General features: G+C 56.5%; 54 protein-coding genes (1 of these 54 running past the window's edge). 6 read left to right on the forward strand and 48 right to left on the reverse strand.

Annotated elements, in window-relative coordinates; translation table 11 throughout:
* Positions 1-862: 862 nt before the first annotated feature.
* Together AB4Z20_RS16145 and AB4Z20_RS16150 are read right to left on the reverse strand one after the other, a co-directional pair.
* Positions 863-1,297: a DoxX family protein gene (locus AB4Z20_RS16145; RefSeq protein WP_253472664.1), complete on the reverse strand. Its 435-nt coding sequence runs from the start codon at positions 1,295-1,297 to the stop codon at positions 863-865.
* 100 nt (positions 1,298-1,397) lie between these two features.
* Positions 1,398-2,819: a transglycosylase SLT domain-containing protein gene (locus AB4Z20_RS16150; protein ID WP_253472661.1), complete on the reverse strand. Its 1,422-nt coding sequence runs from the start codon at positions 2,817-2,819 to the stop codon at positions 1,398-1,400.
* A 235-nt stretch (positions 2,820-3,054) separates the two neighbouring features.
* Here AB4Z20_RS16150 and AB4Z20_RS16155 point away from each other — a divergent pair, with 235 nt between their 5' ends.
* The 3 genes from AB4Z20_RS16155 (at position 3,055) to AB4Z20_RS16165 (ending at position 6,193) form a co-directional block, all read left to right on the forward strand.
* Entirely contained in the window at positions 3,055-3,861 is an 807-nt protein-coding gene (locus AB4Z20_RS16155) for a TatD family hydrolase (RefSeq protein WP_442090226.1), read from the forward strand.
* A gap of 246 nt (positions 3,862-4,107) precedes the next feature.
* On the forward strand, positions 4,108-5,589 hold the full coding sequence (locus AB4Z20_RS16160) for a methyl-accepting chemotaxis protein (protein ID WP_253472590.1): 1,482 nt from the start codon (positions 4,108-4,110) through the stop codon (positions 5,587-5,589).
* A gap of 229 nt (positions 5,590-5,818) precedes the next feature.
* On the forward strand, positions 5,819-6,193 hold the full coding sequence (locus AB4Z20_RS16165) for an Mpo1-like protein (RefSeq protein ID WP_253472587.1): 375 nt from the start codon (positions 5,819-5,821) through the stop codon (positions 6,191-6,193).
* An 11-nt stretch (positions 6,194-6,204) separates the two neighbouring features.
* Here AB4Z20_RS16165 and AB4Z20_RS16170 read toward each other — a convergent pair whose 3' ends face one another.
* The 3 genes from AB4Z20_RS16170 to AB4Z20_RS16180 form a co-directional block, all read right to left on the reverse strand.
* Positions 6,205-7,002 carry an acyl-CoA thioesterase gene (locus AB4Z20_RS16170; protein ID WP_046063748.1) on the reverse strand — a complete coding sequence of 266 codons (798 nt, stop codon included), beginning with the start codon at positions 7,000-7,002 and terminating at the stop codon, positions 6,205-6,207.
* A gap of 240 nt (positions 7,003-7,242) precedes the next feature.
* A complete protein-coding gene (locus tag AB4Z20_RS16175) occupies positions 7,243-8,004 on the reverse strand; it encodes a CHAD domain-containing protein (RefSeq protein ID WP_258690608.1) in 762 nt (253 codons plus the stop codon).
* Between the two features lie 105 nt (positions 8,005-8,109).
* The gene (locus AB4Z20_RS16180; RefSeq protein ID WP_003199317.1) at positions 8,110-8,400 is read right to left on the reverse strand and encodes a hypothetical protein; all 291 of its coding nucleotides are present in this window, start codon (positions 8,398-8,400) and stop codon (positions 8,110-8,112) included.
* A 207-nt stretch (positions 8,401-8,607) separates the two neighbouring features.
* Here AB4Z20_RS16180 and AB4Z20_RS16185 point away from each other — a divergent pair, with 207 nt between their 5' ends.
* Positions 8,608-9,645: a patatin-like phospholipase family protein gene (locus AB4Z20_RS16185; RefSeq protein WP_253472582.1), complete on the forward strand. Its 1,038-nt coding sequence runs from the start codon at positions 8,608-8,610 to the stop codon at positions 9,643-9,645.
* A gap of 117 nt (positions 9,646-9,762) precedes the next feature.
* Here AB4Z20_RS16185 and AB4Z20_RS16190 read toward each other — a convergent pair whose 3' ends face one another.
* The 6 genes from AB4Z20_RS16190 to kdpF form a co-directional block, all read right to left on the reverse strand.
* Positions 9,763-10,461: a response regulator gene (locus tag AB4Z20_RS16190; RefSeq protein ID WP_253472578.1), complete on the reverse strand. Its 699-nt coding sequence runs from the start codon at positions 10,459-10,461 to the stop codon at positions 9,763-9,765.
* A 47-nt stretch (positions 10,462-10,508) separates the two neighbouring features.
* A complete protein-coding gene (locus tag AB4Z20_RS16195) occupies positions 10,509-13,160 on the reverse strand; it encodes a DUF4118 domain-containing protein (protein WP_442090227.1) in 2,652 nt (883 codons plus the stop codon).
* Positions 13,161-13,352: 192 nt separating this feature from the next.
* Positions 13,353-13,898, reverse strand: coding sequence for a potassium-transporting ATPase subunit KdpC (gene kdpC / locus AB4Z20_RS16200; RefSeq protein WP_442090228.1), 546 nt, complete (start codon positions 13,896-13,898; stop codon positions 13,353-13,355).
* 225 nt (positions 13,899-14,123) lie between these two features.
* Positions 14,124-16,178, reverse strand: a complete 2,055-nt coding sequence (gene kdpB, locus AB4Z20_RS16205; RefSeq protein WP_442090229.1) for a potassium-transporting ATPase subunit KdpB — start codon at positions 16,176-16,178, stop codon at positions 14,124-14,126.
* 10 nt (positions 16,179-16,188) lie between these two features.
* Positions 16,189-17,883, reverse strand: a complete 1,695-nt coding sequence (gene kdpA / locus AB4Z20_RS16210) for a potassium-transporting ATPase subunit KdpA (RefSeq protein ID WP_442090230.1) — start codon at positions 17,881-17,883, stop codon at positions 16,189-16,191.
* Positions 17,884-17,891: 8 nt separating this feature from the next.
* Entirely contained in the window at positions 17,892-17,981 is a 90-nt protein-coding gene (gene kdpF, locus AB4Z20_RS16215) for a K(+)-transporting ATPase subunit F (protein WP_063322338.1), read from the reverse strand.
* Between the two features lie 394 nt (positions 17,982-18,375).
* On the opposite strand from kdpF, the gene eat reads away from it, so the two are divergent.
* Entirely contained in the window at positions 18,376-19,740 is a 1,365-nt protein-coding gene (eat, locus tag AB4Z20_RS16220; RefSeq protein WP_253472563.1) for an ethanolamine permease, read from the forward strand.
* A 120-nt stretch (positions 19,741-19,860) separates the two neighbouring features.
* The gene (locus tag AB4Z20_RS16225) at positions 19,861-20,028 is read left to right on the forward strand and encodes a DUF2897 family protein (RefSeq protein WP_003183831.1); all 168 of its coding nucleotides are present in this window, start codon (positions 19,861-19,863) and stop codon (positions 20,026-20,028) included.
* A gap of 161 nt (positions 20,029-20,189) precedes the next feature.
* On the opposite strand, the gene AB4Z20_RS16230 is transcribed toward AB4Z20_RS16225, so the two are convergent.
* From AB4Z20_RS16230 to gyrA, 37 genes are all read right to left on the reverse strand, one after another.
* Positions 20,190-21,041 carry an urea carboxylase-associated family protein gene (locus AB4Z20_RS16230; protein WP_028236958.1) on the reverse strand — a complete coding sequence of 284 codons (852 nt, stop codon included), beginning with the start codon at positions 21,039-21,041 and terminating at the stop codon, positions 20,190-20,192.
* A gap of 15 nt (positions 21,042-21,056) precedes the next feature.
* The gene (locus tag AB4Z20_RS16235) at positions 21,057-21,710 is read right to left on the reverse strand and encodes a GntR family transcriptional regulator (protein WP_442090231.1); all 654 of its coding nucleotides are present in this window, start codon (positions 21,708-21,710) and stop codon (positions 21,057-21,059) included.
* Positions 21,711-21,853: 143 nt separating this feature from the next.
* The gene (locus AB4Z20_RS16240; protein WP_442090232.1) at positions 21,854-22,189 is read right to left on the reverse strand and encodes a ComEA family DNA-binding protein; all 336 of its coding nucleotides are present in this window, start codon (positions 22,187-22,189) and stop codon (positions 21,854-21,856) included.
* Positions 22,190-22,303: 114 nt separating this feature from the next.
* Complete coding sequence (locus AB4Z20_RS16245; protein WP_442090233.1) at positions 22,304-24,298, reverse strand: polysaccharide biosynthesis protein; 1,995 nt, start codon at positions 24,296-24,298, stop codon at positions 22,304-22,306.
* A 191-nt stretch (positions 24,299-24,489) separates the two neighbouring features.
* Positions 24,490-26,499 carry a polysaccharide biosynthesis protein gene (locus AB4Z20_RS16250; RefSeq protein ID WP_442090234.1) on the reverse strand — a complete coding sequence of 670 codons (2,010 nt, stop codon included), beginning with the start codon at positions 26,497-26,499 and terminating at the stop codon, positions 24,490-24,492.
* Positions 26,500-26,578: 79 nt separating this feature from the next.
* The gene (locus AB4Z20_RS16255; protein ID WP_442090235.1) at positions 26,579-27,595 is read right to left on the reverse strand and encodes an MraY family glycosyltransferase; all 1,017 of its coding nucleotides are present in this window, start codon (positions 27,593-27,595) and stop codon (positions 26,579-26,581) included.
* Positions 27,592-28,557, reverse strand: coding sequence for a UDP-glucose 4-epimerase family protein (locus tag AB4Z20_RS16260; protein WP_442090236.1), 966 nt, complete (start codon positions 28,555-28,557; stop codon positions 27,592-27,594). The genes AB4Z20_RS16255 and AB4Z20_RS16260 overlap by 4 nt, the downstream gene beginning before the upstream one ends.
* Positions 28,557-29,810 (reverse strand): glycosyltransferase family 4 protein, encoded by a 1,254-nt coding sequence (locus tag AB4Z20_RS16265; RefSeq protein ID WP_442090265.1) that lies wholly within the window; start codon positions 29,808-29,810, stop codon positions 28,557-28,559. Before AB4Z20_RS16265 ends, AB4Z20_RS16260 begins: the two co-directional genes overlap by 1 nt.
* A gap of 14 nt (positions 29,811-29,824) precedes the next feature.
* Complete coding sequence (gene wecB / locus AB4Z20_RS16270; RefSeq protein ID WP_442090237.1) at positions 29,825-30,967, reverse strand: non-hydrolyzing UDP-N-acetylglucosamine 2-epimerase; 1,143 nt, start codon at positions 30,965-30,967, stop codon at positions 29,825-29,827.
* A gap of 10 nt (positions 30,968-30,977) precedes the next feature.
* On the reverse strand, positions 30,978-32,096 hold the full coding sequence (wbjC, locus tag AB4Z20_RS16275; protein ID WP_442090238.1) for a UDP-2-acetamido-2,6-beta-L-arabino-hexul-4-ose reductase: 1,119 nt from the start codon (positions 32,094-32,096) through the stop codon (positions 30,978-30,980).
* 5 nt (positions 32,097-32,101) lie between these two features.
* A complete protein-coding gene (locus AB4Z20_RS16280) occupies positions 32,102-33,136 on the reverse strand; it encodes a polysaccharide biosynthesis protein (protein ID WP_442090239.1) in 1,035 nt (344 codons plus the stop codon).
* Between the two features lie 31 nt (positions 33,137-33,167).
* The gene (locus tag AB4Z20_RS16285; RefSeq protein ID WP_442090240.1) at positions 33,168-33,950 is read right to left on the reverse strand and encodes an AglZ/HisF2 family acetamidino modification protein; all 783 of its coding nucleotides are present in this window, start codon (positions 33,948-33,950) and stop codon (positions 33,168-33,170) included.
* A gap of 1 nt (position 33,951) precedes the next feature.
* Positions 33,952-34,566 (reverse strand): imidazole glycerol phosphate synthase subunit HisH, encoded by a 615-nt coding sequence (hisH, locus tag AB4Z20_RS16290; protein WP_003199257.1) that lies wholly within the window; start codon positions 34,564-34,566, stop codon positions 33,952-33,954.
* Complete coding sequence (locus AB4Z20_RS16295) at positions 34,563-35,708, reverse strand: N-acetyl sugar amidotransferase (protein ID WP_442090241.1); 1,146 nt, start codon at positions 35,706-35,708, stop codon at positions 34,563-34,565. Before AB4Z20_RS16295 ends, hisH begins: the two co-directional genes overlap by 4 nt.
* A gap of 20 nt (positions 35,709-35,728) precedes the next feature.
* Positions 35,729-36,991 carry a hypothetical protein gene (locus tag AB4Z20_RS16300; protein WP_442090242.1) on the reverse strand — a complete coding sequence of 421 codons (1,263 nt, stop codon included), beginning with the start codon at positions 36,989-36,991 and terminating at the stop codon, positions 35,729-35,731.
* Positions 36,992-37,069: 78 nt separating this feature from the next.
* Positions 37,070-37,381 (reverse strand): hypothetical protein, encoded by a 312-nt coding sequence (locus AB4Z20_RS16305; protein WP_442090243.1) that lies wholly within the window; start codon positions 37,379-37,381, stop codon positions 37,070-37,072.
* Positions 37,359-38,576, reverse strand: coding sequence for an oligosaccharide flippase family protein (locus AB4Z20_RS16310; protein WP_442090244.1), 1,218 nt, complete (start codon positions 38,574-38,576; stop codon positions 37,359-37,361). Before AB4Z20_RS16310 ends, AB4Z20_RS16305 begins: the two co-directional genes overlap by 23 nt.
* A gap of 105 nt (positions 38,577-38,681) precedes the next feature.
* A complete protein-coding gene (locus tag AB4Z20_RS16315) occupies positions 38,682-38,834 on the reverse strand; it encodes a hypothetical protein (RefSeq protein ID WP_442090245.1) in 153 nt (50 codons plus the stop codon).
* On the reverse strand, positions 38,824-39,516 hold the full coding sequence (locus AB4Z20_RS16320; protein WP_442090246.1) for an acylneuraminate cytidylyltransferase family protein: 693 nt from the start codon (positions 39,514-39,516) through the stop codon (positions 38,824-38,826). The genes AB4Z20_RS16315 and AB4Z20_RS16320 overlap by 11 nt, the downstream gene beginning before the upstream one ends.
* 44 nt (positions 39,517-39,560) lie before the next feature.
* Positions 39,561-40,607, reverse strand: coding sequence for a nucleotidyltransferase family protein (locus tag AB4Z20_RS16325; protein ID WP_442090247.1), 1,047 nt, complete (start codon positions 40,605-40,607; stop codon positions 39,561-39,563).
* A gap of 9 nt (positions 40,608-40,616) precedes the next feature.
* Complete coding sequence (locus tag AB4Z20_RS16330; RefSeq protein ID WP_442090248.1) at positions 40,617-41,282, reverse strand: acetyltransferase; 666 nt, start codon at positions 41,280-41,282, stop codon at positions 40,617-40,619.
* Entirely contained in the window at positions 41,279-42,364 is a 1,086-nt protein-coding gene (gene neuB / locus AB4Z20_RS16335; protein ID WP_442090249.1) for an N-acetylneuraminate synthase, read from the reverse strand. Before neuB ends, AB4Z20_RS16330 begins: the two co-directional genes overlap by 4 nt.
* Entirely contained in the window at positions 42,361-43,521 is a 1,161-nt protein-coding gene (gene neuC, locus AB4Z20_RS16340) for a UDP-N-acetylglucosamine 2-epimerase (RefSeq protein WP_442090250.1), read from the reverse strand. The genes neuB and neuC overlap by 4 nt, the downstream gene beginning before the upstream one ends.
* Positions 43,511-44,668: a LegC family aminotransferase gene (locus tag AB4Z20_RS16345; protein ID WP_442090251.1), complete on the reverse strand. Its 1,158-nt coding sequence runs from the start codon at positions 44,666-44,668 to the stop codon at positions 43,511-43,513. Before AB4Z20_RS16345 ends, neuC begins: the two co-directional genes overlap by 11 nt.
* A 9-nt stretch (positions 44,669-44,677) precedes the next feature.
* A complete protein-coding gene (locus AB4Z20_RS16350) occupies positions 44,678-45,658 on the reverse strand; it encodes an NAD-dependent 4,6-dehydratase LegB (protein ID WP_442090252.1) in 981 nt (326 codons plus the stop codon).
* A gap of 113 nt (positions 45,659-45,771) precedes the next feature.
* A complete protein-coding gene (locus AB4Z20_RS16355; protein ID WP_442090253.1) occupies positions 45,772-45,942 on the reverse strand; it encodes a hypothetical protein in 171 nt (56 codons plus the stop codon).
* Positions 45,943-46,502: 560 nt separating this feature from the next.
* Positions 46,503-46,568: a hypothetical protein gene (locus AB4Z20_RS16360; protein WP_442090266.1), complete on the reverse strand. Its 66-nt coding sequence runs from the start codon at positions 46,566-46,568 to the stop codon at positions 46,503-46,505.
* 451 nt (positions 46,569-47,019) lie between these two features.
* A complete protein-coding gene (locus AB4Z20_RS16365) occupies positions 47,020-47,244 on the reverse strand; it encodes a lipopolysaccharide assembly protein LapA domain-containing protein (protein WP_442090254.1) in 225 nt (74 codons plus the stop codon).
* A 26-nt stretch (positions 47,245-47,270) separates the two neighbouring features.
* Positions 47,271-47,567, reverse strand: a complete 297-nt coding sequence (ihfB, locus tag AB4Z20_RS16370; protein ID WP_003199243.1) for an integration host factor subunit beta — start codon at positions 47,565-47,567, stop codon at positions 47,271-47,273.
* A gap of 143 nt (positions 47,568-47,710) precedes the next feature.
* Positions 47,711-47,989, reverse strand: coding sequence for a hypothetical protein (locus AB4Z20_RS16375; RefSeq protein WP_041475800.1), 279 nt, complete (start codon positions 47,987-47,989; stop codon positions 47,711-47,713).
* A 276-nt stretch (positions 47,990-48,265) separates the two neighbouring features.
* A complete protein-coding gene (rpsA, locus tag AB4Z20_RS16380) occupies positions 48,266-49,960 on the reverse strand; it encodes a 30S ribosomal protein S1 (protein WP_014337228.1) in 1,695 nt (564 codons plus the stop codon).
* Between the two features lie 120 nt (positions 49,961-50,080).
* On the reverse strand, positions 50,081-50,770 hold the full coding sequence (cmk, locus tag AB4Z20_RS16385; protein ID WP_014337227.1) for a (d)CMP kinase: 690 nt from the start codon (positions 50,768-50,770) through the stop codon (positions 50,081-50,083).
* The gene (locus AB4Z20_RS16390; protein ID WP_024619547.1) at positions 50,767-52,974 is read right to left on the reverse strand and encodes a bifunctional prephenate dehydrogenase/3-phosphoshikimate 1-carboxyvinyltransferase; all 2,208 of its coding nucleotides are present in this window, start codon (positions 52,972-52,974) and stop codon (positions 50,767-50,769) included. The genes cmk and AB4Z20_RS16390 overlap by 4 nt, the downstream gene beginning before the upstream one ends.
* A 28-nt stretch (positions 52,975-53,002) precedes the next feature.
* The gene (hisC, locus tag AB4Z20_RS16395; protein WP_003199235.1) at positions 53,003-54,115 is read right to left on the reverse strand and encodes a histidinol-phosphate transaminase; all 1,113 of its coding nucleotides are present in this window, start codon (positions 54,113-54,115) and stop codon (positions 53,003-53,005) included.
* A 13-nt stretch (positions 54,116-54,128) separates the two neighbouring features.
* Positions 54,129-55,223, reverse strand: coding sequence for a prephenate dehydratase (gene pheA, locus AB4Z20_RS16400; RefSeq protein WP_014337224.1), 1,095 nt, complete (start codon positions 55,221-55,223; stop codon positions 54,129-54,131).
* On the reverse strand, positions 55,223-56,308 hold the full coding sequence (gene serC / locus AB4Z20_RS16405; RefSeq protein ID WP_003199231.1) for a 3-phosphoserine/phosphohydroxythreonine transaminase: 1,086 nt from the start codon (positions 56,306-56,308) through the stop codon (positions 55,223-55,225). The genes pheA and serC overlap by 1 nt, the downstream gene beginning before the upstream one ends.
* A gap of 280 nt (positions 56,309-56,588) precedes the next feature.
* Positions 56,589-57,671: the final stretch of a DNA gyrase subunit A gene (gyrA, locus tag AB4Z20_RS16410; protein ID WP_253472505.1), read on the reverse strand. It continues 1,587 nt past the right edge of the window; only the last 1,083 of its 2,670 coding nucleotides appear in the window; its start codon lies beyond the right edge, outside the window; the stop codon is at positions 56,589-56,591.

A 57,671-nucleotide genomic window follows, 5' to 3' on the forward strand; every position in this document is an offset into this window, starting at 1 on the left:
CAACTCGGCACCTCGCCTAGGCTCGGTGTGCCCTCACTCCGGCATTGCTCCGTGGGCCGCCGCGAAGGGCCATCCATGGCCCAGCGCGGCTACCTCGGCATCCATGCCGAGGTGCCCACTGCGCAATGCCTGCGTTCGGCCAGCGTGGTTAACGGGGCGCCCCAGATCAAGATCTAAAGCAAGAGCAAGAGCAAGAGCAAGAGCAAGAGCAAGAGCAAGAGCGGGACACATGCCGGGTCCATGTGGCTGAGCCACCGCTATCGCGAGCAAGCTCGCTCCCACAAGTTTTTGTATCGTGCGCAAATGTTGTGAACGCTCACAACCCCATGTGGGAGCGAGCCTGCTCGCGATGAGGCCGGCACATCCAACATCATCGCAAACTGACCCACCGCCTTCGCGAGCAAGCTCGCTCCCACAGGAGAAACGCGATCACCCTAAATCAGGTCGGCTCTAAGGCCGCCTCGCGGTGGACGTTGATCTCGGCGCCCCGTTAACCACGCTGGCCGAACGCAGGCATTGTGGAGTGGACATCCCGGCATGGATGCCGGGATAGCCGCGCTGGGCCATGGATGGCCCTTCGCGGCGGGCCCACGGAGCAATGCCGGAGTGAGGGCACACCGAGCCTAGGCGAGGTGCCAAGTGGTGGGGCAGAAGTGTTTTGGTTACTTTTGACTGGGCCGGCTCCCGGGCTTCTCAAAAGTGACCCGCTGTAAGAGCGGAACCATAAGCAGCCGTTACCTAAATAACGGATATACACACCAAAGCAACAAAACCAAAAAAAACGGCGCTTCCCATTTCTGAAAGAAGCACCGTTTTTCCGAAGTGAACAGCATCACGTACAAGACGGGTTCAAATCGAGCAATTAACCCGCGATGGCGCGATCGACCGACAGCTTGCCCGCACCTTCGATCAGCACGGCAACACTGCCCGCCAGCAACGCCAGGGCAAACTCATAACCGTTGTTGGCCATGAACAAGCCGTTACCGATGTGCACGGAGAAAATCGCCACCAGCGACAGGAAGGCCAGGCCCAGTGCCGCAGGACGCGCCAGCAGGCCGATGATCAGCGCCAGCCCGGCGAAAAACTCGGTACCGCCCGCCAATGTCGCCATCACGTAGCCCGGGGTCAGGCCGATGCTCTCCATCCACTGCGCCGTGCCTGCCAGGCCGTAGCCACCGAACAGGCCAAAGAGTTTCTGCGAGCCGTGGGCAGCGAATATGACACCAACGGCGATGCGCAGGACAGTCAGGCCGTAGCCAGCGCGGGTAAACAAGACTTTATTGATCAACGAGCTCATGCGGGTTCATCCCTAGGTATGTGGTTGTTGGTCGCTATATTAATCAAAAAAACTTGTACCAAAAGCGCAAAAAATGCGAGATACAAATCGAATTTATCGATTATTTCCGCTGGGCGACCTTTTGATCTCCAAGTTCCAGCGACTCTCGCTCACGATCAAACGCCAAGTAGTACTTGTTGACACTATTAACGTAGCTGACGGCGCCCATTCCCACCTGTTCCATGGCAATGCGCTCGACCTGGAAAAACCACTGGTTGGGGTTCAGTCCCCGCCGTCGGGCCTCGGCTCGCATGCCTTGGACGCGCTCAGGACCCATGTTGTAGGCGGCCAGGACGAAGGCCATGCGCTCGCGCTCGTTGAGCTTGGGGCTGGCAAAGAACTTGCGGCGGATGAGGGCCAGGTACTTGGCGCCAGCCTGCACATTGGCGTCCAGGTTCTGGATGTTATCGACGCCGACCCGCTGAGCCGCCGATGGGGTGATCTGCATCAGGCCAGTAGGGCCTGTGCCGCTGCGGGCGTTAGGTTGCAGGGCTGATTCCTTGAAGGCCAGGGCCGCCAGGTTGAGCCAGTCCATGCCTTGGGCATCGGCATGTTTTTGCAGCACCGGGCGCAGTTTTTCCAGACGCTGGCGATCAGCCCGGGCCAGCGGATAGTGGACCTGGTACAAACGACGGTAAATGCGCAGGAATGCCGCGTCCTCGTTGGCGGGCACCTTGTAGGTCGCCAGGAATCGGTCGATGCTCGCCCGCAGCATGGCGGCGTCACGGCGAACGAACCAATACTCGTCACTCGGCTCGCCGATCAGCACCTGACGGTCGAAGCGCAACTTGGGCAGGATCTTGCTCCAGCGCTCGGCGATGGGCTGCTCGACGATGGTCAAATGGAAAATCCCACCCTGGACCATTTCCAGGACATCCTCCACAGCCAAGGTGGGATCGACCCATTCGACCTTCACCGGCGGCAGTTTGAGCAGCGCCAGTTTCTGGTTGATCTGGTTCACCGCGTCCCCCGCAGCGCTGCCGTTGGGCAGGGCCAGGGTCTTGCCGGAAAGTTGTTCCACACGGGTGTAGCGCTTCTCGCCCTTGATACCCACCAGCAGCAACGGCACGTCGGTACGGATCGGATCGCTGGCGCTGACCGCATGGCCGGCCTGCAGTTCGAGCAACTCACCCGGCGCTACCAGGTCGCCCTCCCCGCGCTGCAAGGCGCCGAGCAGCTGATCCTTGGCCATGGGGATGATCTTGAGGGTGATTTGCTGGCCATCCCGGGCGTGGCCGTTGAGGTATTGCTCGAAGGCTCGCAGCCGATGGTATTCGACGCCAATGGGTTGGCCCTGGACTTCACCGGAGCTGTTGCGGCTCTGGTTGACCAAAACCTTCAACACACGGCTGCTGCGGATTTGCGCCAGGTCGCGCACCGTGCCCGGCGCCACCGCCTGGACCGGCCCGGGCAGCCGCGCCTCGGCCGGTATTGGCAACAACAGCGAACAACACAACAGTAGCAATACCTGGGGACGTGTCATCCACTCTCCGGAAGGAATACTGCGGACCGCCTCCCTTGAAAACGAGGCTGAGTCGACAGAAACAGAGCGCCTGGGGCGCTGAAAAAGTGCGAAAGACTGGCACAGTGATGGCTTTTATACCAACCCGATGTGTCTCGCGGCCTTAACAGACAGCCTCAACTCGTTGTAGTTCTTGGCTTTTCTTATAAATCTACAGCTCTGATATGCTTTCCAGCCTTTGGGCCGAGGTAGCACCATGCAACTCATCGATATCGGCGTCAACCTGACCAATCCCAGTTTCGCCGACAAACATCAAGCGGTGCTCGAGCGCGCCTATGAGTCCGGGGTCTGCCAACTGGTCTTGACCGGCACCAGTATCGAGGGCAGCGAACAGGCTCTGGAACTGTGCCAACACCTCGACGACACCAGTGAGCGGCTGTTTTCCACCGCCGGCATTCACCCTCACAGCGCCAGCGACTGGACCGCTGACAGCGCCCGGCACCTCAAGGATCTGCTGATGCACAGCCGCGTGCGCGCGGTGGGCGAATGCGGGCTGGACTTCAACCGAGACTTCTCTCCCCGACCACAACAGGAAAAGGTCCTGGAAGAACACCTCGCCTTGGCGGTCCAATTGCAATTGCCGGTGTTCCTGCATGAACGCGATGCCGATCAGCGCTTGCTGGACATCCTCCGGGATTTTCGCGATCAGTTGCCAGCAGCCGTGGTGCATTGCTTTACCGGTGAAAAGAAGGCGCTGTTCAGTTATCTCGACCTGGACCTGCACATCGGCATCACTGGCTGGATCTGTGACGAACGCCGGGGCACGCACCTGCACCCGTTGGTGCGCGAAATTCCCCGCGGTCGGCTGATGCTCGAAAGCGACGCGCCGTACCTGCTGCCTCGCACGCTGCGGCCAAAACCCAAGAATGGTCGCAACGAACCGGCCTACCTGACGGAGGTCCTGCGCGAAGTGGCCTTGCACCGGGGCGAAACCCAGGAAGACCTGGCAGCCCACAGCACCGCCTGCGCCCGGGCGTTTTTTGGTTTGCCCACACTCTCCTGACCTCTACAAATCCCTGTGGGAGCGAGCTCGCTCGCGATAGCGGTGAACCAGCTTGCACACAGGCTGACTGACACACCGCTATCGCGAGCAAGCTCGCTCCCACAAGGGGATCTGGTTGCCTGTGGGCCCACATCAAATCCTGGGGTCGATGTTGTCTGTTGACCCATATCAAAATCCCGTCACCTGAGTAGCGGCAGAATAATGGCACCTTGCCAATGCTGTTTCCGCTATCAGAGAAGACCTTCCATGGGTGCCTGGCTTAGCAATATCTCGCTGAAATACAAATTCTGGGCGGTCAATGCGGTCGCCTTTGTCACTACCTTGCTGTTGGTGCTCTACGCGGTGCACCTCGAACAGCAGGCGCGTAACCACGCGGCCCAGGCGAACGCCCAGGCCCAGGCACACTTGCTTGATGCCTGGCCTGCCGGAACGCCCTTGCCCAAGGTCGACTATCTCCTGGCATTCCAGCGCGACCAGGTCCCCGTTCTCAACGAACAACCGTTGCCTTCGCTGGCCCAGGCCAACGGCTGGGTCGAACTCGACACCGGGCTGCTGTTTGGCGATGACCCGCTGCTGGGCGCCCAAGTGATCCGTCGAGGTGATGGCCAACAACTCGCCGTGCTGGCCCAAGGTGTGAGCCTGAGCCAAGTGTTCGGTGAACGCTTCAGCCAATACGCCGCAGCCGTGTTCGTGTTGATGCTGGCGATGCTGGGCGCCTCGCAGCTGTTGATCCGTTTTTTGCTCAGCCAGCTCAACACGCTCAAAGACGTGATGCTGCACGTGGAAAAAACCGGCGACCTGTCCGCCCGCGTGCCCCTGGCCTGCAAGGACGAAGTGGGCCAGATGGCGGCGGCGTTCAACGCCATGCAGGCCGGTTATCAACGGGTCGTCGACACCGTTGCCAGCACCGCCCGGCAGTTGGACAGTGGTGCGGCGCGCCTGGCGTCGAGCATGAACGATGTTCGCCACGGCATGCTCGGCCAGCAAAGCGAAACCGATCAGGCGGCCACGGCGATCAACGAAATGTCCGCCACGGTTTATCACATCGCCCAGCATGCCGGCGCCACCCGCGATCTGTCGAAAACCGCCGACACCCTGGCCGGCAACGGTCACGAAGTGGTCGCCCGGGTGCAACAGTCGATCACCGGGTTGTCTTCGGGTGTGCAGCAGACCGCCGAAATGATCCAGCGCCTGGCCGAAGACAGCCAGAAGATCAATGGCGTGGTCAGTGTGATCCACAGCATCGCCGAACAAACCAATCTGCTGGCCCTGAACGCGGCCATCGAAGCGGCACGGGCCGGAGAAATGGGCCGAGGCTTTGCCGTGGTGGCCGACGAGGTGCGCAACCTGGCCAAGCGGGTACAGACCTCCACGGATGAAATCACCACCATGGTTTCGGCCCTGCAGGCCGGGACCCGAGACGCGGTGGACTTCATGCAGGAGAGCTCGCTCAAGGCCGACGATTGCGTGCAACAGGCCCGCGAGGCCGGCGATGCTTTGGCACAGATCACCGCAGCGGTGGCGCAAATGCGCGAGAGCAACACCCAGATCGCTGTCGCGGCCGAACAGCAAAGCCATGTCGCCGAGGAAATGAACCGGGCGGTGGTGAGTATTCGCGACGTGACCGAAAACACCGTGCGCCAAACCGTCGACTCAGCCACCACCAGCCATGAACTGGCGACGTTGGCGGGCGAGTTGAGCAAGGCGATTGGGCAGTTGAAACTTTGAGGGCGCCTTCGCGAGCAAGCTCGCTCCCACACTGGATCGAGTGAGACACAAATGCTGTGAACCCAGCAGGCCCCCTGTGGGAGCGAGCTTGCTCGCGAAGCGGCCAGAACAGTCAACCCAAATACAGCTTTTGAGACGCTATCGCCCCGATAACCAACCTCGATTCGCAGGCGCCTTGGGCGGCACCTATTCTTCAAGCATGAGTGCACACGAATCGAGGAACAGCATCATGGGCAAACGTCACCCCAATCTTCCGGCCTGGCAATGGCGCGCCTACCCAGACAATCATCAGCACCCCACCAACCTGGTGTTGCACCTGATTGCCGTGCCGCTGTTCATCATCGCGTTTCTGCTGATTGTGTCGGGGGTGTTCAGCTTGAGCCTGGGCGATGTCGCCATCGGCATCATCGGCCTGCTCGCGGCACTCGGCTTGCAGCGTCACGGACACAGCCTGGAGGCCCAAGCCTCCGAGCCGTTCAGCGATCGCAAGGATGCGGTGTCACGCCTGCTGGTGGAACAGTTCCTGACTTTTCCGCGGTTCTTTCTCAGCGGCGGCTGGTGGCGCGCCTGGCGGGAGCGCCACCGTCACAACCGCAAGTCTTAACCGGAGCGGCCTTACCCAAAGATCGTGACCGTCTGCCGACTCAGGGCGATCAAGCGGCCATCGGCGCTCCAGAACTTCGCGGCGACATGGCCGTAGCCGTCCTGGGCATGTTCGATCTCGGCCAGGTACTTGCACCAGTCCAGTGTCGTGAGCTCCAGCAGCGGCTGGACGAACTCGATGGTCCACGTGAGCGTGCTGCCCGGGGCCATTTGCGAAAGGTGAGGCAACAAGGCCGGCGGCCAGGCGTCCACCAAGGCCAGGATATGACTTTCGTTCAGCGGCTCCTCCTGCACATCACCGCGCAAGCGTACCCACCCGCCCATGCTGCGGGACTTGTTGCCGCTGAACGGCAAGCCGCCAACACTCCAGCGCATCGCCAGGTGCCGCATGAATTCCGGGGTCATGCCCTTGACGTAAGGCAGCTCCTGGCATTGCTCCACGCTTTTGAATTCTGGCGCGGGATCGGCCTGCACCGCCACCACGGATGAGCGCGATGCGCCGAAACTGCCTTGCACCACGGTCACCACCTGGCCGTTCTGCACCGCGCGCCCCAACACCTGGCTCACTGCCTTGCCTTCACGCAATACGTCGACTTCGAAACTGACAGGCACGTCGGGTTCGACCGGGCCGACAAAGGTGATCGCCAGCGAGCGCACCGGGCGATCCGCCGGCACTTGGGCACGCATCGCCTCATATTGCAGCGCCGCCACCAACCCACCAAAACTGGCCCGCCCCTGGCCCCATTCAGGCGCGATGCTCACCGCACCTGGCTGCCGGCGCACGGCATCGATCAAATCGGAAAAGCGCATGACGACCTCGAAAACAGGGAAAAGGATGAAGGAATCTTAACCAGCCCGGGCTGGCGGCACAGGGCTCATTCCGGCCAAAGAGACTGACAGAAAAGCCGAGGATCTAGAATTTCCCCTGTGGGAGCGAGCTTGCTCGCGATGGCGGTGTATCAGTCAATCCTTATACAAGCTGACCCGCCGCTATCGCGAGCAAGCTCGCTCCCACAGGGGGGAAGAGTCCCACAGGGGGATGTGCTGGGTTCAGGATTTTTCGAAGCAACTGACAATCAGCTTGTCGAGCACCTTGTCGGACTTGGCCTCGGCCTTTTCCATCGCGGCGTGCCAGGTTGGCACGCAAGCGTGCAGATCGGTTTCTTCCTTGGCCCTGGCCAGCCATTGCCAGCAATCGTGCCAATCGCCCAGCGCGGCCTGGGCGGATTTGAGCCGGGGCATGGCCGCTTCGGGCAGACGGTCGAGTTCAGGGTAGGCTTCGATGGCATAACGCACGCGCTTGATCAGCAGGCGCAATCGATGGCGGTCATGGGCCGGATCGCGCAGGGCTTCGCCGAGTTTCTTCCACTGTTTGTCCAGGCGCTTTTCAATGCGTTTGCGCAAGCCCTTCAGCAACCCCTCACGCTGGGCGGCGCGAATGAAGCGCGGGAAGGCATCGAGGATCATCAGCAACTGCGCCAGTTCAACGCTCGCGGCCACGGCGGGATAAGCCTCGACCATTTGCACCTGGCGTCGCTGCGCCGCCTCGGCCTGACCATGCTGCTCCAGGTAAGCGGCCAACACTTCCCGGTCGCGCAAGGGCGTGGTCAGGGTGCCGACCGCCGAAGCAGCCGTTTCCAGCTGTTCGACGCCGGGCAAACCACGCAATGGACGAAGCAGGCTGCGCAAACGGCGTACCGTGGTTCGCAGGTCATGCAGCGCTTCGCTGTCGGTATGGGCATTCAAGCGGGCCTGACAGGCCAACAGGCGGACTTCCAGGCCCAGTATCCGGGCCACCAGCCGATCAATCATGGACGTACTCCGTACACAGCGCTGAGCGTCAAGCCGCAAGCTACCAGTGAAAAACGATTCTGCGTCCTTCCCTTGTAGCTTGCAGTTGATTGCTTGTCGCTGCCTTTATCGTCCGGCGCGGGACTCGCGAATGTAGAAACGCGCCTTCTCGGCTTTCTTGGCGCAGCCTTCGAACGCTTCGAATTGCTGCTGGGTCTTGGCGCCCGTCAGCAGGGACAGGGCCTTGGAGTAGCTAACGGTGCCGGCAAAACCTTCGGCCTTGGCCAGGTCCAGTTCATGCCAAGCGCTGTCGAGCTGGCTGCCACAACTGTCGCGGTAAGCGGTTTTGCCTGCGCAACCGGCCAGGGCCAAAACCATCAAAGAAGCCACCAAGGGCAGGCGGATCCGGGCTTTCATCAATAACACCTCAAGTCAGGTCAACAGTCGTGCTATTAAGACGGTGGCAACGGCGAAAAGTGCCTTGCTTGACCGCGTAAATTCAAGTGTGGCCGAGCATACGCAAATGCCGCCACGGCGTGTCAAAAAACGACGCGTGCGCCACAACGATTGAGCCAAGTCGTCGATGGGTGCATTGTTGAAATCTGTTCGACAAGAGGCCGGGTCATGACAAAACGTGTCGCATTGGTATTGGGTTCGGGTGGCGCCCGGGGCTATGCCCATATCGGGGTGATCGAAGAAATCGAACGACGTGGCTACGACATTGCCTGCATCGCCGGTTGTTCCATGGGCGCGGTCGTGGGGGGGATCTATGCGGCGGGCAAGCTTGAGGAGTACCGCAACTGGATCGAAAGCCTGGATTATCTGGACGTCCTGCGCCTGGTAGACGTCAGTTTTCGCCTGGGGGCGATCCGTGGCGAAAAGGTCTTCGGGCAGATCCGCAAGATCGTCGGCGAAATCAACATTGAACAATTGCGCATCCCCTACACCGCCGTCGCGACCGACCTGACCAACCAGCAGGAAATCTGGTTCCAGGAAGGTTGCCTGCATCAGGCAATGCGCGCCTCGGCGGCAATTCCCAGCCTGTTCACGCCGGTGATGCAAGGCAACCGCATGTTGGTGGATGGCGGCCTGCTCAACCCATTGCCGATCGTGCCAGTGGTGTCGAGCCACTGCGACCTGATCATCGCGGTCAACCTCAACGCCACCAATCAGAAACAATATCGGTTACCGGTGATCCCGCGCCCCGCCGCGTTCCGGCGCCGCTTCGACACCCTGGTGAACTCCCTGGGTTCGCGCCTGCCATTTCGCCGCAAGCAGGCCGAGCAGCTGTTGCTGCTGGAGCAGGAAGCCTTGAAGGCCGAGGCCGCGGACATCAACCCGTGGATCGACTCGGCCGAGCCCGAAGGCCAACAACCGGCCGCCGCGCCAGAGAACGAAGGCGCACCGAAATCCGCCACCGGTTCGTTCATCATCGACAACGTCGGCCCGGCCTCGTTGCTGGATTTGATCAACCAGAGTTTCGAAGTGATGCAGACCTCGCTGGCCCAATACAAGATTGCCGGTTACCCGCCGGATGTGTTGATCAACGTGCCAAAACGGGTGTGCCGGTTCTTCGAGTTCTACAAGGCGCCGGAGCTGATCGCGTTGGGGCGGGAGATTGCCAGCGATACCTTGGATCGGTATGAGAGTGACCAGAGCTGAGAGATTTCGAGTGGCTGTTCGGGCCTCATCGCGAGCAAGCTCGCTCCCACATTGATCGACGGTGAACCCTGTGGGAGCGAGCTTGCTCGCGATGGCAGCCTTCCAGACAACACAAGACTAAAGCCCACCCTCCCCCAACAACCGATACCCCACCCCCGCCTCGGTCACAATGAACCGAGGTCGGGTCGGGTCGTCGGCCAGTTTCTGGCGCAGGTGGCCGACCACGATCCGCAGGTAGTGACTGTCTTCGGTGTGGGTCGGGCCCCAGATGTCCTTGAGCAGTTGCTGCTGGGTGATGACCCGCCCCGGGTGGCGCGCCAGTTGCGCCAGTACCGCGTACTCCTTGCGGGTCAGGGCCACTTCGGTGCCGTCCAGCAGCACCCGTCGATAGGCCAGGTCCACCGTCAGCGGACCGAACTTCAGCGCGGCTTCCTGTGGCTCGCCTGCCGGCGCCTGGCGCAACAAGGCGCGGATGCGGGCGAGAAATTCCTGGATGCCGAACGGCTTGGTCACGTAATCGTTGGCACCGTTGTCCAGCGCCTCGACCTTCTGCGCTTCGCTGGCCCGCACCGAGAGCACCAGCACCGGCACCGTCGACCATTGGCGAAACTCGCGCAACACCTGCTGGCCGTCCATGTCCGGCAAGCCCAGGTCGAGTATCAGCAGATCGGGCTTGTTCAGCGCCGCTTGGGCAAGCCCTTCAGCGCCGGTGCCGGCTTCCAGCACCCGGTAGCCTTGGGAGCTCAGGCTGATGCGCAGGAACTTGCGGATTTGCGGTTCGTCATCGATGACCAAAAGGGTCGCGGTCTGGCTCATGGGATCCGTTCAATGCAATCGGTGGAAAGAGAGTACCGCAGAGCCGCTCAAGCTTCATCGTCCATGCCCGGCTGTGTCTGCAAAGGCAGATGCAAAGTAATGCAGGTGCCGCGCCCATCGAGGCCGTCATCGACGCTGATTCGCCCACCATGGGCACCGACCATGCCCTGGCAGATGGCCAGCCCCAGCCCTGTGCCCTGCCCGCCTCGATCACCGCGCGCAGCGGTGTAGAACATATCGAAGATTTTCTCCCGCTCGTCTTGAGGGATCCCGGGACCTTCGTCGGCGACCGAAAAAAACACCTCGCTGTCCGTAGTACCCGCGCTCAGCAGCAGCCGTCCGTGGGCCGGCGAGAATCGCGCAGCGTTTTCCAGCACGTTGACCAGGGCCTGCTCGATCAGCGCCGCGTGGACATACAGCAAGGGCAGGTCGGCAGGCACCTCGACGCCGACCGCCAGCGGCGCCAACACCGCCCGCAAGCGGTTCAGTGCGCTGCCGACGATATCGGCCGGTGCTACCCAGTCCCGCGCCAGCTTCAGGGCGCCGTGGCCAAGGCGGGTCATGTCCAGCAGGTTCTGGATGTAGCGATCCAGCCGCTCAGCCTCATCGCGGGTGCCTTCGAGCAGTTCACGGCGATCGGCCAGAGGGATCGCCTCCCCCAGCGCCAACAGGCTGTCGATGCTGCCGCGCATGGACGTCAGCGGCGTGCGCAAGTCATGGGACACCGAAGCCAGCAAGGCGCTGCGCAATTGCTCGGTTTCACCGTGCAGGCGCGCCGCTTCCAGGTCCTGGGCCAGTTGCGCCCGGGCCAACGCCTGGGCCAATGGCTGACTGAGGGCCGCCAGCAAACGCCGACGCTGGCCGCTCAATGGCTTGCCTTCGTTCGGGCACACACCCAGCAACCCCAGTGGCCCGCCTTCCGCCGACAGCGGCCACCACCACCAGCGTCCGGATGGCAACGTCCCGGTGCCGGCACCGGCGGGCTGGTCGTGCTGCCAGGCCCAGTCGGCCGCGGCACGCTCGGCCTCGGTGAATGTCAACGGCTCGCCGGTCTCGACCGTCCAATCGCTCTGGCCATCGCGATTGAGCAGGCAAAGCTGCAAGTCGTGCAGGCCGTTGAGGTGCTGCGCGGCGGCGCTGATCACCGCCTGGCGGTCGGTGGCGGCAGTGAGTTTGCGCGACAGGTCGAGCAGTTCGCCGGTTTCCTGCTGGGTGTCGCGCAAGGCTTGCAATTGTCGGCGCTGGCGGGCCGCCAGGTTGCCGGTCAGGGCCGCCATCAGCAGGAAAAACACCAGCGTCAGAACGTCTTCTTCGCGCTGGATGGTGAAGGAAAAATTCGGCGGGATGAACAGGAAGTCATAGGCCAGGAACGACAGCGCCGCGCAGGCCAGCGCCGGGCCAAGGCTGCTGCGTACCGCCACCAGCAACACCGCCATCAGAAACACCAGGGAAATATTGGGTAATGCCAGCACCCCGGAAATGCCCCAGGCCAATGCGCTGGCCGTCACGGTCGCCACCAGCGCCAGCGCGTAGTCGAACCCGGTCTGGAGGGAGCTTGAACGCTCGCGAGCGGGACGCGGTTGCTCATCGCTGTCCAGCACGTTGATTTCCAGACCCCGAGCATCGCGCAGCAAGCGTGAAGCCAAGCCACCGCCAAACAGCCGCCGCCACAAACGTGGTCGGGACTGCCCCACAAGCAGCAGCGTGGCGCGCCGTTCGCTGGCATGCTGGATCAAGGTCTTGGCGACTTCACCGGCCCGCAGCAGCACCACTTCCCCACCGAGGCGTTCAGCCAGTTGCTGGGCACTTTGCAGGTACTGGCGCGACGACTCGTCCCGCGCGCCGCCATTGTCCACATGCACCAGGCTCCACGGCAGATGCCGACGCTGGGCGACGCGGCTGGCATGACGCACCAGACGCTCGGCCTGAACATCACCGTCCACGCCCACCAGCAAGCGTCCACGCACCGCCGGAGCGGCCTGGCCTAGTTGTCGATACCCCTGGGCCAAGTCATTGTCGACCTGGGCGGCGGCGGTCTGCATGGCCAATTCACGTAACGCGGTCAGGTTGGTCTGGGTAAAAAACGCATCGATCGCCGCGCGAGCCTGTTCCGGCACATAGACTTTGCCATCACGCAGGCGCTCCAGCAGTTCGCGCGATGGCAGGTCGATCAGCAGCAGTTCATCGGCTTCCTGCAAGACCCAGTCCGGCAACGTCTCGCGAACCTGCACGCCGGTGATACCGCGCACTTGATCGTTGAGGCTTTCCAGGTGCTGGACGTTGACGGTGGTGTAGACATCGATACCGGCGGCAAGCAAGTCCTGGATGTCTTGCCAGCGTTTGGCATGACGGCTGCCGGGGGCGTTGCTGTGGGCCAGTTCGTCCACCAGCACCAAGGCCGGCCGGGCCGCGAGTAAGCCATCGAGGTCCATTTCTTCAAGCGTCACGCCGCGATATTCCGAGCGCACCAACGGCTGCTGTGCCAGACCACCGAGCAGTGCTTCGGTTTCGGCACGACCATGGGTCTCCACCACCCCGGCGACGACTTTCACGCCTTGACGCAGTTGGGTGTGGGCCGCTTGCAGCATGGCGTAGGTCTTGCCGACACCGGGCGCCGCGCCCAGGAAGACCTTGAGCCGGCCACGGTCGTTACGGGGCAGATTGGCTAACAGTGCGTCGGCGCGGCCGGAGTCGCTCATGGCGTGGAAGTCTCTTTCAAATATTGATCAAACACCTTGTGGGGAGCCGGACCTGTGGGAGCAAAGCTTATGGGAACTGGACCTGTGGGAGCAAAGCTTGCTCGCGATCAAGGCGACACAGTTCAACGGATGGACCGTGTAATCGTTCATCGCGAGCAAGCTTTGCTCCCACAGGCGCCGCTCCCACAGGTTTTACAGTTTTTCCAGGGCCAGGTTCAGCGCCAGCACATTCACCACTGGCGGGCCCACCAAGGATTGCTCAGTGTTGTCGTCGAGCAGTTGCTGCAAGGTCGAGGCCGGCAGGTTGCGCGCGGCGGCGACACGCGCCAGTTGATAGGCAATCGCCGCCGGAGGCAAGTGCGGATCCAGCCCACTGGCGGAGGTGGTCAGCAATGCCAGCGGCACCGGGCCCTGGCCGGGCACCTGGAGTTTTTGGGCGTCATCGATCACCCGCGAGGCCAGGGCCGGATTGCTCGGGGAGAAGTTGCTGGCGCCGCTGGCGACCGTGGCGAAGGCACCGGCCGATGGCCGTGGATGAAACCAGGCATCGCCGGTGAAATCCTGGGCGATCAGCGTCGAGCCACGGACCTTGCCAACCGCATCGACGATCAGGCTGCCATTGGCCTGGGTGGGAAAGGCGACTTGCGCCACGCCGGTGACCACCAGCGGGTACGCGACACCGGTGATCAGCGTCATCAGGAATAACAGGCTCAAGGCCGGGCGAATCAGAGTGGACATTTCAAAATCCTCGAATCAGGAATAATTCATCGTGGCGAGGGAGCTTGCTCCCGCTGGGCTGCGCAGCAGCCCTGAAAACCAGCGACTGCGGTGTGCCAGGCAGATAGCGTTCAGCTTCTTTGGGGCTGCTGCGCAGCCCAGCGGGAGCAAGCTCCCTCGCCACAACAGCCTCTCCTGTCACAACACCTTCACTTGTCACAAAAACCGGTTTATCGAGCATCAGGCTCAAACCAGGTGCAACGCCGTCAGCAACATATCGATCGCCTTGATCCCCACGAACGGCACCACGATCCCGCCCAGGCCATAAATCAGCAGATTGCGTCGCAACAGCGCCGCCGCACTTGCCGCTTGCACTCGCACACCGCGCAGGGCCAAGGGGATCAGCACGACGATGATCAAGGCATTGAAGACAATGGCCGACACAATCGCGCTCTGGGGGCTGCTCAGGTGCATCACATTCAACACGCCGAGCTGTGGATAAATCGAAGCGAACAGCGCCGGCAGGATCGCGAAATACTTGGCGATGTCGTTGGCGATGGAAAAGGTAGTCAATGCGCCACGGGTCACCAGCAGTTCCTTGCCGATCTGCACCACATCGAGCAATTTGGTCGGGTCGCTGTCGAGGTCGACCATGTTGGCCGCCTCCCGCGCGGCCTGGGTGCCGTCGTTCATCGCCATGCCGACATCGGCCTGGGCCAGGGCCGGGGCGTCGTTGGCACCGTCGCCGCACATGGCCACCAGCCGACCGTCATTTTGCTCATGACGGATACGCGCCAGCTTCTTCTCCGGCGTGGCCTCCGCCAGCACGTCATCGACACCGGCCTCGGCGGCAATCGCCGCAGCGGTCAGCGGGTTGTCACCGGTGACCATCACCGTGCGGATCCCCAGCTTGCGCAGCTCGGCAAAGCGCTCGCGAATGCCCGGCTTGACCACGTCCTTGAGGTGGATGGCCCCTAGCAACCGACCGTCCATGCACACCAGCAGCGGCGTGCCGCCACTCTGGGCGATCTTGTCGACCTCCCGCGCCAATGCCTGCGGCAACTCATTGCGTGCAAGGCCGATGAAGTCCAGCAACGAGTCCACGGCGCCCTTACGGTAGATGCGGCCCTGATAGTCGACTCCAGACAAACGGGTTTCAGCACTGAACGGCACGGCCGTCAGCGCTTCGACGCCAGGCTCGGACTGTGGATGCAAACCTCGCAGGTACTCGACGATGGACTTGCCCTCGGCGGTGTCGTCAGCCAACGAGGCGAACAGCGCGCCTTCGGCCAGTTCCTTGGCACTTACACCAGGGGCGGTATAGACCGCTGTACAACGACGATTGCCAAAGGTGATGGTGCCGGTCTTGTCCAGCATCAGCACATGCACATCTCCCGCCGCCTCGACCGCACGGCCGGATTTGGCGATCACGTTCAGGCGCACCAACCGGTCCATCCCGGCGATGCCAATGGCCGACAGCAGCCCGCCGATGGTGGTGGGAATCAAGGTGACCAGCAGCGCCACCAGAAACACCAGCGGCAGGTTGGCGTTGGCGAAATGGGCGAACGGTTGCAGCGTCACCACCACCAACAGGAAGATCAGCGTCAGGCCGATCAACAGGATATCCAGCGCCACTTCGTTCGGCGTTTTCTGACGCTTGGCACCTTCGACCAAGGCGATCATGCGGTCCAGGGTGGACTCGCCGGGATTGCTGGTGATGCGTATCAGCAGCCAGTCGGAGACCAGCCGCGTATTGCCGGTGACGGCCGAGCGATCGCCGCCGGACTCGCGGATGACCGGCGCCGATTCGCCGGTGATCGCCGCCTCGTTGACCGCGGCGATGCCTTCGATCACTTCACCGTCGCCGGGGATCATGTCGCCGGCCTCGACGCGCACCACATCGCCTTTGCGCAGACGGGTGGCGGGGATGATTTCAAAGCCGCTGGCGGTCTGGCGACGTGCGTTGAGGCCTTCGCTGCCAGCCTTGAGACTGTCGGCCCGGGCCTTGCCGCGGCCTTCGGCCAACGCTTCGGCGAAGTTGGCGAACAGTACGGTGAACCACAGCCACAGCGCGATTTGCGCAGCGACGAACGTCGGTACGGTACTGTCGGGGATGAAGCACAACACGGTGGTGAGGATCGCGGTCAGTTCCACCACCAGCATCACCGGTGCGCGGTGCAACTGGCGAGGATCGAGCTTGACGAAGGCTTGCACCAGCGCCGGCCGCCAGAGGGCCGACAGGTGGGTCTTCGGTTGTTCCGGCGCCTTGGCGGCGACGGTTTTGCTCATCGGCATATTCATCATCAGGTCCTCAGAAGCCCATGCTCAGGTGTTCGGCAATCGGCCCCAGCGCCAGGGTCGGCAGGAAGGTCAAGCCGCCCACCAGCAGGATGGTCACGGTCAACAAGGTCACGAACAGCGGGCCGTGGGTAGGGAAGCTGTTCTGGCCAATCGGCGCGGTCTTCTTCAAGGCCAGGCTGCCGGCCAACGCCAACACCGGCAGGATGTAGCCGAACCGGCCGATCAACATCCCCAGGCCCAGCATCAGGTTGTGGAAAGGTGTGTTGGCGCCGAACCCGGCAAATGCCGAACCGTTGTTCGCCCCCGCCGAGGTGTAGGCGTACAACAACTGGCTGAAACCATGGGCACCCGGATTGCTCACCGCTGCGGCCGGTCCGGGCAGGCTTGCGGCGACAGCCCCCAGCACCAGCACGCTGACAGGCATCACCAGCAGGGTTGCCACCAACAGTTGCACCTCCCGGGCGCCTAGCTTCTTGCCCAGGTATTCCGGGGTGCGACCGATCATCAAACCAGCCAGGAACACTGCGATCAGCACGTTCAACAGCATCCCGTAGAGCCCGGCCCCGACGCCGCCGAAGATCACCTCGCCGACCATCATGTTCACCAGCGCAACCATGCCACTGAGTGGGTTGAGGCTGTCATGCATGGCGTTGACCGAACCGTTGGAAGCCGCCGTGGTGGTCACTGACCACAGCACCGTGGCGGTGGTGCCGAAGCGTGCTTCCTTGCCTTCCAGCGGCGCGGTTTGCTCGACGGCCGGGTTGTTCAGGGCCGGGTTCGGCTGGTATTCGGCCCACAGCGACGTGGCACCGCCAATCAGGAACAAGGCAAGCATGCAGGCGATGATCGCCCGGCTCTGGCGCAGGTCCTTGACGTAATGGCCGAAGGTGAACACCAGCGCGGTGGGAATCAGGATGATCGAAGCGACTTCGAACAGGTTGCTCCAGGCCGTCGGGTTTTCGAACGGATGCGCCGAGTTGACGCCGAAGAAACCGCCACCGTTGGTGCCCAGTTGCTTGATCGCGATCTGGCTCGCGGCCGGCCCCAACGGGATGACCTGGTCGGCGCCCTGCATTGTGAGCCCGTGTACATAGTGCGCAAAGGTCTGCGGCACGCCCTGCCAGACCAGGAACAACGCCAGCAGCAGGCACAACGGCAACAGCCCGTAGAGGGTGGCGCGGGTCATGTCGACCCAGAAATTACCCAGCGTCGCGGCGGACTTGCGCCCGATGCCGCGACACAGCGCCACCAGCACGGCCAGGCCGGTGGCGGCGCTGACAAAGTTCTGCACAGTCAGGCCGACCATCTGGCTCAGGTAGCTCAGGGACGCTTCACCGCTGTAGGACTGCCAGTTGGTGTTGGTCATGAAACTCACGGCCGTGTTGAAGGCCTGGGTCCACTCCATGCCGGGCAGTTGCTCGGTATTGAGCGGCAGATATCCCTGCAGCAGCAGAATGGCGAACAGCAAGACAAAACCCGCCAGGTTGAACGCGAGCAAGGCCAGGGTGTATTTCTGCCAGCTCTGCTCAGCGGTGGAATCGACACCCGCCAGGCGATAGCAACCGCGCTCCACCGGGCCGAGGATCGGCGAAAGCCAAGTACGCTGGCCTTCCATCACCCGGTAGTAAAAACGCCCCAGAAACGGTGCCGGAATCAGCACCAGGGCGAAAAAGCCGAGGATCAGCCCGTAATCATAACCGTGCATAGCCGCTCCTAGTTCCGATCGGCGCGCAACAGCGCAACCAGCAGATAAATGAACAGCGCCCCTGCCAGCAGCAGCGACACCCCGTCCAGAACATTCATGGGATTTCTCCGTGGTACGGCGTCGTGCCGTGTGTGGAGTGATTGTCGGCAGGGAGGCTGTAAAGGAGCGAGATCGAGAGCCGTGCTAGGGGGTAAAGAATCCGTAAAAAATGTTGGCTGGGGTGGCCTTATCGCGAGCAAGCTCGCTCCCACATGGGATCTGTTGTGAATAAAGAATTTGCGTCCACTGAAGGCTCTTAGTGGGAGCGAGCTTGCTCGCGATAAGACCAGCCCAGGCACCAATGCTCTGAACTGGGGCACAAAACCCAGCCATCCGGCAGGGAACATCCCCGATACGACACGATTTCATCCATTACGACCGCCCTCGCCACACTGGCACGCCCACTGCACTGCCCTCCCCAGCGCTTTTGCTATTGATCGAGGGGAGCCACCGATGAACACACAACTCAAACCCACCCTGGGCACCCTGCATTTATGGGGTATTGCCGTCGGCCTGGTGATTTCCGGCGAGTATTTCGGCTGGAGCTACGGCTGGGGCGTGGCCGGGACACTGGGCTTTCTGGTGACGTCCTTCATGGTGGCGGCTATGTACACCTGCTTCATTTTCAGCTTCACCGAACTGACCACCGCCATTCCCCATGCCGGCGGGCCATTTGCCTACAGCCGTCGAGCCTTCGGCGAGAAAGGCGGGTTGATTGCCGGCCTGGCGACGCTGATCGAATTCGTCTTCGCCCCGCCGGCCATTGCCCTGGCCATCGGCGCCTACCTGAACGTGCAGTTCCCGGCCCTGGACCCGAAACACGCAGCGGTCGGCGCCTATATCGTGTTCATGGGCCTGAACATCCTCGGGGTCAAGCTGGCCGCGACGTTCGAGCTGATCGTCTGCATCTTGGCGGTGGTCGAACTGCTGGTGTTCATGGGCGTCGTGGCCCCGGCGTTCAGTTTCAGCAGCTTCGCCCTGAACGGCTGGGCCGGTTCCGATGTGTTCGGCGCACCGGCCATCGCCGGCATGTTTGCCGCGATTCCCTTCGCCATCTGGTTCTTCCTGGCCATCGAAGGCGCGGCCATGGCCGCCGAAGAAGCCAAGGACCCGAAACGCACGATTCCCAAGGCCTACATCAGCGGCATCCTGACCTTGGTGTTCCTGGCGATGGGCGTCATGTTCCTGGCCGGCGGCGTCGGCGACTGGCGCACCCTGTCGAACATCAACGATCCCCTGCCCCAAGCCATGAAAACCGTGGTCGGCGAAAGCTCCGGCTGGCTGCACATGCTGGTGTGGATCGGCTTGTTCGGCCTGGTGGCGAGTTTCCACGGCATCATCCTTGGCTACTCGCGGCAGTTCTTCGCCCTGGCCCGCGCCGGCTACCTGCCCGCCTCCCTGGCCAAACTGTCACGCTTCCAGACCCCGCACCGGGCCATCATCGCCGGTGGAGTGATCGGCATTGCCGCAATCTACAGCGACGGCCTGATCAACCTCGGCGGCATGACCCTGACTGCGGCGATGATCACCATGGCCGTGTTCGGCGCCATCGTCATGTACATCATGAGCATGCTCAGCCTGTTCAAATTGCGTAAAACCGAACCCAACCTGGAACGTACTTTCCGCGCACCGGGCTATCCGATCGTGCCGGGCATCGCCCTGGTACTGGCAGTGGTGTGCCTGGTGGCGATGGCCTGGTTCAACGCGCTGATCGGGCTAATCTTCCTCGGCTTCATGGCGGTGGGTTTCGTCTACTTCATCCTCACCGCACAACTGCGCGCAGACGCTCCCGCCGATGCGATGCTGACCGGGCTTTGAGGTGAAGCCGGCCGAACGGGCGTAGTATTGAACCACTGCGAGCAACCTTCGCTCATAAGTGGTAGGTGCGATGGATCGGCGAAATGTTCGTCCGTCCATCGCCCCCTCAAGGAGAACCCTATGCCCTGGTATGCCTGGTTGATTCTGATTGTTGCAATCGGCTCGATCGTTGGTGGTCTGATGATGCTGCGCGACACCGCCAACAAGGTCGAGCTGACCGATGAGCAACGCAAGCGCGTTGCCGAGCGCAATGCGGAAATGGATGCGAAGGAGGCCAAGGATCGTTGAATCGCACACCGCTTTTGTGGCGAGGGAGCTTGCTCCCGCTGGGTCTGTAGGAGCTGTCGAGTGCAACGAGGCTGCGATCTTTCGCCTATCAATTGAGTCTGGAGCGAAGATCAAAAGATCGCAGGCTTCGCCAGCTCCTACAAAAGCCAGCGCCTGCTGCGTCACTTTTCCCAATCCGCCTTGGCGATATGCAAGCCATGCAACCCCTTGTACGCCGCCCGCTCAGGCTGGCTCCAGCCCTCCAGCAATGAATCTTCCAACCGATAGATCTCAACCCCCAGCGGACGACAGACGCTAAGGGGATCCTGCGCATCCGGCCCCCACATCGCCAGCGACAAGTCACCACCCGGGCAAGTGGACAGGGCGCACAACAGATCGATCTCGGCAAAAAACTCCAGGTAATCGCCCTTCTGCGCCGGACAGGCCTTCATGAAGTACATGTCGTCATGATTAAGCCCCGTGCACTGGAAAATATTCAGCACGTCATGCACATCGAATTCCGTCAGGCCGTGAGGCAACACAGCACGGGTCAGGTTCGAATGGCAGTGATGATGAAAATCCTCGCCAGTCAGCATCTTGTTCACATAGGGATCACAGCGCGTACCCAGCAGATCGTGCAGTCGGCCACCATGCTCGTCGATGCCATAGCCGGCCAGGCTGTCATCGGTGATGGTCACCAAGGGCCGCAGGAATGGCAGGTTCGACCACAACCGATCATGGGTGCTGACGTGGGCGCCCTGAAGCTGGCGCGTGCGCGCCGCCCACAAGCGTTCCCGTGGATCGTGGGCATTCCAGACGTTGAAGTCCCCCACCTGCGGGCCTACCGGGGTCGTGACGCGGAACACATGACCGGCAGGTACGTGCCAAGCACGGCCAGTGCGGATGGGTACCTCGAACTGTTCGATCAAGGTGCGTTTGTCCTGCTGGGTGCGGATGCGGTCGTAGAAGGGTTTGTCCACTTGCAGGGCTGAGCCTTTGCTGACCTGGTAGGCGGCTGGGTAATCTTTGTACATGGCGCGGGTCCTTGATCAGTGGTGATGGGTGGGCGTTAGCAGTTGCAGAAGCAGTTGCTCGGAATCGTCGAGGTAAAGACTCATCGCTTCGTAGGCCACAAGCTTGTCGCCCTCGGCCAGGCAATCGTGGATATAGCGGTCACGCGCTAGCCACGGTGCTTGGAAACGCGCCTCATCGGGCGCGGAGCTAAATACCAGGCGCAGTTGTGCAACCACATTGGTGAAAAACTCATCAAGTAATGGACTGCGCATCAATCCGACGATGTGCTGATGGAACGCCAGGCCATGGGTACCAACCGAACGCCAGTCTTCACGCTCGCGAGCCAGATCCGCAGCCTCGAGAGCTTCGAGCATCCGGTCGGACTGATACTCGCGCAATGGCTGGCTGCCCAAGATGGCTTGAAGCTCCAAGGTGCGACGGACCTTGAACAGATCTCGTACATCATCGACGCCTAACCTGCGGACCATCACGCCTTTGTTGCGCACGTAACGGGTCAACCCTTCCTGGCCCAGGCGGTGTAACGCTTCGCGGATGGTGTTGCGGGAGGCGTTGTAGGCCGAGACCAGGTTGTTCTCCACCAGCGCCATGCCTGGCAGCAGGCGGCCGCCGATGATGTCGGCGCGCAGTTCCTGGGTGATCTGGTCGGCTAGGGAGAGTGTGTTGATCATCGGAGGAAGGCCTTGGATTGTTGAACAATCGGTTGGCTGTAGGTAATCACTATTTGTGCCACCAGCAGAGAAACCTCCAGTATTTGCATACAGCAGATAGCAAAAAGGCCAGTCGATTCGACCGGCCTCCTTCAATCACAAACTCAATTCACTTCCAGCTTGTCACGATTCCTGTCGAGAATCGCCTTGCCAATCCCCTTGACCTCCAGCAGCTCCTCCACCGAAGAGAACGGCCCATTATTCTCCCGATACGCAACAATCGCCTCGGCCTTGCCCTTCCCTATCCCTGACAGCTCGCGCTGCAGCGTGGCAGCATCCGCCCCGTTTAAATCCACCTTGGTGCTCTGCGTTTTGGCTGGCTGCGCCACTGCTTGCGGCGTAGCGACTGACTCGAGTTTGACCACCGGGGCGGCGATAGCAGCAATCGAGGCGCTGGTGAGAAAGGCAAAAATCAGAGAGTAGAAATAGCCTGTACGCATAAGTGACGCTCCATGACATCGTTAAGAGAGAAGCAGCTTTTCCGAAGCTGCTTCTCAAACTTAGGCGATGAGGTGTCGCTGTCAAAAATGTGTACGTTACAGCGTATGTAACAATCAGGGTTCGAGACGGCGTTGCTGGTAGATCCAGTCGACAATCTCGCCATCCGGAGCGTAACCACTGACAGTGTCCCGAAGCAGCTGGCGGACCCTGGTGTAGTCATCGTGTTCAATGGCGGCCAGCAACTCAGCCAGCTTGATCTTGAGCGTTTCCCACGACAGATGGTCCTCGTTGGCACTCATGATCATTGGGTGCTGGGTGGCGACGACGTTGTCGCCAATCAGCAACTCCTCGTAAAGCTTCTCGCCCGGACGCAAGCCTGTGAACTCGATTGAAATGTCGCCGTGGGGATTCTTTTCCGAACGAACACTCAGACCAGACAGATGAATCATTTTTTCCGCCAGCTCGACAATCCTCACCGGATCGCCCATGTCCAGCACAAACACATCCCCGCCCAACCCCATGGAACCCGCCTGGATCACCAACTGAGCGGCCTCGGGTATGGTCATGAAGTAACGGGTGATCTTTGGGTGCGTGACGGTCAACGGCCCGCCGGACTTGATCTGTTTGTGAAACAGAGGAATAACCGAACCGGATGAACCCAACACGTTGCCAAACCGGACCATGGTGAAACGGGTTTTATTGACCCTTGAGATGTTGGCTTTATCACCGAATAACACTGGGGCCAGTTCGCGACTGAGGGCCTGCAAGGTCAGTTCTGCAAGCCGCTTGGTGCTGCCCATTACATTGGTCGGGCGCACCGCTTTATCCGTGGAGATCAGCACGAAGTTCGATACGCCTGCCTGCAACGCAGCCTGTGCCGTATTCAACGTGCCGATCACATTGTTCAGGACGCCTTCGGCAATGTTGTGTTCGACCATCGGGACATGCTTATAAGCGGCGGCGTGATAGACCGTGTCGACATTCCAGGTCTTCATCACGTCCAGCAGTTTGTCCTGATCTCGTACCGATCCAAGGATAGGCAGCAACCGAACCGACAGCGACTCCCGAACCACTCGAGGCTCAAGCTCAGACAGAATGCTATAGAGATTGAATTCGCTGTGCTCATACAGCAGCAAAGTAGTCGGCTTCAGTGCCAGTATTTGCCGACAAAGCTCGGAGCCGATCGAGCCACCGGCTCCAGTGACCAGGACCGACTGACCAGTGATGCAATGCTCTAGCAGATCGGGTTGTGCGGGGACCGAATCGCGCCCGAGAAGGTCCGCGATGTCCACCTCCTGGATGTCATCGACTTTGACCCGGCCGCTGGCCAGGTCCATGAATCCTGGGACGCTGCGGACATGCAGCGGGAAACCTTCAAGCAACGTCAAGATCTCCCGACGGCGCCCACGTGACGAGGAAGGCACCGCCAGCAGAATCTCTTGTGCGCCGGTGGTGTCGATCATTTTCTGGATATGCTTGGGCGCGTAGACATGTAGCCCAGCAATCACACGGTCAGCGATGCTGTTGTCATCATCAATGAATGCGACCGGTCGCATCACCCGCCCCATGCGCAACGCGGCCACGAGCTGGTTACCTGCGGCCCCGGCACCATAAATTGCAACCTTCGGCAGGCCGTCGTCACGGTTAGTGAAAGGCACATGCTGGGCTGCGGTAAACCAGTCTCCCAGAAAATATTGCCGCATCATCAGGCGCAAGCCGCCAATCATGATCAGGCTAAGCCACCAGTAGTTGAAAATGATGGAGCGTGGCACCACGGTTTTGTGGTTGCTGTACCAATACACCACCAACGCCAGCAGCAAGGCCGAAAGGCTGACCGCCTTGCAAATCGTGATCAGCGCGTCGTTACCAAAATACCGCATGACCGCGCGATACATGCCAAAGCGGATGAAGATCGGGATGGCTACCAGCGGTGCTGAACCAAAAAGCCACAGATGTGTTGCAATCGGGCTGGCCAACGCGTCGACGCCCAGACGAACGACAAACGCCAGCCAGAGGGCGACCCAGACAAGGACAATGTCTGTTGCCACTTGTATCGCCCGCTTGTGGCGTCTTGGCAATCCCAGCAGGGCTATCCTTAACTTATCCATAAACCCTTTACTCACCTTGGCACGTTCCCGTCTTGAATACGTTTCTATTGTACGTAGCAACGTTACACATCACTTAGTAAAAACGATCATTTGAAAACGAACTTGTACCGACCTTCAGATTAGACTTCCTCAAGATCCAGTATGGCGCTTGAGCGGCCAACATCATCAACCACAGCGCGCCAAGGCTCCACTCAACGATCCTTGTGTTTTGGCATCAGGCGTCGTTGCTGAAATATCCAATCGACAATCTCTCCTTCGGGCGTGTAACCGCTTACGGTTTCGCGTAGCAGCATGCGGACCCGTGAATATTCATCCTTGGCAACAGCGGCCATCAATTCATCCAGTCTAGCCTTGAGTTGGTCCCACGGCAGATGGTCTTCATTGGCGCTCATGATCATGGGATGCTGAGTCGCGACCACGTTGTCACCGATCAATAGTTCCTCATAGAGCTTCTCTCCTGGCCGCAAACCAGTGAACTCAATCGCAATATCCCCGTGCACATTCTTCTCGGAGCACACATTCAAGCCAGACAGGTGGACCATTTTCTCAGCCAACTCGGCGATTTTCACCGGCTCTCCCATATCCAGCACAAACACATCGCCGCCTCGCCCCATCGAACCTGCCTGGATCACCAACTGGGCAGCTTCCGGGATTGTCATGAAATAACGGGTGATATTGGGATGCGTGACGGTGAGGGGGCCGCCGGATTTGATCTGCTGCCGAAAACGCGGAATAACCGAGCCGGATGACCCCAGCACATTACCGAAGCGCACCATGACGAAACGGGTCTTATTGACCCGGGCAACATTACCGCTGTCTGCGAAGAGCACCGGCGCCAGCTCATGACTCAGTGCTTGCAAGACCATTTCTGCCAGGCGCTTGGTGCTGCCCATGACATTGGTCGGACGTACGGCCTTGTCCGTGGAAATGAGCACAAAGTTCTCGACCTGAGCCTTCAACGCCGCTTGCGCGGTGTTCAACGTACCGATGACGTTGTTGAGCATGCCTTCGGCGATATTGTGCTCCACGAGGGGCACATGCTTATAGGCTGCTGCGTGATACACCGTCTCGACGCTCCAGGACTTCATGACGTCGAACAATTTGGTCGCGTTACGTACCGAGCCCAGGATCGGTAATAGATTCACCGGCATTGATTGTCGGACGATGGTCTCTTCCAGTTCGCCCAAGATGCTGTAGAGGTTGAATTCGCTGTGATCGAACAACAGTAAAGTGGATGGCTGCAGGGCAAGAATCTGACGACAGAGTTCAGAACCAATCGACCCACCTGCTCCCGTGACCAGGACGACCTTTCCACGAATACAACGTGACAGTAGCTCGGGTTGTGCAGGCACTGCATCTCGACCTAACAAGTCGGCAATATCTACTTCCTGGATGTCGTCGACTTTCACACGGCCGCTGGCCAGATCCATGAAACCCGGCACACTGCGTACGTGCAGTGGGTAGCCTTCCAGATACTCGAGGATTTCACGACGTCGCGCACGACTCGCCGAAGGAACGGCCAACAGCACCTCTTGAGCGCCAGTGAGTCCAATCAGCCTCTGGATGTGCTTGGGCTTGAACACCTGCAGACCAGAAATCATTCGATTGGCGATACTGGCATCGTCATCGATGAAAGCCACCGGTTGCATATCTCGACCTATGCGCAAGGCCGCTACCAGTTGATTACCGGCAGCACCGGCTCCGTAGATCGCCACTTTGGTAAGGCTGGCGTTACGGTTGATAAAGGGCGCATGACGGGAGGGAACGAACCAATCGCCCATGAAGTACTGGCGCATAAACAATCTCAAGCCGCCCATCATCACCAGGCTGAGCCACCAGTAATTGAAGATGACCGAACGCGGGACAGGCGCCATGTAAGATGCCCCCCAATACACCACGAGCGCCAATACCAACGCGCTCAGGCTGACTGCCTTGATGATCGCGATCAAGGCATCGTTACCCAAGTAGCGCATGACGGCCCGATACATACCAAAATGAACGAACAATGGGATAGCGATCAAAGACGCGCTGACAAGGAGCCATGGATGGTTTGTAAACGGATTGATCATCTCGTCAAAGCCAAGACGCACCACGAACGCCAACCACAAGGCCCCCCAGACCAGCACCACGTCGGCCATGACCTGAAGCAGTCGTTTCTGCCGACGCGGCAGGCCCAGCAATGCGACGCGAAGTCTATCCATGAATGTTTCCAGCCCCTTGTTGTTCCTACTCATTATCGTTATGTCCGGCTTGAACCATTTCACATCTTTACCCGGGCGCTCAGGAATCCTCCAACTGACCGGCCTTGAACTTGAAGGCCAATAACGCCAAGGGCACGTAGGCCAACACAACGCCTGTCAACCCATCGAGCTTCAGAACCACGACGCACCACGCCAGGGGAAACAACCACAGCACGTTGATCGCCGCCACTGCCAACGTGACCGGACGATGGCGCCCATAACAGCGCGAGGCAAACTGATAGGCATGACTACGATGAGCCTCGTAGACTTTATCTCCCCGCAAAAACCGTCGAGTAAGAGTGACCGTCGCGTCGACGATAAACACCCCCAGCAGGATCAGCCATGCCCAGAACAAGGCCGGAGAGACCCAGGCGGCTTGCAAGGACATGATCCCAAGCGCGATCCCGAGGAAACCACTGCCCGCGTCTCCCATGAAAATTTTCGCAGGTGGGAAATTCCAGAACAGAAAGCCCAGCACGGCAGCGGCCAAGATCAACGGAGGCCAGATCAGGTCGGTGAAACCCGACAGTAGGTAGAGAGCACTCGCCCCCAGGCAGGCCGACACGGCTTCTACGCTGGCGATACCGTCAATACCGTCCATGAAGTTGTACAGGTTGAGAACCCAGACAAGATAAAAGACAGCCAGGGCATGTCCTATCCAGGATAGATCGACACTGACACCAAACAGGTTCAGCGGCGCCAGGCCCTCAAGCCATGCCAACGCCCATATAGCGGCGCTGAAATGCCCGAGCAATCGCCACCGCGCCGCAATGTGCCCATGGTCATCCATGAAACCCACGATGGCGACCAGCGCACCTGCCCCGCCCAATGCGATCAGGTAGTGAGGCGGAACCAGACCCAGTTGCCCCAGCAAGGGCAATGTCAGCAGGAATGCCACGACTATGGCAACGCCTCCGCCCCGGGGTGTCGGGATACTGTGAGAGCTGCGTGCATTCGGAATATCGATGATGCTACGCGCCAAGGCATAGCGACGCAGCCCCGCGGTCATGAGCAGTGAGGCCAGCGTGACAGAGGCAAACAACCAGAAGTACATCATTTAGCTTGATTCATCCTGAAATGCCGTGCGGTTTCGGCCAATGCATCATCGACACTCACGGGTGGGTTCCAATTCAAAAGTGTACGTGTCTTCTCGATATTGACCTGCAGCGAACCACATAGGCGCTGGGACAGCGCTTTTCTGCCCAGCATGCTGGCGCCGCGATCGAGTATCCAGCTAGGGACCGGAATCAACCGGGCAGGTTTACCCAGCGCACGAGCCATCCGGCTGAGCAATGTCGTAGTCGACAGATCTTCTCCATCACTGACCAGGAAGGTCTGGTTCGCCGCCGCGGGGTGATCGATACACGTCACGATGAGGTCGACCAGGTTATCGATGCTCACCAGGCTACGCCGGTTATCGATGGCACCGAATGGCAAAGGCACGCCTTTGTCCAACCAACGCATCATGTTCAAGAAATTAGCCTTCACGCCAGGCCCGTACACCAGGACAGGCCGGATGATGACCACTTCCATTCCTGTCGCCTGCGCAACCTCCTGCAGACCTTGCTCGGCCTCCTGCTTGGAAACGCCGTACGGGTCCACTGGCGCAGGAATATCGTCGGCTGCGTAAGGTTGGCCGGGCGACGTACCTTCCCCGTTCACTTTGATGGAACTGATGAAAATAAATCGACGGACACCGGCTTCAGCCGCCTGCCTTGCAAAATTGAGCGTCCCTTCCACGTTGACCTGCCGAAAGGCGGCCAGCGGATCAGCCTCCGAATCATTCATCACGTGCACGCGAGCAGCGCAATGAATGACTGTACCCACATTGGCCAGGTGCGCGTGCCATTGGGTTTGCGCGGAAAATGACTCAATCCGCACAGTGCTGATGGGGCCTGACAAATGCCGGTCACCGCGAACCACTGCGGTCACCGATCGTCCGGCGTCTGCTTGCAACCGTGTAAGTACCGCACCACCTACAAACCCGCTCGCCCCGGTCACAAGAATACTTTTCTGCATCAGCGGTTCACCTTCCGTAGCGTGGCTTTTCTGAAGATATCTTCCAAACGCGCCAGCAAGCGCTGCTTGGAGTAGTGCTGGAGGTAATAGTCACGACCGCTCTCCCCCATGACTTTGCGTTGGGATGGCGCGAAACCCGCCAGGGTCTGAGTAATACCTGCCAAGCCACCTGCATCACCGGACGCACACGTAAACCCTGCACCGGACTCGTTGATTACGCGCGCGGCTTCGCCATTGATCATGCCGAGCAGAGGCCTGCCCGAGGCCAGGTACGCCTGGACTTTGCCAGGAATGGTTTTTTCAAACACATCATTGGTCTTCAGTGAAACCAACAGTGCATCGGCATTGGCAAACAAAGCCGGCATGGCCTCCAACGGATGCCTGCCCAGAAGCAGGACGTTGTCCAAACCTCGCGCACTTACCTGCTGGCTCAACCACTGGCTCATCCGGCCATCCCCCACGATGGCCCAACGCACGGCGACTTTTCCACGTAATTGCTCGGCAGCGTCCAGCACGGCAGGGAAATCCTGGGCCTCGCCCAGATTTCCAGCAAATACCACGGTAAATACCGACTCATCGCGTGCAAGTATCGAGTCCAAGTGGTCCGAAGTCGCAGAAAAATCATCTTCAGCCCAACTGGGGAAGTAGACCAAGCGTTGCGGGTCTATCGGCCGGGTGCAGTAGCCTTTGACGTTTTCGAGAAAACCATTTGATTGCAGCAAAAGGTAGTCGGCGCGGTTATAGATCCAAGACACCATTCGACCGACCAAGGACAGCAGCGCCGGTTTTTTCAGAACGCCAACCGCTCTCAGTGTTTCTGGCCACAAATCCAGAACCCAAATGAATACGGGGGCTTTCTTCAATCGACCGATCACCAGGGCAGGAATAGCCGCCATGATGGGGGAAACTGCGTAGACGAATACGGCATCGAAAGTGCGTCCCCGCAGCGCGTAGGCGCCAACGGTCGAAGCACTGGAAAAAAAACTCAGATAGTTGAGGATCAACTGAATGCTGCGTTTGCCGCGCGGGATCATGGGCACCCGCACAATGCGGGCACCATGGTATTCGGTGAACTGCCCAGGCGCTGACTTGTAGGCCTCGAACACCTTCCCTTCCGGATAATTAGGCACTCCAGTGAGCACCGTGACCGAATGCCCTTTTTCGGTGAAGTCGCGCACCAGATCGTTGATGCGCATGTTCTCTGGCCAGAAGTACTGCGTGACCACCAAAATATTCAGCTTGCTCTCAGGCATATTCACGACTCGACTCAATATCGCTTCCAAACGACACGGTTTACGTAGTCGGTATAGCTGTGCACGATTCTGGCTACTTTTTCGGAAACGTTAGGCATGCTGTAGTCCGCTACCAGACGAAGGCTGCGCTCGCTACCCGAGAGTTGTGTCTGGAGAATATTCAGTCCTTGCAAGACTCGCTCGACTTCCAGCCCCACCATCATCACTGCCGCTTCTTCCATCCCCTCGGGCCGCTCATGAGCTTCGCGCAGGTTCAACGCTGGAAAGTTGAGAATCGACGACTCTTCATTGATGGTGCCACTGTCAGACAAGACCGCACGCGACTCGAGTTGCAGCTTGTTGTAGTCCATGAATCCCAAGGGCTTGAGCAGTCGGACATTTTCATGAAACACAATGCCCATGGCATCGACACGCTTTTGAGTGCGTGGATGGGTAGAGACAATCACGGGCTGGCCAAACGTACTGGCCACGGTATTGAGCACCTCGACCAACTTGAGGAAGTTTTTATCAGAGTCAACGTTCTCTTCGCGGTGCGCGCTGACCACAAAGAACTTGCCCGCCTCCAAACCAAGCCGCTCCAGGACGTTCGACGCCTCGATACTGTCGCGATAGTGATTGAGCACTTCAAACATAGGGCTGCCAGTCTTGATCACACGATCGGCAGGCAAACCCTCGCTCAGCAAATAATCTCGGGCGATGGTGCTATAGGTCAGGTTGATGTCTGCCGTGTGATCAACAATGCGCCGATTGATTTCTTCGGGGACGCGCATATCAAAGCAACGGTTTCCGGCTTCCATATGGAACGTGGGGATCTTGCGTCGCTTGGCGGGAATAACTGCCATGCAACTGTTTGTATCACCCAGCACCAGCAAGGCTTCAGGTTCAATAATAGCCAGTACCCGGTCCACCGCGATGATCACATTGCCGATGGTTTCCGCGCCGGTGCTCCCGGCAGCATTCAAGAAGTGGTCAGGCTTTCGGATGCCCAAGTCCTGGAAGAAAATCTCGTTCAGCTCGTAGTCATAATTCTGACCGGTATGCACCAGCACGTGTTCGCAATACTTATCCAGTGCGGCCATGACCCTGGACAAACGAATAATTTCAGGACGCGTGCCCACCACGGTGACGATTTTCAGTTTTTTTAGTGCAGTATTCATTGCTAATCCTTCAGGCCTGAGTGCCAACAGCCATGGTGTAGGTGTCTGGCCGCTCACGATCAAAAATTTCGTTGGCCCACAGCATTACGATCATTTCGGTTTCGCCAGTGTTGGTGATGTCATGACTCCAACCCGGGACGGTTTCAACGATCTGTGGCGTTTCGCCATCAGTGTAAAGCTCGTAGAACTCACCGCTGACAATGTGCCGAAAACGGAAGCAGGCGTGACCTTTGATAACCAGGAACTTCTCGGTCTTGCTGTGATGGTAATGCCCTCCCCGCGTAATGCCGGGATGAGCAGTGAAGTAAGAGAACTGACCGGCATCCGGGGTCTTGAGCATCTCAACGAATACACCTCGCACATCCCCGTGCTTGGGCAACTCATAGGTGAAATCGTCTGGCGTGAAATAGCTCAGGTAAGTCGAATACAAAGCGCGGACCAACCCAGTCCCCACCCGCTCGGTCACCATCGTCTCTCGGCTGCGCTTGAACGCCTGCAACTGATCGGCCAATGCCCCGACCGTCGTGGCATAAACCGGTTGTACATCCAGATAAGGGCCTTCCGGGGCGCTGCCATCCATCACATCGATGAAGCTTCTGATTACATCGTCGATATAGACCAGCTGCAGCGGTGCCGCGGGATCATTGACGGTAATTGGCAAGCCACGGACGATGTTATGGCAGAACGTCGCCACCGCCGAATTGTAGTCTGGCCGCGCCCACTTTCCGAAAACGTTGGGCAAACGATAAAGATAAACCGGTGAGCCTTGCTGTTTCGACAGGTCAAGCAAGGCGTGTTCAGCATCGCGCTTGCTCGTCCCATAAGGATTATCGACCTCAGCCTGTATGGATGAGGTGTAGATCACGGGTATCGACCGGCCAGTGGCCTTGATAGCAGCACACAACGTTGCAGTGAGGCCACTGTTACCTTCGCTGAATTCCTCGATACGCTGGGGTCGATTGACGCCCGCCAGATGGAACACAAAGTCCACATCATCAAGCATCGACAACAGATCGGATGGGGCCTGCTGGCGACCAAATCGAACCACCTGAACGTCCTGGCGCTCTTGCAGGTGAGCCACAAGGTTTTTGCCGACAAAGCCGCCAGCCCCGGTAATAAGAACTTTCACGGGCATCACTCCTCTGGAGTGGCGGGCTCGCCACGCTGTATGGCGCGCATGAAATCCAGCTTCAACAACAGCTTTTGCATGCCTTCGACATCCAAGCGCTCGGTGTTATGCGAGTTGTAATCCTCGGTACGTGAAATTTTCTCCTCGCCTAGCTCGACGAACTTGCTGTAGTTCAAGTCGCGCAGGTCTGGTGGTACGCGGAAATAGACGCCCATGTCCTCGGCACAGGCCATCTCCTCACGACTGAGCAGTGCCTCGTAAAGCTTTTCACCGTGGCGCGTGCCAATGATTTGAATCGGGTGGTCAGGTTGCCCGAGCATCGCTGTCAGCGCTTGAGCGAGGGTTTCGACAGTAGCAGCTGGGGCTTTCTGGACGAAGAGATCACCATTGTTGCCATGCTCGAAGGCGTAGAGCACCAGATCCACCGCATCGGCCAGGGTCATCATGAAGCGGGTCATGTTGGGATCGGTGATCGAAAGCGATTTCCCTGCACGAATCTGCTCAATGAACAAAGGGATGACTGACCCTCGGGAGGCCATGACGTTGCCATATCGTGTACCGCAAATAACCGTTTTGCTTTCGTCGACATTACGCGACTTGGCCACCATGACTTTTTCCATCATGGCCTTGGAGATACCCATGGCATTAATGGGGTAGACAGCCTTGTCCGTGCTCAGGCAGACCACGCGCTGGACACCATTCTGGATGGCCGCCTCAAGCACGTTGTCGGTGCCGATGACGTTGGTTTTCACTGCCTCCATGGGGTGGAATTCGCAGGAAGGTACCTGCTTGAGGGCCGCAGCATGGAAGATATAGTCAACACCACGGGTAGCATTCAGCACGCTTTGGTAGTCCCGTACATCGCCGATGTAAAACTTCAGCTTGACGTTACTGTAACGCTTGCGCATGTCGTCCTGTTTTTTCTCATCACGACTGAAAATGCGGATCTCAGCAATGTCGGTATCCAGGAAACGTTTGAGCACCGCGTTGCCGAAGGAACCAGTACCACCCGTGATAAGAAGTTTTTTGCCGTTGAACATATGATCTGACCCTTGCCACGAACCTGGCGAACTACCTGGCTCGTAGAGCTGAATAAATGATGTCGTCTTTCTGCTGAGAACTCGGATAGCTGATCAACACCGCCCGGTACGCGCCCTTGAACACAAAGAAACTGCCCGCCGCTACGCCCACCACGCCACAAGCTGCCACGACGCTACGCATGTCTTCAAGCGAGCCGCCACCGCCTAGAATAGTGATGGGGATACGCACGGCTTCACGAAGCTTGATTGCAAGCTCCACATCGTAGCCTTTCATTTTGCCGTCGTTTTCGATGGAATTGAGCACAATTTCGCCGGCACCGAGTTTTTCAAACTCTTGAGCGGCCTCAATGACGCTGCGCTTGGTATTTCGCTTGCCGTTGTGCGTCCAGACTTCCTGCTGCTTGCTCAGCAAGCGCGCTTTATGATCCAGGACCACCACAACACTCTGACTGCCGATCTCTTCAGCGATCTGACTGATCAATTGCGGATTTTCAAATGCCGCCGAGCTGATGGCAACCTTCTCGACACCCAGCGCAATAATATTCTTGGCCTGCTGAGCTGTACGAATGCCCCCGCCATAGCACAGCGGCATCCTGCACTCCGCCGCCAATTTGGCAATCTGGGCATAATTAGGTTCCACTGCATTTGCGGTGGCATCGATATCGATCACGATCAATTCGTCGGCTTCTTTCTCATTGAAGATTTTTACCGCGTTGATCGGGTCCCCAACGTATTTGGGGTCCTTGAACTTCACTGTCTTCACCAGCCCGCCATCTTGAATCAGCAAGCAGGGAATGATCCTGGGTCTCAACATGTCATAGTTCCGCGAAGTTTTTCAGTAATCCGACGCCGAAGTGATGGCTCTTTTCAGGGTGAAACTGGACGCCATACACATTTTGAGCGCGCACCGCGCAACTGAACTCCAAGCCATAGGAGGACGTCGCCTCGCTATATCCAGCGTCTTCGCAATCAAAAAAGAACGAATGGAGAAAATAGAAACGCGCGTCAGTCTCAAACCCCTTGAACAACGCGGAACCTGAGGAAGAACTGACATCGTTCCACCCCATGTGCGGCAGAGGCAACTCGGCCAAGTCAGGAATCGACTTGAAGGAACGAACACGACCAGGCACCCAGCCAAGGCCAGGCAAGGCTCCCTCGTCACTGCTGTTCGCCAGGATTTGCATGCCCACGCAAACGCCCAGGACCGGAACCTTGTGACGCAGGACCAACTCTTCAAGCGTGGGCCGCATGCCTGACGCATCAAGCCGCTCGACCGCATGATCGAATGCGCCTACCCCGGGGAGAATCAACTTCGTCGCACCGTCTAGCTGCGCAGCCGTCTGAGCGACTGCGACCGGGATGTGCAAACGTCGATAAACGTTCACGAAAGCCTGGATATTACCCAGACCGTAGTCAATGATGGTAATCATCTGAACAGCCGTCTTTCCAATCCGATTGCGCTGAGGATACGAGCACCTATTCCAATCAAGAAGCGTTTGTTCTTGTAATCATGGAAGGTCTTGTTTTCGCCGTCGAAAATGCGCTGAAGCTCGGGAACAGTCAAGTCCAGCTTGTGCGCCACGTATTCAAACTCCGAAGTAAGGAAGTTTTCATCCAGTTCGGGTTTGGCGATGCGCGCTAAAGCGGCTTCCCGGGTCATTTGCCCGGTCATGATAAGACTGGAGAAATGAGCACGACGTTTCTCATAGCCAAATTTGCGCGGCATCCAGTAGTCTTCATAAAAACGAGTGAATCTGGACTCATGATGCTTATGCTGAAAACGCTTCCAACCAAACAGGCGTTCAAGCGTATCCTCAGCCTCGCTCTTCACATAAGGCACAAGATTCAAAGGACGCACAACCTGCATACCCAAGACATAACGATAATAAATTTTATAGGACAGTATATCTACAAGCGGAAAAGTCTTAAGTTTTCGCGTACCAAATTTAGCATGAATATCATTAATCAGCATCTCGTCAATGCCCGGATAAGCGCCCCACTCCTCCGGCTCCCGACAGCACTCGGTAGAATAGTTGGCGCCAGTCAGCACGTATTTTATTTTATTAGCTTTGGCGAACTTATAGAGCCCTGAAAAAAAAGCAGTGTCTTGCGGAATATCCTGATCCGGAATCTGAGCCTTTAAAAAAGCCACTTGCAGGCTTTTCATTTCTTCCCAGTTTATAACATCAGTGTATAAATCCAAACCGAGACCATCGACCAGTTTCTCAATATTACTGACAGCCTGATCCGTGTTCCAACCCGCATCAACATGAAACAACAAAGGGCGCAACCCCATAACCTCTTTAGCTACGTAACATAGGTACGAGCTATCAAGACCGCCACTAAGACCGATGATGCAATCGAACTCACGCCCAACACCATCAGCTTTTATTTTTTTAGCCAACAACTTCAGCTCAGCATCACCTCGCGCATCAGTGTGCCAACTAGGCTTAATAGCCTTGGAAAAATTATTGCAGTATTCGCAAACACCCTGCTCATCAAACTTTATATTAGGATCACTTGTATCCATAATACAACTACCGCAAATAGCATACTCCAAGGCGCTACTCATTTACCCCTCCAATTAAAATGCTACTTCACCGCTTGTAATTTATTATTTATCCTTGACAATACTTCGCAATATTCTTCAGGTTTAATCGCCAAGGGGTGCAAAACCGCCCCGATTCCGCTCCCCTCGTACTCAGCCACCAGGGTTGAGGGATAGGATATTAGCAAATCGACCTCAGGAAAGAAATCGGCCTGCTCAATCATATACCATCCCCTTGATTTTATCTCCTTGCTCGGAGACACCGTAGGATGCGGCTTATAAAAAAAGTCAATCGTAGAATTCGATACCATCTGATCATAAAGATACAAGTGAAATTTTTCACATATGGCATGCCCGACTATCAGGACGCTGAAATCAGAGGATACGGGAGACAACGAAATCTTAGGCTTGAAAAACTCAACCTCAAGGGAGTGTTCGGCAGCTCTACGAGACAAAATATGCTGACGAAACACTTCAACCGAACCTTCGTTATAAGCATATAGTTTCGCCACATTGCACAACCGCGTTGGAATCTCCACAGAAAAACTCGATTCCATGCTTGTCGAAGCGAGCCCAACCAATGACCCATGCTGAACGATTGTAAGGCTTGACTCCTTTTTTGATCTTTTTGCAACAAGGCGATCCATCAGGACCGCCCACCTATCGTAATGATCGGTTATGACAAATTGATGAGAGGACATTTTTTCAATAGCCAAATAGAACGCAATCCATTTGAACGCGGTGTAGCTCTGTAGTCTCCACACATCGAATAATACTTTTCTCCTCATCCGACGTGAAATAACGAAAGACAGCCTCAATGCCTGAATACAGTCCTGCCAAGTCAACAATGCGGAAAAGTTAAATGCCAGCATCTTAGAGTCTAAGCTAAGCACCTCACTGCCAGGACATTTAATCAAACCACCCATTCCATTTAGCACGCCAGCTGACTCAAGCACATCCAACGCACGCGGAGAGAAAGAAAGACCGATAGGTAAATCCGAAGGTAAATTCGAGTATCGAATATCAAATTTATCCTTAACAATTAACAATTTTAAAAAATCAAACAAAAACCAACACTTATCCAGCCCGAGCCGCCACATGAAACCAGCCAGACTTATAACAAAACGAATCGAACGAAAATTTGAACCCGCTATACTTATCAATTTGGCTGGGCGAGGTGCATACGCCAAGTCACTTGGCTCGCAGCCACAAAGCGAATAGACACTTTTATCAATAGCAACTTCATTTTTTGTCGCAGCAAGGTAATGTGCAAGCAACCTCAATCGGCCCGCCCCATTCTTATCCACGCCCTTTGTTCTCTGTGACTTCCTAGACAAAAAACACCCCCAACGAAATAAAGAACATCTGATTATCTGGAAAGGAATTCAATGTATTTTCGAACAATGCACAGACAAGGCAATACCAAAAGACAAGTTTGAAATAAACATCCCTATCCGCGCCCGAACGAGCTTTGAAAATAAAGCCATCGACACACCTAAAGCCACCACGTATTTTGCCATTTTGTGAAACAAATGATCATCATCGCGAGAAGCTAAAATATTTCCAGAAAGCAAAAACTTAATATAATAAATCGCAAAAATCACAAGCCATAACAACATGACAATAACAAAAAAATAAGATAATTTTTCGCGCCCCACTTCTGAAACTTCCCCTTTAGACCTTAGCATCACAACCATCCATTTTAATCAATCCAAAGCCAAAAATGTAAGCCAAAGTCTTCCAGACAAATATAATCGCAAAAGCATTGCACATCCCCCAAAGAACCGATGAAACCCCGTCAACTTTCGCAGCTCGCATAACAAGGTAAGACATGACGAAAACCACTAACCCGCCTATCTGACTAAAAAATATCTGCTTATCTTTATGAAGCGCATATAGCCCTACATGAGGAATCATACTAAACGAATACAAGGCAATCGATAATATCAGCCACTTCAAAATATAAAAATAATCCACATAAACACTCTTATCCAACCACAGCACCATACCCCAGCCAAAGAAATAACAAGCCAAGGAAAGAAACAAGGTAAAACCAACGACATTCAGAGTAAGGCCACGCATAACAGATGAAAACTGATGAGTGTCGCCATTTTTTGCTGAAAGAATGAGTTTCGGATAATAAAATACAATCACAGCAGCATCTAAAAAGGAAAGTACCGCTGTCGCCATTCCGATATACAACACATACGCGCCCAAGACGTCTAAACCTGCGACACGTTCAATCCAATACCGGTCAACCGTAAAGATACCGCGAATACAAAGACTGGCGATCAACAGAGGCCACATCAGCCTCAACCCCTTCTTAATCCACAACCAATTCACCGGGTTAAAAAAAGAATTGAAGCTATAAGACCTTAAACTCCAGAGACCTAAAACCAACGCAAACAAGCAACCCAAAAACCATAGCAGCAGGACCAGATTCAAGTTACGTGAATCCGGCGATAAAAACATTACAACTATTACGAGCAGACACCAAACACCGCTGCGCACAAACAAGACAACACTGGCAAGCATTTGTTTCGAGACAGCCACCAGTATCCTATTTAACTCTTGAGCTAAATGTTCAACTACCAACAAACACCCAAACCAGTAGACATATTCAATCGATATAATCCCAGTCGAAAAAAAAACAACGGTCAGCGGAGCAACTAAAACATAGGCTATAGAATACAGTACAAGCTGATCTTTTATATAGCCAAACAAAAGATCAGGATCAGAGCCGATAATTTCACGAGTAGAATAATTGTAAAACTCGAAGCCAACTAAATATATAGCATACCCAATTGTGGCCGATATCAAACCGTAGACACCCACATCCTTGGCATCAAGGTATTTGGCAATAAAAAAAATGAGAGCGAACTTACTAACCAACGTAGCCGCTCTTATATTTAAATTTATGAAGCGCTTTATGTTTTCGCGCCCTATTAACGTTAGCATTTCACATAGCAACCGGATCAGCATTCTTTATAACAACAGTCAATTTCCATCTCCAAAAAACGAAATAGAAGCAACCCCTACTGCCCATAAAATATTGCGCAAGCCTGCTTTTGCAACATAAGCATACAGCTCGCAAGTTCTACAACTCGGAGTTATCCATACCACTTCGATATCAGGCATTTCAATCTGCATTCAGATTTTCATCATGCACAAACATCTCGGCCATCTTAAAATCGTAAATATCATCAACATCAACAGCACGCATACGCGGGATAACAACGGACTTTAAACGCCCATCAAACAGCCCCTTCGCTAACTTTATGTAAGAAGGCCTAGTCACATAGGCGACACCCGTCATATCGTAGACTGCCGGAGCATCTTGTCTCCGAGCAATAGTGCCATCTCCACATACCAACTTACTTAATCCGGCCTCATCCCTGACCACCATGGCGAAATACGGGTTTGTTGCCGCCGGCGTTACCGTAACGACCACGTCGGCATCTTCAATCGACTCAAGGCACTTACGTACATCGCTTGTATTTCTTAATGGGCTTGTCGCGGGAAGACTCAAGAACACATCAAAATAGTCACCGCGCTGCTCTAGAACCTCGATTGCATGCTGCCAAGACTTCCACTCCGCCGCTGTATCCGCAGCTAAATACTCAGGTCGCTCAATTACCTCCGCCCCATACTGAATGGCTATGGCCGCTATTTTACTGCAGTCAGTTGAAACAAAAACCTTATCTATTCCTTCAACCTGCTTAGCCACATTAATGGAGTATGCCAGTAAAGGGATGCCTGCCAAGCTCCTGATATTTTTGCCAGGCAGACCTTTAGAACCACCTCTTGCAAATATAAAAGCGTAAGTTTTCATAAATAATCTCTACCTTATAAAAAACGCATCCGAATGCAATTTTGTTACAAACTTAAAAATTCACTTTGCGCTCTTTGAAAGTCTTCCATCCGACCAATATCAAGCCAGTACTCATGCACAGGAAACATATTGACATTTCTATCGCATTCAATCTCCCTTTCTAAAAGCGTTGGCATGTCGATACGTTCTCCCGGAGGGACGCTTTTTACTAGTTCAGGTGAAAGCAAATAGATTCCGGCATTGATGAAAAAATGCTGTACAGGTTTTTCAACCATCGAGACTATTTTATGCCCTTCGCTTTGTATGACGCCATAAGGGACACAGTACTCGAACTCTCTTACGCACATAGTAGCGGATCCATTATGCGTTTCATGAAATTCAAGTAGGTTCTGAAAATTCAACGTCGTCAATAAATCTCCATTCATCATGAACAGCGGCATATCTATTTCATCATGGGGAAGTAGGCCGAGTGCCCCACCGGTTCCCAAAGGTGTCTCTTCATGGATATACGTAATGCTGACGCCCCATTGGCTTCCATTGCCGAAATAGTCTCTAATCATCTCTGGCATATAATGGGTAGATATATAGAAACGATGAAAGCCCGAATTTATAAATCGTTCTAAAATAAGCTCCAGAATAGGCTTATCGCCAACCTTGAGCAGTGGTTTAGGGCAGTTGTGGGTCAGCGGCCTCAATCGTGTGCCGAAACCACCTGCCATCAGAAATACCGGATTGTCGCGACGAGGAGTATCGATCAGATCGTGGAGAGTTTCCAGGCCAATGACCCTACCCCGATCATCCAAGACTGGAAGCTGAAGCAATTTGTATTGTTCCATCACCGAAAGAATACGTGCTTTCGTCCAGCCCAGTCGGGCCGTTTTAGGTGATAAACACATGATGTCCTTGACGGGACCATTTAACGGCAACTTTTTTAGTAGAGCTCGCCTAATATCTCCATCGGTCACAGTGCCTAGCAGACTTTGCTGTTCGTCTACTACCAGCACTATCCGCATAGCAACACGATCGAGCGTAGATATAGCGTCTTCCATCGCCATATCGGGACTAACAAGCGTTAACTGCCACTGTTTCATTCTTGCCTCTTAATTCTGTTGCCGTTGGGTAACATGAGGTTTAATACCTAACGACATGCAATTGGCTGGTAGAGATCTCACCAGTACCGAGCCGGCACCTACCACGGCATTCTCTCCTACGACCAAGGATTGAATGATGGTAGCACCTGCACCAATGAAAGAACCGGCCCCGATGGTGGCGCTCCCGCACACCACTACACCAGGCGCTATATGCACGTTAGCATTTACAATGCAGTCGTGATCTATGCTTGCACGCGAGTTGATAATTGTATTTTCTCCAATGACGCTGTCTGCCTGTATAACAGCACCAGCCATCACCTGAACACCCTGACCAAGACTCACACTTGGATCTACAGAAGAAAACGGGTGAATCAACGCAGGAAAATTAAAACCCTTGTCACGGTAACGCTCAAAGATAGCTCTTCTAATAGTATTGTGCATCACGTGACCGACCCCATTGATGAGACCGATTTTTTTTGGATCCAGCTGTTCAATGGAACTGTCACCGCCCAATACTTTGATACCACGCCATTCTTTTATTTCTCGAGACTCGAACTCTGGGCCACACACTCCCAGAACTTCGAAACCTGCGGACTTTGCCAAAGACAGAAGAACCTTGGCATGTCCGCCGGCACCGACCAGTACCAATGTTTTTGTAGCCTCTGCCGGCGTCACTTTTCGAAAGCCTCACCAATGGCATACTCGCGAAGGCTAATTTTTCCTATCAACCCCCATAATTCAACGGCGGGTAAGCCACCACCACTGCGAGCGGTTGTTAGATCTTGGCGTGTTATCACCGCACCTTTTGCGATTGGACGATTGGCTACAACCTGTTGCCGAGCGGCTTTACGGGTATCCCATTCGCTGGCTTGCGGAGCCTTGCATGCGCTACCGATAGCTTGCTCCAAAGCGCGAATGTCACAGATCATGTTTTTGAGCTCAGTCGGCTCAAGAGATGCCTTGTGGTCAGGCCCTGGCAACGTACGGTCAAGGGTAAAATGCTTTTCAATGACCTTCGCTCCCCTGGCTACAGCTGCGATTGAGACTAATGCACCCTCAGTATGATCCGAGTATCCAACCTCCAGACCAAAGGCATTCGCAAGCGTATCCATGGCTCTTAAGTTGACCTCGGGCCAAGGGGTCGGATATTGCGATGTGCAATGAAGCAGCGTCACATGGCCAAACAATCTGTGCCTATTCTCCGCAATCCCCCAGGAACGCCACACCTCATCCATGTTTTGAGGCTCGTGCTCATGGGCCAAGGCATGAGTAACGATAGCCAAGCCCTGCTCGACCTCACTCAGTGTGGCCATGCCGGTAGAGAGGACCAAGGGCTTCTGAGTACGAGCAAATCGCCACAATAATGGCCCATTGGTTAACTCGCCAGAAGGCACTTTGAAAAAAGGCATGCCTAAGTCGGTTAAAAAATCCAGGCTTTCCGTATCAAAAGCGGTAGAAAGAAATTCAATCCCACGACGGCGTGCATGTTGTTGTATATCCCGATGCCACTCTTTGGGTAGTTCGAGCTTCTTTAACATAGCCAACTGAGATTCAGCATCATCAGTATTTTTGACTTGATAAGCGGCCTTCGGTGCAGTTTTTGAGGCCAGTTTGGCAGCGTCAAATGTTTGGAACTTCACAGCATCAGCACCAGACTCTGCAGCTGCATCAACAAGCGCAAAAGCCATATCCCGTTGACCGTTATGATTAACTCCGGCTTCCGCGATTACATACACACCTTGATGGCTATTTTTCATAGTGAATCCAAGTCATGAAATTTTTTTGAAGTACTGCCATCAAAATTCATTAATTGCTGTATGATTTTTTGACTGGCATCACCTTGCCCGTACGGATTCGTTGCCTGCTGGCACATGCTGGAAAAATCTTTTGATAACGCGAGGGAAATAGCTTCGGAAATTGCCTTACTGCCAGGATCACAATGTATGACCGTCTGAGCCGCCAGCCTGCCTTTTTGACGGGAGCCGATATTCACTGTCGGCAATCCAAATGAAGGCACTTCAATGATTCCGCTTGATGAATTGCCAACTACAACACAAGCATGCTGTACAGTACTTAAATAACGCTTGAATCCGAGCGATGGAACAGCGAGCACCCTGGCAGGATTCGCCGCCGCATATTTCTCGATCAGAGATATGATACTACGGCCACCGTTATCTGCATTTGGATAAGTTATGATTACCTGGTGGTCTGGAAATAACTCCAGTGCATCCAACAAAGAAATAAAACTTTGTTCAGGATCTTCTTCAGCGAGTGTTACCGGGTGGTACGTGACCAACATAAACGGCTTGGCCAATTCAAATCCGAGACTCAGCGACAATGCTTCAAGCGAAAGAAACTCGCCACGTTTGATGTGATCCAAACCTACCGCACCCACATTGAATACGCGGGCCGGATCTTCGCCCATTTGAATAACACGCTGTCTGTAGGGTTCGGCAGCGACAAAATGCAACATAGACATCTTGCTTATGGCATGCCGGATAGCATCGTCATAGGCCCCTTCAGTTATCTCTCCGCCATGGATATGAGCAACCGGAATCTTCATGATTAGTGCAGCTTGCACCACGGCCAGCGCCTCGAATCGATCCCCTAGCACTACCAGCACATCTGGAGCCAATCGCTCCAAAGCGTCGGCAAATCCTAATAAACCAAGCCCCATGGACTTAACAACACCCACCGCCGTGTCGGAGGACAGCAGCATCTCTATTTTTGCATCAATTTCAAATCCATCTTGAACAATATCCTTCCAGGTTTCTCCGAACTCAGGCGACAAATGCATACCGCTCACGATAACCTGCAGTTCCAGTGCCGGTATATCCTTTAGCCCTTTCATCAGCCAATACAAAAGGCCGTACTCGGCCCTTGTGCCGGTGAATACCGCCACCTTACCGACCACGTTGAAACTCCGGTAACACGCTACTTGGCAAGTTTACTACTCGTGACTCCAGCCACAATGAATTGGTTAAGTCGCCTTTCATGCATTGACTGTACAATGGCAAATGACACATGAGCTTCCAAATAGGGCGAGTCATCACACCCTTATCGTTTGTCGCTTTGAGAAGAGCATCACGGCGCTCTACCGAGTCACAAATAACTGTATTTAACCAATAATTTGAACGACACTCAGGCGGCTCTTTAAAGAAAGTCAACTCACTGCCAGCCAATAGAGCTGCATAACGGGACGCCAACTCGCGCTTGGCCATAACGAACATGTCAAGCTGTTCTAATTGCGCGCAGCCCAAAGCAGCATTCAGGTTTGGTAATCTATAATTGAAACCCAATGCATCATGCACATATTCATAAGCGTGGGGTTGCTTGGCCGTCGTAGTCAGGTGTTTGGCTTTAACGCCGATTAGCTCATTCGATAGAATGGCACCGCCCCCACCAGTGGTTATAATTTTATTACCGTTAAAGCTAAGCACCCCTAAGGAGCCAAAAGTACCAGTATGTTGCTCTTTGTAATAACTCCCAAGCGACTCCGCCGCATCCTCTACCAGAGTAATATTCCAAAGCTTACACACTTTCGTCAGTTGGTCGATCTCCACAGGATGCCCAAAAGTATGCATAGGCAGACAGGCCCGAATGACTTGATTAGTGTCTTTATTACGGCAAAGACCTTCATCATCTAAATAGGCGTGCTCTTGAAGCCATACACTCATCGCCGAAGGGGAAAAACCCAGAGTATGCAAATCAACATCAATAAACACTGGCATGGCACCGCAATAGGCAATGGCGTTGCATGTGGCCACGAAGGTCAAGGCCTGGGTCAATACCAAGTCACCTTCCTTCACATCAGCCAATATCAACGCCGTGTGCAGCGCTGCCGTACCGTTCACCGTGGCCGTAGCCCTGGGGCTGCCAGTATAAGCAGCCAAGTCTTTTTCAAAACGGTCAACAAAAGCCCCCACGCTCGACACAAATGTAGATTCAATCGTTTCAACTACATAATCACGCTCATGCCCGTTAAATACTGGCGCATGAAGTGGAATGAAATCATTAGTGGCGTATTCGTCGCGCACAAACTTAATCAATGAATCGAACATGAGACTGCCTCAGACGTTGTATATATCAGCTTTATATTTAGCCAAATTTTCGGGAATGAGAAGCCAGTCGATTGTCGCTTGCAGACCCTCAGCAATAGAATAGTTCGGCACAAAACCCGTCAAACTTTTGATTTTGGTGTTATCGCACCACAACCTAAAAACTTCCGATTTGCCAGGGCGAATACGTTGATCATCAGTCAAAAACTCAACATCACTATTCATGAGTTCTTTGATGAGATTAAGTGTATCTCTCACCGATATTTCGTAGTTCGAACCGATATTCACCACTTCACCGATTGCCTCTTCGCATCTTGCCAATTGCAAGAAGCCTCTACAGGTATCGGCTACGTAGTTGAAATCCCTCGTCGGAGAGACATCGCCCAACTTAATTTGTTTTTGACCACTGGCTATTTGGGTGATAATTGTTGGAATAACGGCTCTGGCGGACTGCCTAGGACCGTATGTATTAAAGGGCCTGGCAATGGTCAGCGGCAAATCAAAAGAGTTGAAGAAACTCATCGCCATGGCATCAGCGCCTATTTTTGAAGCGCTGTATGGAGATTGAGCTTGTAGAGGATGTTTTTCGTCGATTGGGACGTATTGGGCCGTACCATAGACTTCACTGGTCGACGTATGAATCACTCTTTTTACATTATTTTCCAGGGCCGCCTGGCAGATATTCAACGTCCCTTTTACGTTTGTATCTACATAGCTATCTGGAGCAACATACGAATAAGGGATTGCTATCAAGGCCGCGAGGTGAAAAACCACATCAACGTCCTTGGTTATGTGCTTGCAAAAGTGCGGATCTCTTACATCGCCACTGACCACTTCAATCTGACCAAGGCAGTTGATGTTCTCCAGCCAACCCCAATAGTTAAAAGAATTGTACTGGGACAACGCTTTTACGTGGTAGCCTTCTTGCACCAACAACTCAACCAAGTGAGAGCCAATAAAACCATCAGCGCCCGTTACTAAAACCTTATTCAATTTCCACCTCAGTACTGGTTGAGTATTTAAATTTAGCACTGTTAGCTTTAGGCTGGACGATTCTGCTGCTGCGCTAGTCCAAAGCTAAAAACCAAATCTGACACATTACCGCCTCAGAATTTATCGTTTCCCTGAAACGGGAGATCGCTCAAACAACCTAGGCCAGCTGCATAATTTTGAGTTTTTCTAGCAAGCTCAACTGCCTTTGTTGATTCAATAAACTGATCAAAAGTATAGCTCCTTTCTTCTCCATTGAGAGCTACACAAATTACATCGATCTCCATGATGCAATCTCCTCCTCGGCATAGCTCATCCCTGGCCTTGAAAAATCCTGTTACTGACTTCTGGCTGTCTGGACATTTGCCTCACCAGGTCATCGCGGACTCAAGGCCGCCCTCTAAAAAAGGTACCGACCCTCTCGGCTCTCCGGATCGAACGCTGGGGACCCTAGCCCCTTTCTGCGGCGCTTGAACGGAGAGATAGCCAGAGGAGAAACTCCCCAGCGTCGATTATGCCCCTGCCATTCACACACACATAAATCGCTGAGAGCAGCAATGATAGCGAGGCCACGCCATTGGGCAAAATGGTTTTTTCAGACATGCCCGCTAGCCCGCCATTGAACGACGCAATCCAGGCAGCATTTAGCAACAAATTCAATGGGACGATAGGGAAAGCCCAGTATGGCCATCAGCCATTGAAAGCAAGTAGCCACTAATCGTAGAGGTGAGAACTGATGACAGACCTGTCACGAGATATTCCGAAAAAGCCCACCACTGCAGAACATATCAACGACAACAGGCTCCCTCAGGTAAACGACTTCTATCAAGCTATTACTGATACCACCTTAAAAAAAGCGAACCAGGGCAATAAATCCACCAAGAATCAGACCGGCAACAGCACCCAGGAACAAAATCAGTGTTTTATTCGGCTTGGTCGGACTTTCTGACCCTCACGCTGCCATCCTGCCGATAAACAGAAATACTCTCAGAATCAACGTTCAACTTACGGTAGAGGTTGTATCGCATCTGCAGCGATCGCAAATCCGATATAAATGCATCATCAGACGACCTGGACTCCAGCGCCTCGACTTCCACCGTCAAGGCTTTACTACCTCGCTGGTAATCCATTTTATTACCTGTCGCTACCGTTATATCAACCGCCACCGTAGAGTTGATAGTCGGTGATCGCCTTAGCGATTTTCAACGCTTCGCGAAGCTGCCGAATCCTGTCCCCGCGCATCCGCTGCGCAGTTTCGCTCAAGCTGGTAATCCGTTGCTCCAAGTTACGCGCCCTTACAGCCCGAGACGGGTAAGGCATTGTAGACAGTGATCCTTACCAAGACTACAGGGCTCACACATCCATTATTTCAATCGTCGACGCGCACCCACGAACCATGCGAGTAACGGCCCTAACATCATACCAGCGAGYAGCGCCAGGATTACGAAAACCGAGACAGGAAGCTGCGGAGCCGACCAACCTAGAAACAGGAGTGCAACCGGCTGGTTGTTTTCAAGCACGAACAACACGATAGCTGAGGCCACGAGCAGCGCAAGTACGACAAGGGCCAGGCGTTTAAAGTTCCGCATGAGAACTCCTTTGTTTTGGGGCTCCGTCAGAGCTCATCCCCCTCCTCCTCATTCACGCGATCCCTAAGCTCTTTGCCCGGCTTGAAATGAGGGACGAACTTTCCATCAAGACTGACGGACTGACCAGTCTTCGGATTACGACCTACCCGCGGGGCACGATAATGCAGGGAAAAGCTGCCGAAACCACGGATTTCAATACGATCACCCGTAGCCAGGCACTGGGACATTTGTTCAAGCATGGTCTTGATGGCCAGCTCCACATCCTTGGATGAGAGCAGCCCTTGATGGGTGACAATTCGTTCGATCAACTCCGACTTCGTCATATTTTTCCCTTCTTTTTCAAGCAGCTAGGAAAATCGCTTGAAAAGGTTTTAGCATGACCGGAGGGATTTGAACAGCCCAAGTATTGACATTCTTCTTTGCTCCCTTGTCGCCTCTTTCCATGCAGGCCGGGAGATTTCTCAAGCTATCGGCAAATGACCAGCATTGTGCGCGTCAGATAGCCAGCCGGATTAAAACCAAAGGGGTATTGACCGTTATCCTTGGCGTCGTCGGATCGGGTAATGACTTTGTAGCCGGCACCCTTGCACTCTCTTGCGGCTCGCTTATGGCACTTCTCCCAGCCAGAGCCCAACCCAGAGCAGTCGACCTCGATACCGCTGACACCACGCACTGCGTGGGTCTTGGCGCTTGTGGTGCAAGCTGGCAATGCCAATATTGCGAATATCAGGATGAGTCTGTTCATTCATCTCCTTAAATACCCATCACTCGGCTGGGTGGCGCCTGGTCTGGCACTATCGCGAGCAGGCTCGCTCCCACATTGCTCAGGGGGAGCCATGACATCTGCAATCCAGCCTTGATAGATGATTGATCCGCTTAAAGAAAGAGACAGCTGGGCTGCAGGATTGGTTTCACAGCGAGACCAGACAGCACACCTGGAACGAGCAAAGTCTGGTTTCCCCGAATCGCGCCCACAAAAAAGGGCGACCGAAGTCGCCCTTTTTCTATGGTCTGACAGAACTCAGTTCTGTTTTTCCATTTGTGCACGCAACAGGTCGCCCAGAGTGGTAGGACCAGCAGCAATGTCAGAGGTAGCTGGCTTGTCGCGCAGGCTCTGGATTGCTTCTTTCTCTTCAGCGTCGTCTTTCGACTTGATGGAGAGCTGGATTACGCGGCTCTTGCGGTCAACGCTGATGATCTTGGCTTCTACTTCTTCGCCTTCTTTCAGAACGTTGCGCGCGTCTTCAACGCGGTCACGGCTGATTTCGGAGGCTTTCAGAGTCGCTTCGATATCGTCGGCCAGAGTGATGATGGCGCCTTTGGCGTCAACTTCTTTCACGATGCCCTTAACGATTGCGCCTTTGTCGTTCTCTTGAACGTACTCGGAGAACGGATCGCTTTCCAGTTGCTTGATGCCCAGGGAGATGCGTTCGCGCTCTGGGTCAACCGACAGGATAACGGTGTCCAGCTCGTCGCCCTTCTTGAAACGACGTACGGCTTCTTCGCCCACTTCGTTCCAGGAGATGTCGGACAGGTGAACCAGACCGTCGATGCCGCCGTCCAGACCAATGAAGATACCGAAATCGGTGATCGACTTGATGGTGCCGGAGATTTTATCGCCCTTGTTGAACTGGCCAGAGAAGTCTTCCCATGGGTTGGACTTGCACTGTTTGATGCCGAGGGAGATACGACGACGCTCTTCGTCGATGTCCAGAACCATGACTTCCACTTCGTCGCCGACTTGTACGACTTTCGAAGGGTGGATGTTCTTGTTGGTCCAGTCCATTTCGGAAACGTGTACCAGGCCTTCAACGCCTTCTTCCAGCTCAGCGAAGCAGCCGTAGTCGGTGAGGTTGGTAACACGAGCAGTGACGCGGGTGCTTTCTGGGTAACGGGCTTTGATAGCGACCCATGGATCTTCACCCAGTTGCTTCAGGCCCAGGGAAACACGATTGCGCTCGCGATCGTATTTCAGAACCTTGACATCGATCTCGTCGCCAACGTTGACGATTTCCGAAGGATGCTTGATACGCTTCCAGGCCATGTCGGTGATGTGCAGCAGGCCATCGACGCCACCCAGATCGACGAATGCGCCGTAATCGGTGAGGTTCTTGACAATACCTTTGACCTGTTGGCCTTCCTGCAGCGATTCCAGCAGAGCTTCACGCTCGGCGGAGTTCTCGGCTTCCAGGACACTGCGACGGGAAACGACAACGTTGTTGCGCTTCTGGTCCAGCTTGATGACCTTGAATTCCAGCTCTTTGCCTTCCAGGTGCGTGGTATCGCGCACTGGACGGACGTCAACCAGGGAACCTGGCAGGAACGCACGGATGCCGTTAACGTCGACAGTGAAGCCGCCTTTAACCTTACCGTTGATAACGCCCTTGACCACCTCCTCAGCTGCGAAAGCCGCTTCCAGAACGATCCAGCATTCAGCGCGCTTGGCTTTTTCACGGGACAGCTTGGTTTCACCAAAGCCATCTTCAACCGAGTCCAGCGCAACGTGAACTTCGTCACCGACGTTGATGTTCAGTTCGCCAGCGTCGTTGTAGAACTGCTCAAGCGGGATGAGTGCTTCAGACTTCAGACCAGCGTGAACGGTTACCCAGCGAGCTTGGTAATCGATATCAACGATAACACCGGTGATGATGGAGCCTGCCTGAAGGTTCAGGGTTTTCAGGCTTTCTTCAAAGAGTTCCGCAAAGCTTTCGCTCATTTTAATTCCTGTTGATTAGGGCGAAGAATACGCCCGCCTCCACATCCCAGACGATGTGGGTTAGTTTCATATAAAAGAAGCATCGCAGGACTATGACTGGTCCCCTGCGAAGCTTCCTGGTCACCCGGCGATATCGCGAATGGCGATCTCGCTCATGATGCGTTGCAGCACCTGATCGATGGACAACTCCGTGGAATCCAGCTGTATCGCGTCGGCCGCCGGCTTGAGCGGGGCTACTGCGCGCTGGGTGTCACGCTCATCGCGTGCACGGATCTCATCTAGCAGACTCGACAGACTAACATCCTCGCCTTTGCCCTTCAACTGCAAATATCGGCGACGCGCCCTCTCCTCCGCACTGGCGGTGAGGAAAATCTTCAGCGGCGCATCAGGGAAAACCACCGTACCCATGTCGCGACCGTCCGCCACCAACCCCGGCGGCTCCTGGAATGCGCGCTGGCGCTGCAGCAAGGCTTCGCGCACCGCCGGCAGCGCGGCGACCTGGGAGGCCCCGGCGCCCACGCTTTCGGTACGAATGACGTCACTGACCTCATCGCCTTCCAGAATGATGCGCTGGAGCTGACCGTCGGTCGCGGCAATGAATTGCACGTCCAGATGAGCAGCCAGTGCCTTGAGCAACTCTTCGTTGGTCAGGTCGACGCCATGGTTCGCGGCAGCGAACGCCAATAGACGATACAAGGCACCCGAATCAAGCAGGTTCCAGCCCAGCTGCCTGGCCAGGATCCCGGCGACGGTACCCTTGCCCGAACCGCTCGGACCATCGATGGTGATGACCGGTGCCTTGATATTCACGACTGCGCCTCTTGTGCCACTCGGATACCGACCTGTGCGCACAGCGCCAGGAAGTTCGGGAACGACGTCGCGACGTTGGCGCAATCATGGATGCGAATCGGCGCGCTGGCGCGCAAAGACGCAACACTGAAGGCCATGGCGATACGATGGTCACCGTGACCATGGACTTCGCCGCCGCCGATCTGGCCGCCGTCGATGATGATGCCGTCCGGCGTTGGCTGGCACTTGACGCCAAGGGCGAGCAAGCCATCAGCCATCACCTGGATGCGATCCGATTCCTTGACCCGCAGCTCTTCGGCGCCCGTCAATACGGTGCGCCCTTCTGCACAGGCGGCCGCCACGAACAGCACCGGGAACTCATCGATGGCCAGCGGAACCAGCGCCTCCGGAATCTCGATACCCTTGAGTTTAGCTGCTCGTACGCGCAGGTCCGCCACGGGCTCGCCGCCGACTTCACGCTGGTTTTCCAGAGTGATGTCAGCCCCCATCAGGCGCAGGATGTCGATCACGCCGGTACGCGTCGGGTTGATGCCGACGTGCTCAAGCACCAGGTCGGAGCCTTCGGCGATCGAGGCGGCCACCAGGAAGAATGCCGACGACGAGATGTCGCCCGGCACTTCAATGTGAGTAGCAGTCAGCTTGTTGCCGGACTCGACGGACGCCGTGGCACCATCGACCGTGACCGGGTAGCCGAAGCCGCGCAGCATGCGCTCGGTATGGTCGCGGGTCGGGGCCGGTTCGGTGACGGTGGTCTTGCCTTCGGCGTAGAGACCCGCCAGCAGCAGGCAGGATTTCACCTGGGCGCTGGCCATTGGCATGGTGTAGGTCAGGCCCTTGAGCTTGTTGCCACCGCGGATGATCATCGGCGGACGACCGTCGGCGGCAGTCTCGATGACCGCGCCCATTTCCCGCAACGGGTTGGCGACGCGATTCATCGGGCGCTTGGACAGCGAGGCATCACCGGTCAGGGTGCTGTCGAAGTCCTGCGCGGCCAGCAGGCCGGACAACAGGCGCATCGAGGTCCCGGAGTTACCCAGGTAGATTGGCCCCGGGGCAGGCTTGAGGCCGTGCAGGCCGACACCATGGATGGTCACGCGACCATGGTGCGGACCTTCGATGACCACTCCCATGTCGCGAAACGCTTGCAGCGTCGCCAGGGCGTCTTCGCCCTCGAGGAAGCCTTCCACCTCGGTCACGCCGTCGGCCAGGGAGCCGAGCATGATCGAACGGTGGGAAATCGATTTATCGCCCGGTACACGAATACGCCCGCTAAGGGAGCCACCAGGTTGTGCCAGGAAAATCAGATCGTTGGAGTTCATAGCGTCCACATAGGCCCGACGGGCCAGGATTTTACTGAAATGCTCGCGGGCCACCCTGGCGCGTGTGAAAACGCCCAGCAATTGGTGCCCGTCCCCTGCATCGACCGCGTCGCGCAAGGCGTCGAGGTCGCTGCGAAATGTATCGAGTGTGCGCAAGACAGCTTCGCGGTTGGCGAGGAAGATGTCGTGCCACATGACCGGGTCGCTTCCAGCGATTCTCGTGAAATCGCGGAAACCGCCGGCAGCGTAACGGAAGATCTCAAGATTTTCATTGCGTTTGGCCAATGAATCCACCAGGCCGAACGCCAACAGGTGCGGCAAGTGGCTGGTGGCCGCCAACACTTCATCGTGACGCTCGACCTGCATGTGCTCGACATCGGCGCCCAGTTCGCGCCACAAACGGTCCACCACCGCCAGCGCGGCTGGATCCGTCTGGTCCAGCGGCGTGAGGATCACTTTGTGGCGACGAAACAGTTCGGCGTTGGAGGCTTCCACCCCGCTCTGCTCGGAACCGGCAATCGGATGGCCGGGCACGAAACGCGCCGGCATCCCGCCGAAGGCCTCGGTGGCCGCACGTACGACGTTGCCCTTGGCGCTGCCGACGTCGGTCAGGATCGCTTGCCCCAGGTTCATGGTCGCCAGACGCGCCAGCAGTTTTTCCATCGCCAGGATCGGTACCGCCAACTGGATCACGTCCGCGCCCTGGCAAGCGATCGCCAGGTCATCCTCGCAACGATCAACCACTCCCAGCTCCACGGCCAGCTTGCGCGACTGCGGATCCAGGTCGACACCGACCACCTCGCGGCACAGACCGCTTTCACGCAAGCCCTTGGCAAACGAACCGCCAATCAACCCCAGGCCGACCACCACCAGGCGACCGATCATAGGGGCAGCAGGTTGCAGCGAAGTGACATCAACCACGAGCCAGAACCTTGCTCAACGCCTCAAGGAAACGGTTGTTTTCCGCTGGCAGGCCGATGGTGATGCGCAGGTGGTTCGGCATGCCGTAGTTGGCCACCGGACGCACGATCACGCCTTCGCGCAGCAGCCCCTGGTACACCGGCGCGGCGACACGCCCCAGGTCGACGCAGATAAAGTTGCCTTTGGATGGAATCCAGCTCAAGCCCAGCTCACGAAACCCCGCTTCCAACTGCTGCATGCCGGCCGCGTTCAGGCGACGGCTTTCAGCCAGGTAGGCCTCATCCTGCAATGCGGCGCAGGCGGCTGCCAGGGCGAAGCTGTTGACGTTGAATGGCTGGCGCACGCGGTTCAGCACATCGGCCACCACGGCGGTGGACAAGCCGTAGCCAACCCGCAGCGAGGCCAGGCCGTAGGCTTTCGAGAACGTGCGCGAAACCAGCAGGTTCGGGTAGGCCGCGAGGAAATCCAGGCCATCGGGCAAATCGCTGCCTTCGGCGTATTCGATGTAGGCCTCGTCCAACACCACGAGCACGTGCGCGGGCACGTCTTGCAGGAAGTCGTCCAGGGCCTGGGCGTCGAACCAGGTGCCAGTCGGGTTGTTCGGGTTGGCGATGAAAACCACGCGGGTGTTGGCGTCGATGGCAGCCAGCATGGCCGGCAGATCGTGCCCCCAGTTCTTGGCCGGAACCACGTGGGCATCGGCGCCGACGGCCTGGGTCGCGATCGGATAGACCGCAAACGCGTGCTCGCTGAACACGGCGTTGAGACCCGGTGCCAGGTACGCGCGCGCCACCAACTCAAGAATGTCGTTGGAGCCATTGCCCAGCGTCACTTGGTTGAGCTCGACGCCACAGCGCTCGGCCAGCAGGCTTTTCAGTGCAAACCCATTGCCATCGGGGTAACGGGTCAGCTCGGCCAGCTCGTCGCGGATCGCCGCCAGCGCCTTGGGGCTCGCACCCAACGGGTTTTCGTTGCTCGCCAACTTGACGATGCTGGCCGGATCCAGGTCCAGCTCGCGGGCCAGTTCGTCCACGGGCTTGCCCGGAACGTAAGGCGAGAGTTGTTGCACGCCTGGCTGAGCCAGAGCGAGGAAGTTGCCACTCATTTGCTATCCGCCCTTAAAGAACTGCCTTGGGGTAGGAACCCAGCACCTTGAGTGCCACTGCTTCCTGACTGATTTTTTCCAGCACACCTTTTACCAGTGGATCGCGGTGGTGGCCGACAAAATCGATGAAGAACACGTAGGTCCATTTACCGCTGCGCGACGGACGGGTCTCGATCCGCGTCAGGTCGATACCGTTGTCGTGGAACGGTACCAGCAGTTCATGGAGCGCACCGGGCTTGTTGCTCATGGAGACGATGATCGACGTCTTGTCGTCGCCGGTCGGCGGCACTTCCTGGCTACCGATCATCAGGAACCGCGTGGAGTTGTCCGGACGATCCTCGATTTTCTCGGCCAGGCGAGTCAGCCCGTAGAGGCCGGCCGCCATATCGCCAGCAATCGCCGCCGAGTTCCACTCACCCTTGACCCGCTTGGCCGCTTCGGCGTTGCTCGATACCGCCACGCGCTCGACATTCGGGTAATGGGCGTCCAGCCACTTGCGGCACTGGGCCAACGACTGGGCGTGGGAATAGATCCGGCTGATGCTGTCGGTCTTGGTGTTTTCGCCGACCAGCAGGTGATGGTGGATACGCAGCTCGACTTCGCCGCAGATCACCATGTCATGCTCGAGGAAGCTGTCCAGCGTGTGGTTGACCGCGCCTTCGGTGGAGTTTTCCACCGGCACCACGCCAAAATTCACCGCGCCGGCGGCGACTTCACGGAAGACTTCGTCGATGGCCGCCATCGGCTTGCTGATCACGGCGTGACCGAAGTGCTTCATGGCCGCTGCCTGGGTGAAGGTCCCTTCCGGGCCCAGGTAGGCGATTTTCAGCGGCTGCTCGAGCGCCAGGCACGACGACATGATTTCGCGGAACAAGCGCGCCATCTCTTCGTTGCCCAGCGGCCCCTTGTTGCGCTCCATGACACGCTTGAGCACCTGAGCTTCACGCTCAGGACGATAGAACACCGGCACTTCGCCTTCGGCCAGGGAGGCCATCTTCACCCGGGCGACTTCCTGGGCGCAGCGCGCACGCTCGCTGATCAGCTCCAGGACCTTTTCGTCCAGGGCATCGATGCGCAGGCGCAGCGCCTTGAGTTCTTGCTCAGACATCAGCCATGTTCCTTCTCGAACTCTGCCATGTAGGCGATCAACGCATTGACGGCGTTGATGTCGACGGCGTTGTAGATGGAGGCACGCATGCCACCGACCGAACGGTGGCCCTTGAGGTTCAGCAGGCCACGTTCGTCGGCACCGGCCAGGAACGGCTTGTCCAGACGGTCGTCGGCCAGGCGGAACGGCACGTTCATCCACGAACGGTCGGTCTTGTTGATCGGGTTGCTGTAGAGGCCGCTGGCGTCGATGAAGTCATACAGCGTGCGCTGCTTCACTTCGTTGAGCTTGCCAATGGCTTCGACACCGCCCTGCTCTTTCAGCCATTCGAACACCAGGCCGGAGAGGTACCAGGCCAGGGTCGGCGGGGTGTTGTACATCGAGCCGTTGTCGGCCGCGACCTTGTAGTTGAGCATGGTCGGGCACAGGGAACGGGCACGCCCCAGCAGGTCTTCACGAATGATGCTGACCAGGATGCCGCTTGGGCCGATGTTTTTCTGGGCACCGGCGTAGATCATGCCGAAACGGGAGATATCCACAGGGCGCGAGAGAATGTCCGAAGACATGTCGGCCACCAATGGCACGTCGCCGGTTTCCGGGATCCAGTTGAATTCCAGGCCACCGATGGTTTCGTTCGGCGCGTAGTGAACGTAGGCCGCGTCCTTGGACAGGTTCCATTCGTTCTGGCCGGGAATCGCGAAATAATCGTAGGGCTTGGCGGTGGCAGCCACGTTGACGTGACCGTAGCGCGAAGCTTCTTCGATGGCTTTCTGCGACCAGATACCGGTATCGATGTAGTCGGCCTTGCCACTTTCCGGCAGCAGGTTCAACGGGATCTGGGCGAACTGCTGGCTGGCGCCGCCCTGCAGGAACAGCACCTTGTAATTGGACGGGATGTTCAGCAGATCACGCAGGTCCTGCTCGGCCTTGGTGGCAATGGATACGAACTCATCGCTGCGATGACTCATTTCCATGACCGACAGGCCCTTGCCGTGCCAGTCGAGAAGTTCACCCTGGGCGCGCTTCAGGACCGCCTCAGGAAGCGCCGCCGGGCCGGCACAGAAGTTATAGGCTCTCTTGCTCACATCCAATCTCGCTCTGATCTGGTGGTCACATAAATCTTTGGGTCTGCACCGCACTAACTGTGGGAGCGAGCTTGCTCGCGATAGCGGCGCAACAGTCAACATTGATGTTGAATGCCACTCCGTCATCGCGAGCAAGCTCGCTCCCACAGGGGGCCGTTCACTCAAGGCTTGAAACCTCAGGGAAGCAGCATCACCCCATAGGGGAATGTGCAGTGTCGCAAATTTTCAAACGAGACAAACAACAAGGGGGCGAATCTTCATCCGCCCCCCGCGTGTCCGCTTAGTCCTGCGGTTCTTCTTCGTCTGCGGCAGCGTCGAGCGGCTGGTCGCCGGTCACGTCGTCGACATCGGCACCCAGGGTGCCGTCGAATGCCGTGCCTTCGCCTTCCTCGCTTTCCAGCTCCTCGCCTTCGACTTCCGATGGCTCCTGCACTCGCTCAAGCCCTACCAGCGTTTCGTCGCTGGCCAGCTTGATCAGCGTCACGCCCTGGGTGTTACGGCCCAGGCTCGAGACTTCGGCGACTCGCGTACGCACCAGGGTGCCCTGGTCGGAGATCAACATGATCTCCTCGCCATCGAGCACCTGGACAGCGCCAACCAGACGACCGTTACGGTCGTTGCTGACCATGGCGATCACGCCCTGGCCGCCACGCTTGTACTCAGGGAACTCGCTGATGGCCGTGCGCTTGCCATAACCACGCGCCGAAGCGGTGAGGATCTGGCTGCCTTCTTCGGGGATCAGCATGGAAATCAGTTTCTGGCCTTCCGGCAGGCGCATGCCGCGCACACCGCGGGCGGTACGGCCCATGGCACGCACGTCGGATTCCTTGAAGCGAGTGACCTTGCCACCGTCGGAGAACAGCATGACCTCACGTTCGCCGTCGGTGATGGCGGCGGAAATCAGCACGTCGCCTTCGTCCAGTTCCAGGGCAATCAGGCCGACGCTGCGCTGGCGGCTGAAGGATTCCAGCGGGGTCTTCTTCACGGTGCCGTTGGCGGTAGCCATGAAGATGTAGTGACCTTCGGTGTATTCCTCCACCGGCAGCATGGTGGTGATGTATTCACCATCGTCCAGCGGCAACAGGTTGACCAGCGGACGACCACGTGCGGCACGGGACGCTTCCGGAATTTCGTAGGTCTTGAGCCAGTACACCTTGCCTTTGCTGGAGAACAGCAGCAGCGTGGTGTGGCTGTTGGCGACCAGCAGGTGAGCGATGTAGTCCTCGTCCTTGACGCCGGTCGCCGACTTGCCTTTGCCGCCGCGACGCTGGGCCTGGTAGGCGGCCAGCGGCTGGGTCTTGGCGTAGCCGCCGTGGGAAATGGTCACCACGCGCTCTTCTTCCGGGATCATGTCACCCAGGGT

This window comes from Pseudomonas sp. KB_12, assembly GCF_052114545.1.
Lineage (GTDB): Bacteria > Pseudomonadota > Gammaproteobacteria > Pseudomonadales > Pseudomonadaceae > Aquipseudomonas > Aquipseudomonas brassicacearum.

Coding starts and splice junctions, on each gene's coding strand:
- AB4Z20_RS16145 (WP_253472664.1), bottom strand. CDS start 1,297: ATGAGCTCGTTGATCAATAAAGTCTTGTTTACCCGCGCTGGCTACGGC.
- AB4Z20_RS16150 (WP_253472661.1), bottom strand. CDS start 2,819: ATGACACGTCCCCAGGTATTGCTACTGTTGTGTTGTTCGCTGTTGTTG.
- AB4Z20_RS16155 (WP_442090226.1), top strand. CDS start 3,055: ATGCAACTCATCGATATCGGCGTCAACCTGACCAATCCCAGTTTCGCC.
- AB4Z20_RS16160 (WP_253472590.1), top strand. CDS start 4,108: ATGGGTGCCTGGCTTAGCAATATCTCGCTGAAATACAAATTCTGGGCG.
- AB4Z20_RS16165 (WP_253472587.1), top strand. CDS start 5,819: ATGGGCAAACGTCACCCCAATCTTCCGGCCTGGCAATGGCGCGCCTAC.
- AB4Z20_RS16170 (WP_046063748.1), bottom strand. CDS start 7,002: ATGCGCTTTTCCGATTTGATCGATGCCGTGCGCCGGCAGCCAGGTGCG.
- AB4Z20_RS16175 (WP_258690608.1), bottom strand. CDS start 8,004: ATGATTGATCGGCTGGTGGCCCGGATACTGGGCCTGGAAGTCCGCCTG.
- AB4Z20_RS16180 (WP_003199317.1), bottom strand. CDS start 8,400: ATGAAAGCCCGGATCCGCCTGCCCTTGGTGGCTTCTTTGATGGTTTTG.
- AB4Z20_RS16185 (WP_253472582.1), top strand. CDS start 8,608: ATGACAAAACGTGTCGCATTGGTATTGGGTTCGGGTGGCGCCCGGGGC.
- AB4Z20_RS16190 (WP_253472578.1), bottom strand. CDS start 10,461: ATGAGCCAGACCGCGACCCTTTTGGTCATCGATGACGAACCGCAAATC.
- AB4Z20_RS16195 (WP_442090227.1), bottom strand. CDS start 13,160: ATGAGCGACTCCGGCCGCGCCGACGCACTGTTAGCCAATCTGCCCCGT.
- kdpC (WP_442090228.1), bottom strand. CDS start 13,898: ATGTCCACTCTGATTCGCCCGGCCTTGAGCCTGTTATTCCTGATGACG.
- kdpB (WP_442090229.1), bottom strand. CDS start 16,178: ATGAATATGCCGATGAGCAAAACCGTCGCCGCCAAGGCGCCGGAACAA.
- kdpA (WP_442090230.1), bottom strand. CDS start 17,883: ATGCACGGTTATGATTACGGGCTGATCCTCGGCTTTTTCGCCCTGGTG.
- kdpF (WP_063322338.1), bottom strand. CDS start 17,981: ATGAATGTTCTGGACGGGGTGTCGCTGCTGCTGGCAGGGGCGCTGTTC.
- eat (WP_253472563.1), top strand. CDS start 18,376: ATGAACACACAACTCAAACCCACCCTGGGCACCCTGCATTTATGGGGT.
- AB4Z20_RS16225 (WP_003183831.1), top strand. CDS start 19,861: ATGCCCTGGTATGCCTGGTTGATTCTGATTGTTGCAATCGGCTCGATC.
- AB4Z20_RS16230 (WP_028236958.1), bottom strand. CDS start 21,041: ATGTACAAAGATTACCCAGCCGCCTACCAGGTCAGCAAAGGCTCAGCC.
- AB4Z20_RS16235 (WP_442090231.1), bottom strand. CDS start 21,710: ATGATCAACACACTCTCCCTAGCCGACCAGATCACCCAGGAACTGCGC.
- AB4Z20_RS16240 (WP_442090232.1), bottom strand. CDS start 22,189: ATGCGTACAGGCTATTTCTACTCTCTGATTTTTGCCTTTCTCACCAGC.
- AB4Z20_RS16245 (WP_442090233.1), bottom strand. CDS start 24,298: ATGGATAAGTTAAGGATAGCCCTGCTGGGATTGCCAAGACGCCACAAG.
- AB4Z20_RS16250 (WP_442090234.1), bottom strand. CDS start 26,499: ATGGATAGACTTCGCGTCGCATTGCTGGGCCTGCCGCGTCGGCAGAAA.
- AB4Z20_RS16255 (WP_442090235.1), bottom strand. CDS start 27,595: ATGATGTACTTCTGGTTGTTTGCCTCTGTCACGCTGGCCTCACTGCTC.
- AB4Z20_RS16260 (WP_442090236.1), bottom strand. CDS start 28,557: ATGCAGAAAAGTATTCTTGTGACCGGGGCGAGCGGGTTTGTAGGTGGT.
- AB4Z20_RS16265 (WP_442090265.1), bottom strand. CDS start 29,810: ATGCCTGAGAGCAAGCTGAATATTTTGGTGGTCACGCAGTACTTCTGG.
- wecB (WP_442090237.1), bottom strand. CDS start 30,967: ATGAATACTGCACTAAAAAAACTGAAAATCGTCACCGTGGTGGGCACG.
- AB4Z20_RS16280 (WP_442090239.1), bottom strand. CDS start 33,136: ATGTTCAACGGCAAAAAACTTCTTATCACGGGTGGTACTGGTTCCTTC.
- AB4Z20_RS16285 (WP_442090240.1), bottom strand. CDS start 33,950: ATGTTGAGACCCAGGATCATTCCCTGCTTGCTGATTCAAGATGGCGGG.
- hisH (WP_003199257.1), bottom strand. CDS start 34,566: ATGATTACCATCATTGACTACGGTCTGGGTAATATCCAGGCTTTCGTG.
- AB4Z20_RS16295 (WP_442090241.1), bottom strand. CDS start 35,708: ATGAGTAGCGCCTTGGAGTATGCTATTTGCGGTAGTTGTATTATGGAT.
- AB4Z20_RS16305 (WP_442090243.1), bottom strand. CDS start 37,381: ATGGTTGTGATGCTAAGGTCTAAAGGGGAAGTTTCAGAAGTGGGGCGC.
- AB4Z20_RS16315 (WP_442090245.1), bottom strand. CDS start 38,834: ATGCAGATTGAAATGCCTGATATCGAAGTGGTATGGATAACTCCGAGT.
- AB4Z20_RS16320 (WP_442090246.1), bottom strand. CDS start 39,516: ATGAAAACTTACGCTTTTATATTTGCAAGAGGTGGTTCTAAAGGTCTG.
- AB4Z20_RS16325 (WP_442090247.1), bottom strand. CDS start 40,607: ATGAAACAGTGGCAGTTAACGCTTGTTAGTCCCGATATGGCGATGGAA.
- neuB (WP_442090249.1), bottom strand. CDS start 42,364: ATGAAAAATAGCCATCAAGGTGTGTATGTAATCGCGGAAGCCGGAGTT.
- AB4Z20_RS16345 (WP_442090251.1), bottom strand. CDS start 44,668: ATGTTCGATTCATTGATTAAGTTTGTGCGCGACGAATACGCCACTAAT.
- AB4Z20_RS16355 (WP_442090253.1), bottom strand. CDS start 45,942: ATGGAGATCGATGTAATTTGTGTAGCTCTCAATGGAGAAGAAAGGAGC.
- ihfB (WP_003199243.1), bottom strand. CDS start 47,567: ATGACGAAGTCGGAGTTGATCGAACGAATTGTCACCCATCAAGGGCTG.
- AB4Z20_RS16375 (WP_041475800.1), bottom strand. CDS start 47,989: ATGAACAGACTCATCCTGATATTCGCAATATTGGCATTGCCAGCTTGC.
- rpsA (WP_014337228.1), bottom strand. CDS start 49,960: ATGAGCGAAAGCTTTGCGGAACTCTTTGAAGAAAGCCTGAAAACCCTG.
- AB4Z20_RS16390 (WP_024619547.1), bottom strand. CDS start 52,974: ATGATCGGTCGCCTGGTGGTGGTCGGCCTGGGGTTGATTGGCGGTTCG.
- hisC (WP_003199235.1), bottom strand. CDS start 54,115: ATGAGTGGCAACTTCCTCGCTCTGGCTCAGCCAGGCGTGCAACAACTC.
- pheA (WP_014337224.1), bottom strand. CDS start 55,223: ATGTCTGAGCAAGAACTCAAGGCGCTGCGCCTGCGCATCGATGCCCTG.